General features: G+C 35.1%; 53 protein-coding genes (2 of these 53 only partly in view). 11 read left to right on the plus strand and 42 right to left on the minus strand.

Annotated elements, in window-relative coordinates; translation table 11 throughout:
• Positions 1 to 239, minus strand: the 5' end (the start) of a protein-coding gene (locus CLV73_RS06115) for a protein-L-isoaspartate(D-aspartate) O-methyltransferase (RefSeq protein WP_100375964.1). It extends 412 nt beyond the left edge of the window; the window shows 239 of its 651 coding nt (coding positions 1–239); the start codon lies at positions 237 to 239; its stop codon lies beyond the left edge, outside the window.
• A 125-nt stretch (positions 240 to 364) separates the two neighbouring features.
• Between CLV73_RS06115 and CLV73_RS06120 the strand changes: the two genes are divergently transcribed.
• The 8 genes from CLV73_RS06120 (at position 365) to CLV73_RS06155 (ending at position 7794) form a co-directional block, all read left to right on the plus strand.
• Positions 365 to 1327: a Gfo/Idh/MocA family protein gene (locus CLV73_RS06120; RefSeq protein ID WP_100375965.1), complete on the plus strand. Its 963-nt coding sequence runs from the start codon at positions 365 to 367 to the stop codon at positions 1325 to 1327.
• 258 nt (positions 1328 to 1585) lie between these two features.
• Positions 1586 to 3307, plus strand: coding sequence for a cellulase family glycosylhydrolase (locus tag CLV73_RS06125; protein WP_100375966.1), 1722 nt, complete (start codon positions 1586 to 1588; stop codon positions 3305 to 3307).
• Between the two features lie 63 nt (positions 3308 to 3370).
• Positions 3371 to 3829 (plus strand): DUF5362 family protein, encoded by a 459-nt coding sequence (locus tag CLV73_RS06130; protein ID WP_100375967.1) that lies wholly within the window; start codon positions 3371 to 3373, stop codon positions 3827 to 3829.
• Positions 3830 to 3895: 66 nt separating this feature from the next.
• Positions 3896 to 4774 carry a CGA/CIA family class A beta-lactamase gene (bla-A, locus tag CLV73_RS06135; RefSeq protein ID WP_100375968.1) on the plus strand — a complete coding sequence of 293 codons (879 nt, stop codon included), beginning with the start codon at positions 3896 to 3898 and terminating at the stop codon, positions 4772 to 4774.
• A gap of 30 nt (positions 4775 to 4804) precedes the next feature.
• Positions 4805 to 5227 carry a hypothetical protein gene (locus CLV73_RS06140; RefSeq protein WP_100375969.1) on the plus strand — a complete coding sequence of 141 codons (423 nt, stop codon included), beginning with the start codon at positions 4805 to 4807 and terminating at the stop codon, positions 5225 to 5227.
• Positions 5227 to 6117 (plus strand): 3-hydroxybutyryl-CoA dehydrogenase, encoded by an 891-nt coding sequence (locus CLV73_RS06145; protein ID WP_185116772.1) that lies wholly within the window; start codon positions 5227 to 5229, stop codon positions 6115 to 6117. Before CLV73_RS06140 ends, CLV73_RS06145 begins: the two co-directional genes overlap by 1 nt.
• A gap of 79 nt (positions 6118 to 6196) precedes the next feature.
• Positions 6197 to 7516 carry a hypothetical protein gene (locus tag CLV73_RS06150; protein WP_157798733.1) on the plus strand — a complete coding sequence of 440 codons (1320 nt, stop codon included), beginning with the start codon at positions 6197 to 6199 and terminating at the stop codon, positions 7514 to 7516.
• Positions 7517 to 7554: 38 nt separating this feature from the next.
• On the plus strand, positions 7555 to 7794 hold the full coding sequence (locus CLV73_RS06155) for a hypothetical protein (protein ID WP_002977986.1): 240 nt from the start codon (positions 7555 to 7557) through the stop codon (positions 7792 to 7794).
• A 70-nt stretch (positions 7795 to 7864) separates the two neighbouring features.
• Here CLV73_RS06155 and CLV73_RS06160 read toward each other — a convergent pair whose 3' ends face one another.
• From CLV73_RS06160 to CLV73_RS06205, 10 genes are all read right to left on the minus strand, one after another.
• On the minus strand, positions 7865 to 8269 hold the full coding sequence (locus tag CLV73_RS06160) for an META domain-containing protein (protein ID WP_100375972.1): 405 nt from the start codon (positions 8267 to 8269) through the stop codon (positions 7865 to 7867).
• A 293-nt stretch (positions 8270 to 8562) separates the two neighbouring features.
• Positions 8563 to 10965, minus strand: a complete 2403-nt coding sequence (pheT, locus tag CLV73_RS06165; RefSeq protein ID WP_100375973.1) for a phenylalanine--tRNA ligase subunit beta — start codon at positions 10963 to 10965, stop codon at positions 8563 to 8565.
• 156 nt (positions 10966 to 11121) lie between these two features.
• The gene (locus tag CLV73_RS06170; protein WP_100375974.1) at positions 11122 to 11847 is read right to left on the minus strand and encodes a LytR/AlgR family response regulator transcription factor; all 726 of its coding nucleotides are present in this window, start codon (positions 11845 to 11847) and stop codon (positions 11122 to 11124) included.
• A gap of 1 nt (position 11848) precedes the next feature.
• Complete coding sequence (locus CLV73_RS06175; RefSeq protein WP_100375975.1) at positions 11849 to 12877, minus strand: sensor histidine kinase; 1029 nt, start codon at positions 12875 to 12877, stop codon at positions 11849 to 11851.
• Positions 12878 to 13084: 207 nt separating this feature from the next.
• Positions 13085 to 14302 (minus strand): ABC transporter permease, encoded by a 1218-nt coding sequence (locus CLV73_RS06180; RefSeq protein WP_100377004.1) that lies wholly within the window; start codon positions 14300 to 14302, stop codon positions 13085 to 13087.
• Between the two features lie 168 nt (positions 14303 to 14470).
• Positions 14471 to 15208 (minus strand): ABC transporter ATP-binding protein, encoded by a 738-nt coding sequence (locus CLV73_RS06185; protein ID WP_100375976.1) that lies wholly within the window; start codon positions 15206 to 15208, stop codon positions 14471 to 14473.
• 89 nt (positions 15209 to 15297) lie between these two features.
• The gene (locus CLV73_RS06190; protein WP_100375977.1) at positions 15298 to 16554 is read right to left on the minus strand and encodes an efflux RND transporter periplasmic adaptor subunit; all 1257 of its coding nucleotides are present in this window, start codon (positions 16552 to 16554) and stop codon (positions 15298 to 15300) included.
• A 27-nt stretch (positions 16555 to 16581) separates the two neighbouring features.
• Entirely contained in the window at positions 16582 to 17886 is a 1305-nt protein-coding gene (locus CLV73_RS06195) for a TolC family protein (RefSeq protein WP_100375978.1), read from the minus strand.
• A 192-nt stretch (positions 17887 to 18078) separates the two neighbouring features.
• A complete protein-coding gene (gene dnaN / locus CLV73_RS06200) occupies positions 18079 to 19209 on the minus strand; it encodes a DNA polymerase III subunit beta (protein ID WP_100375979.1) in 1131 nt (376 codons plus the stop codon).
• 83 nt (positions 19210 to 19292) lie between these two features.
• Positions 19293 to 19904, minus strand: coding sequence for a hypothetical protein (locus tag CLV73_RS06205; RefSeq protein WP_157798734.1), 612 nt, complete (start codon positions 19902 to 19904; stop codon positions 19293 to 19295).
• 74 nt (positions 19905 to 19978) lie between these two features.
• Here CLV73_RS06205 and CLV73_RS06210 point away from each other — a divergent pair, with 74 nt between their 5' ends.
• Positions 19979 to 20350 carry a diacylglycerol kinase family protein gene (locus tag CLV73_RS06210; RefSeq protein ID WP_100375981.1) on the plus strand — a complete coding sequence of 124 codons (372 nt, stop codon included), beginning with the start codon at positions 19979 to 19981 and terminating at the stop codon, positions 20348 to 20350.
• Here CLV73_RS06210 and CLV73_RS06215 read toward each other — a convergent pair.
• The 16 genes from CLV73_RS06215 to CLV73_RS06290 all read right to left on the minus strand — a co-directional run bounded on the left by CLV73_RS06215 (position 20331) and on the right by CLV73_RS06290 (position 41923).
• Positions 20331 to 20663, minus strand: a complete 333-nt coding sequence (locus CLV73_RS06215; protein ID WP_100375982.1) for a gamma-glutamylcyclotransferase family protein — start codon at positions 20661 to 20663, stop codon at positions 20331 to 20333. The genes CLV73_RS06210 and CLV73_RS06215 overlap by 20 nt on opposite strands.
• Positions 20663 to 21280, minus strand: a complete 618-nt coding sequence (locus CLV73_RS06220; RefSeq protein ID WP_169925739.1) for an SGNH/GDSL hydrolase family protein — start codon at positions 21278 to 21280, stop codon at positions 20663 to 20665. The genes CLV73_RS06215 and CLV73_RS06220 overlap by 1 nt, the downstream gene beginning before the upstream one ends.
• Before the next feature lie 36 nt (positions 21281 to 21316).
• On the minus strand, positions 21317 to 21700 hold the full coding sequence (locus CLV73_RS06225) for a ribonuclease inhibitor (protein WP_100375984.1): 384 nt from the start codon (positions 21698 to 21700) through the stop codon (positions 21317 to 21319).
• A gap of 87 nt (positions 21701 to 21787) precedes the next feature.
• Positions 21788 to 22585 (minus strand): DUF4097 family beta strand repeat-containing protein, encoded by a 798-nt coding sequence (locus CLV73_RS06230; protein WP_100375985.1) that lies wholly within the window; start codon positions 22583 to 22585, stop codon positions 21788 to 21790.
• Between the two features lie 36 nt (positions 22586 to 22621).
• Positions 22622 to 23464, minus strand: coding sequence for a HEAT repeat domain-containing protein (locus CLV73_RS06235; RefSeq protein ID WP_100375986.1), 843 nt, complete (start codon positions 23462 to 23464; stop codon positions 22622 to 22624).
• Positions 23448 to 24020: an RNA polymerase sigma factor gene (locus CLV73_RS06240; RefSeq protein ID WP_100375987.1), complete on the minus strand. Its 573-nt coding sequence runs from the start codon at positions 24018 to 24020 to the stop codon at positions 23448 to 23450. Before CLV73_RS06240 ends, CLV73_RS06235 begins: the two co-directional genes overlap by 17 nt.
• A 310-nt stretch (positions 24021 to 24330) precedes the next feature.
• Positions 24331 to 28026 (minus strand): phosphoribosylformylglycinamidine synthase, encoded by a 3696-nt coding sequence (locus CLV73_RS06245; RefSeq protein ID WP_100375988.1) that lies wholly within the window; start codon positions 28024 to 28026, stop codon positions 24331 to 24333.
• A 29-nt stretch (positions 28027 to 28055) separates the two neighbouring features.
• On the minus strand, positions 28056 to 29006 hold the full coding sequence (locus tag CLV73_RS06250) for a WG repeat-containing protein (protein WP_100375989.1): 951 nt from the start codon (positions 29004 to 29006) through the stop codon (positions 28056 to 28058).
• Between the two features lie 57 nt (positions 29007 to 29063).
• Positions 29064 to 30491 carry an adenylosuccinate lyase gene (gene purB / locus CLV73_RS06255; protein ID WP_100375990.1) on the minus strand — a complete coding sequence of 476 codons (1428 nt, stop codon included), beginning with the start codon at positions 30489 to 30491 and terminating at the stop codon, positions 29064 to 29066.
• Positions 30492 to 30602: 111 nt separating this feature from the next.
• Complete coding sequence (locus tag CLV73_RS06260; RefSeq protein ID WP_100375991.1) at positions 30603 to 32330, minus strand: CocE/NonD family hydrolase; 1728 nt, start codon at positions 32328 to 32330, stop codon at positions 30603 to 30605.
• Positions 32331 to 32453: 123 nt separating this feature from the next.
• Positions 32454 to 32864: a hypothetical protein gene (locus CLV73_RS06265; RefSeq protein ID WP_100375992.1), complete on the minus strand. Its 411-nt coding sequence runs from the start codon at positions 32862 to 32864 to the stop codon at positions 32454 to 32456.
• 111 nt (positions 32865 to 32975) lie between these two features.
• Positions 32976 to 35303: a beta-glucosidase BglX gene (bglX, locus tag CLV73_RS06270; RefSeq protein ID WP_100375993.1), complete on the minus strand. Its 2328-nt coding sequence runs from the start codon at positions 35301 to 35303 to the stop codon at positions 32976 to 32978.
• A 62-nt stretch (positions 35304 to 35365) separates the two neighbouring features.
• On the minus strand, positions 35366 to 36073 hold the full coding sequence (locus tag CLV73_RS06275; RefSeq protein WP_100375994.1) for a carboxylesterase family protein: 708 nt from the start codon (positions 36071 to 36073) through the stop codon (positions 35366 to 35368).
• A gap of 134 nt (positions 36074 to 36207) precedes the next feature.
• Positions 36208 to 37596, minus strand: coding sequence for a glucoamylase family protein (locus CLV73_RS06280; RefSeq protein WP_100375995.1), 1389 nt, complete (start codon positions 37594 to 37596; stop codon positions 36208 to 36210).
• Between the two features lie 70 nt (positions 37597 to 37666).
• A complete protein-coding gene (locus CLV73_RS06285) occupies positions 37667 to 39088 on the minus strand; it encodes a RagB/SusD family nutrient uptake outer membrane protein (RefSeq protein WP_100375996.1) in 1422 nt (473 codons plus the stop codon).
• Positions 39089 to 39097: 9 nt separating this feature from the next.
• Positions 39098 to 41923, minus strand: coding sequence for a SusC/RagA family TonB-linked outer membrane protein (locus CLV73_RS06290; RefSeq protein ID WP_100375997.1), 2826 nt, complete (start codon positions 41921 to 41923; stop codon positions 39098 to 39100).
• Between the two features lie 412 nt (positions 41924 to 42335).
• On the opposite strand from CLV73_RS06290, the gene CLV73_RS06295 reads away from it, so the two are divergent.
• Entirely contained in the window at positions 42336 to 43013 is a 678-nt protein-coding gene (locus tag CLV73_RS06295) for a DUF4197 family protein (RefSeq protein WP_100375998.1), read from the plus strand.
• A gap of 38 nt (positions 43014 to 43051) precedes the next feature.
• Complete coding sequence (locus CLV73_RS06300; RefSeq protein ID WP_100375999.1) at positions 43052 to 43357, plus strand: DUF493 family protein; 306 nt, start codon at positions 43052 to 43054, stop codon at positions 43355 to 43357.
• A gap of 51 nt (positions 43358 to 43408) precedes the next feature.
• Here CLV73_RS06300 and CLV73_RS06305 read toward each other — a convergent pair whose 3' ends face one another.
• The 15 genes from CLV73_RS06305 to CLV73_RS06375 form a co-directional block, all read right to left on the minus strand.
• Positions 43409 to 43759, minus strand: a complete 351-nt coding sequence (locus CLV73_RS06305; protein ID WP_100376000.1) for an ArsC/Spx/MgsR family protein — start codon at positions 43757 to 43759, stop codon at positions 43409 to 43411.
• A 29-nt stretch (positions 43760 to 43788) separates the two neighbouring features.
• A complete protein-coding gene (locus tag CLV73_RS06310; protein ID WP_100376001.1) occupies positions 43789 to 44403 on the minus strand; it encodes a deoxynucleoside kinase in 615 nt (204 codons plus the stop codon).
• Between the two features lie 25 nt (positions 44404 to 44428).
• Positions 44429 to 45346: a hypothetical protein gene (locus CLV73_RS06315; RefSeq protein ID WP_100376002.1), complete on the minus strand. Its 918-nt coding sequence runs from the start codon at positions 45344 to 45346 to the stop codon at positions 44429 to 44431.
• A 259-nt stretch (positions 45347 to 45605) separates the two neighbouring features.
• Entirely contained in the window at positions 45606 to 46631 is a 1026-nt protein-coding gene (locus tag CLV73_RS06320; RefSeq protein ID WP_100376003.1) for a glutaminyl-peptide cyclotransferase, read from the minus strand.
• A 35-nt stretch (positions 46632 to 46666) separates the two neighbouring features.
• Entirely contained in the window at positions 46667 to 47050 is a 384-nt protein-coding gene (locus tag CLV73_RS06325) for a VOC family protein (RefSeq protein ID WP_100376004.1), read from the minus strand.
• A 4-nt stretch (positions 47051 to 47054) separates the two neighbouring features.
• Positions 47055 to 47480 (minus strand): SRPBCC family protein, encoded by a 426-nt coding sequence (locus CLV73_RS06330; protein WP_100376005.1) that lies wholly within the window; start codon positions 47478 to 47480, stop codon positions 47055 to 47057.
• 22 nt (positions 47481 to 47502) lie between these two features.
• Positions 47503 to 49116, minus strand: coding sequence for a Na+/H+ antiporter (locus CLV73_RS06335; RefSeq protein WP_100376006.1), 1614 nt, complete (start codon positions 49114 to 49116; stop codon positions 47503 to 47505).
• Between the two features lie 55 nt (positions 49117 to 49171).
• The gene (locus CLV73_RS06340; protein ID WP_100377005.1) at positions 49172 to 49846 is read right to left on the minus strand and encodes a DUF2490 domain-containing protein; all 675 of its coding nucleotides are present in this window, start codon (positions 49844 to 49846) and stop codon (positions 49172 to 49174) included.
• Between the two features lie 229 nt (positions 49847 to 50075).
• Positions 50076 to 50516, minus strand: a complete 441-nt coding sequence (locus CLV73_RS06345; RefSeq protein WP_100376007.1) for a VOC family protein — start codon at positions 50514 to 50516, stop codon at positions 50076 to 50078.
• Positions 50517 to 50575: 59 nt separating this feature from the next.
• Positions 50576 to 50947 (minus strand): VOC family protein, encoded by a 372-nt coding sequence (locus CLV73_RS06350; RefSeq protein ID WP_100376008.1) that lies wholly within the window; start codon positions 50945 to 50947, stop codon positions 50576 to 50578.
• Complete coding sequence (locus CLV73_RS06355; RefSeq protein WP_100376009.1) at positions 50944 to 51348, minus strand: hypothetical protein; 405 nt, start codon at positions 51346 to 51348, stop codon at positions 50944 to 50946. Before CLV73_RS06355 ends, CLV73_RS06350 begins: the two co-directional genes overlap by 4 nt.
• Before the next feature lie 2 nt (positions 51349 to 51350).
• On the minus strand, positions 51351 to 51821 hold the full coding sequence (locus CLV73_RS06360) for a hypothetical protein (protein ID WP_100376010.1): 471 nt from the start codon (positions 51819 to 51821) through the stop codon (positions 51351 to 51353).
• A gap of 58 nt (positions 51822 to 51879) precedes the next feature.
• Entirely contained in the window at positions 51880 to 52335 is a 456-nt protein-coding gene (locus tag CLV73_RS06365; protein ID WP_100376011.1) for a DUF1569 domain-containing protein, read from the minus strand.
• A gap of 212 nt (positions 52336 to 52547) precedes the next feature.
• The gene (locus CLV73_RS06370) at positions 52548 to 53033 is read right to left on the minus strand and encodes an ecotin family protein (protein ID WP_100376012.1); all 486 of its coding nucleotides are present in this window, start codon (positions 53031 to 53033) and stop codon (positions 52548 to 52550) included.
• Positions 53034 to 53236: 203 nt separating this feature from the next.
• A protein-coding gene (locus tag CLV73_RS06375) for an alpha-2-macroglobulin family protein (RefSeq protein WP_100376013.1) crosses the window boundary here: on the minus strand, positions 53237 to 57671 show its 3' portion. 1481 nt of this gene lie beyond the right edge of the window; only the last 4435 of its 5916 coding nucleotides appear in the window; the start codon falls outside the window, past its right edge; its stop codon occupies positions 53237 to 53239.

The following is a 57671-nucleotide window of genomic DNA, read 5'->3' on the forward strand; positions in this document are numbered from 1 at the left end:
TTTACTTGTAAAAGTTCAGATTGTTCCGCTACAGTAGACGGATGTGAAATCGTCTGATGGGCCAAAATAGGGAAAGCACGATCTTCATAAGCGAAGTCTTCAAAAATGCTTTCAATAAAAAGGTGTCTCGGAACTTCATTCATTGCCGAAAGTACATTTTCATCCGAAATTCCCATCCTATTCCGAAGATAATCAATCAAAATCTTTCTTTTTCCCTTGTGTACAAACGAATCCTGCATGTCACAAAAATAAGAAATTAGATATTAGATTTTCGAGATTCCGCAAAAGATTTATCCACAAAAAATTAAATTCTGCCCTTCGAAATATAACTTCTTTATTATCTTTACAAAAATTTAATACAGCTATGTTAAAAGCAGGTTTGGTAGGTGCCGGACATTTAGGAAAAATACATTTACGTCTTCTGAATCAGTCTGATAAGTATGAATTTGTAGGATTTCATGATAAGGATGTAGAAAACGGAAAAAAATTAGAAGCCGAATTCGGATACAAATATTTTGAAAATTTTGATGAATTGCTTGAAAAAATCGAAATGCTGGATATTGTAACGCCCACTATTTATCATTACGATTATGCATTAAAAGCCATTGAAAAGAAACTTCACTTCTTCATCGAAAAACCGGTAACCCAGACATTGCAGCAGGCTGAAGAAATTCTTTATAAATGTCGTGAAAATGGAATCAAAGCTCAGGTTGGGCACGTTGAAAGATATAATCCGGCTTTTATCGGAGCTAAAGATTACATTCAACATCCGATGTTCATAGAAATCCACAGACTGGCAGAATTCAACCCTCGTGGAACAGATGTTTCTGTAGTACTGGATCTAATGATTCATGATCTGGATATCCTATTAAGTATTGTAAAATCCAAGGTTAAAAACATTCATGCAAGCGGTGTTTGTGTGGTAAGCAAAACTCCGGATATCGCCAATGCAAGAATAGAATTTGAAAACGGATGTGTTGCTAACCTTACGACTTCAAGAATTTCTATGAAAGCGATGAGAAAAAGCCGTTTCTTCCAGAAAGACGCTTATATTTCTGTTGATTTCTTAGAAAAGAAGGCAGAAGTTATCCGAATGAAAGATGCCCCCGAAAACCCTACTCCATTCGATATGATTATTGAAAACGCTGATGGAGAAAAGAATCAGATCTTATTTGAATATCCGAATATCCAGCCTAATAATGCAATCCTAGATGAGCTCAATTCTTTCGCAGATGCTATCATGGAAGATAAAAATGTGGAAGTTTCTCTTGAAGACGGAACAGAAGCGTTGAAAGTGGCTTTGGAGATTATGAAGCTGATTTCATAATTTTTAAATTTTATTAATTTTTATATCATATGCAAACGGGCTAAAGCCCGTTTTTTTTTGAATTAGCTTCAAAATAATTTTACATAAATATTTAAACCATTAAGAAAATTAAGTAATTAAGGGATCTTAAAATTTCTCTATTTTTTTATCAAAGTCCTTTGAGTTTTAGTTTTTATTCAACAATTTTTAAATATATTTGTCATTGTAGAAACTCTAATTCTTAAAACAATCCCTAATATTTAAATAATTAAAACTACTATGAAAAGAGCCATCCTTCTATCCGCTTTTTTATTGTCTCAATTTGGGACATCACAACTTTTAAAGACCAATGGTCAGAAAATTGTAAACGACAAAGGAGAAAATGTTCAATTAAGAGGCCTCGGTTTGGGAGGATGGATGCTGCAGGAAGGCTATATGCTGAAAACTGCAGATTTTGCAGGCCCTCAATACAAGATCAAACAAAAAATAGCTGAGCTGATCGGTGAAGACGGAATGAATGAATTCTATGCTGCTTACCTGAAAAACGGGATCACAAAACAGGATATTGATTTTCTGAAGAAGGCCGGATTTAACTCAATCCGACTTCCTATGCATTATAACCTGTATACTTTGCCTATTGAAAAAGAACCTAAAAAAGGACAAAATACCTGGTTGGAAGAGGGTTTTAAAATGACCGACGATCTTCTAAAATGGTGTGCAGCCAACAAAATGTACCTGATTTTGGATCTTCATACTGCACCCGGAGGACAAGGAAATGACGTTAATATTTCCGACAATGATAAAACTAAACCTTCACTTTGGGACAGCGAAGAAAACCAGAAAAAAACAATTGCTCTCTGGAAAAAACTGGCGGAACGATATAAAGATGAACCGTGGATCGGAGGCTATGATTTAATTAATGAACCGAATATTAATTTCACAGGAAAAAACCCCAACGGAACAGACGAAATGTCTAATGCCCCCCTTTGGAAACTCCAAAAAGAAATTACAGAAGCCATCCGTACGGTTGATAAAAAACACATCATCATTATCGAAGGAAACGGTTGGGGAAATAACTACAATGGCTTAACTCCGCTTTGGGATAACAATATGGCATTCAGTTTTCATAAATACTGGAATTACAATGACGATGCAACGTTAAAATTTGCTTTAGATTTAAGAGAAAAGCATAACATTCCAATCTGGTTGGGAGAAACAGGGGAAAACTCGAACGTATGGTTTACGGAACTTATCCAGCTTTTAGACAAGCATAATATTGGGTATGCATTCTGGCCGATGAAAAAGATCGATAATATTGCAGGAATCACCAATGTGAAAATCACCCCGGAATATCAGAAATTATTAGACTATTGGAAAAACGGAGGTGAAAAACCGTCAAAAGAGTTTGCCCAAAAAACTTTAATGCAGATTGCAGATAATTATAAATTCAATAATGTTGAGATTAAAAATGATGTAATTGATGCCATGTTCAGACAGACTAAAGACAGCTCTACAAAACCTTTTAAAAATCTTCAGGCTCCGGGAAAAATCCTGGCTACAGATTATGATTTGGGAAGAATGGGCGCTGCTTACTTAGATAAAGATTTCATCAATCTTTGGGTAAGTGATGCTTCAAAAAGGTCTGAATGGAACTCGGGAAATCAGTTGCGAAACGACGGAGTTGATATTTACAAAACAAATGACAACCAATATTATGTCGGAAAAACAGAAAATGGAGAATGGCTGCAATATACCATTAATGCAAAAGACAGCAGAACTTATACTTTCGACATCAATTATGCAAGCAATACTACTGCAAAAATCAGGATTGAAGATGCTTCCGGAAAGCAGTTGGCTGCCGTTTCATTAAATTCAACCGGAGGAAATGAAATCTGGAAAATAGTTTCTGTGAAAGGAATCAACCTTAAAAAAGGAGAAAATAAAATCAGAATCTATTTCGAAAATGACGGAGTAAACCTGAAATCTTTTGAAGTAAAATAAATTTAAGATTTATAGGGCAGAGTTAAAATAATTTTAATTATTTTGCCGAAAAATTAAATAATTATGATGGAAACAAATTCTCCTTTCGAACAATTTGAGGAGTTAAGAATCGACAGAATTTCAAGAGAGTTTCTTGCGGAAACCGCAAAATGGGCTACTTTTTTATCTATTCTAGGGTTTATCGGCATCGGGCTTATGGTAATTGTAGCTTTATTTGTATTGGTAATAGGTGCATCAACGAGTACATCGGCAAGTTTTGCGCCTTTGGGTGGTGGTGCCTTTGTAAGTATTTTTTACTTTATTGTTGCAGGATTTTATTTCGTGCCAATTAATTACTTGTATAAGTTTGCTTCTAATATGAAGAATGCGATACGTACAAATAATCAATCAAGCCTAACCTCTTCCTTCGAGTACATTAAATCGCATTACAAGTTTATAGGAATTCTAACCATTGTAATGATCGGAATTTATATTCTTATGATTTTATGGATGATGTTTGCTGCTTTCGGACGCTCGATGTAAATTAATTTATTATATTTGAATACAATCCTTCTTAGAAATTAAGAAGGATTTTTTAATCTCTATTATATGAAAAAGATAAGTCTGCTTTTCCTTCTGATTTCAGCGTTTATGTTCGCTCAGCAATCCGTTTTGGATCAAAAAATCAATTCCATTATCAAAGATAAAAAAGCGACAGTAGGTGTTTCCGTGCTGGGTTTTGAAAATGGTTTTAAATACAATAAAAACGCAGACAAAAAGCTGCCCATGCAAAGTGTGTTCAAATTTCATATTGCAGCAGCAGTTTTAGATTTTGTAGATAAAGGAAAGCTTTCTTTAGATCAAAAAATAGTATTGGATAAATCTAATTTACTGGAAAATACATGGTCACCTCTTCGCGACAAATATCCTAACGGAGGTGTAGAAGTTCCACTGAGCGAAGTTCTTGAGATGACCGTTGCAAAAAGTGACAACAATGGATGTGATATTCTGTTGAGGCTATTGGGAGGCACTCAAACTGTTCAGAAGTTTATGGATTCTAAAGGGGTAAAAGGCTTTCAGATTAAGTACAATGAAGAAGCTATGCATAAAGACTGGAATGTTCAGTATGAAAATTACAGCACCATGAATTCTGCAACAGATGTATTGAAAAAATTTTACGACGGAAAACTATTATCGAAAAAATCGACAGATTATTTGATGAAAGTTATGTTATCTACCTCAACAGGACTCAACAAATTAATCGAACAGCTTCCTAAAAACACTCCTGTAGCGAGAAAAACGGGAGCTTCAGGAAAAAATAAAGAAGGTTTAACAGGGGCCGAAAATGAAATTGCGATCATTACTTTACCAAATGGCAAGCATTATGCAATAGCTGTATTTGTCAGTAATTCAATGGAAACGGATGCTGTCAACTGCAAAATGATTTCGGATATTTCAAAGACTGTCTGGGATTATTTTAATAAGTAAAATTTAAAGCTTAATTTTAAAACCGACAAAATGAAAAAAACATTTTTAATATTAGGAATTTTCACCTGCACATTTTTCTTTGCGCAGAAGAGTAAAACGTATCTTTATCTGGATTATAACAGCGTGTGTTGCGGAACTCCATCCACAATCCCTGTAATGACCTATATTGAAACTTTTCAAAGCAAAAACAAAAGAAAACCCATTGAAGTCTACAGACAATCAGGGCTTGGAAGAGAAGGTGAGTTCAAGCTTTTTATCGGAATTGATGCGCTTTCAAAATCCCAAAGAAAACAATTCATAAAAGGCCTTGAAGAAACGGTAACCTCGCAGAATAATAAAAGAAACCTCAGTAGTGACGGATCTGTATTTTTCACGCCGACTCAATCTTTAAGTAAAGAAAAATTAAACCAATTAAATAATTTAACTATCTATAAAAAAGAAAAATTAAAATGATCAAAAACATTGTAGTTATCGGAGCTGGAACCATGGGGAATGGTATTGCACATACTTTTGCACAAAGCGGGTTTAAAGTGAATTTGGTAGATGTATCTCAGGAAGCTTTAGACAGAGGGTTAAAAACCATTACTACCAATCTTGACAGAATAATTGCAAAGGGAAACCTTACAGAAGAACAAAAAGCTGAAACTTTAGGAAATATCACCACTTTCACAGCGCTTCAGGATGCTGTAGGATCTGCAGATCTTATCGTGGAAGCGGCTACTGAAAACCAGGAATTGAAACTGAAAATTTTCGGACAAATGGATGAATTTGCTACTGAAAACTGTATTCTGGCTACTAATACTTCCTCTATTTCCATTACTAAAATCGCTGCGGCCACAAAAAGAGCAGATAAAGTAATCGGAATGCACTTTATGAATCCGGTTCCTATCATGAAACTGGTTGAAATCATCAAAGGATATTCTACTTCTAAGGAAACGTTTGATGCCATTTATGAAATGAGCAAAACATTAGGAAAAGTTCCTGTGGAAGTGAACGATTACCCAGGATTCGTAGCCAATAGAATTCTGATGCCGATGATCAACGAATCTATCGAAACGCTTTATAATGGTGTTGCGGGAGTTGAAGAAATTGATACGGTAATGAAATTAGGAATGGCTCATCCGATGGGGCCGCTTCAGTTGGCAGACTTTATTGGTCTTGATGTTTGTTTAGCGATCTTAAACGTAATGTACGACGGATTCAAAAATCCTAAGTATGCTCCTAACCCACTATTGGTAAATATGGTAATGGCCGGAAAGCTTGGAGTAAAATCAGGAGAAGGGTTCTATGACTATTCTGAAAGCAAAAAGGCTGAAAAAGTGGCAAAAATGTTCTCAAAATAAACTTTTAAGTTATGAGTTGTAAGTTTTAAGTTATACATTTGGCTTATTAAAAGCTGTAATCTATCTAATAACTGCAACCTTGATAAAATTTAAAGAAAAATATATTCAGATATTATTGGTCATCATTACGGCAATGGTGACTATTTTACGTTTTTTGCTCAATGAAAATGGCAGAGTAAGTCCCGACTCTATCCGGTATCTTAAATTTGCTCATGTACTTCCGGAGATCGATAATACCATTACGCCTTTAGGATATCCTTTGAGCATTAAGATTTTTACGTTTTTAGGCACGGATGAATTTTGGGCTAGTAAAATCGTAGGAATTGCGGCCATGCTTTTTATTGTTTTTTTCTCCTGGAAAAAGAATTTTTATTCCAGAGAAGCTACTGTTCTAGTTGCTCTTTTCAGCTTTGTTTCCATTTTTGCAGCTACTTTAAGTGAAGGCTGTATTCTGCCTTTTGTTTTTCTTTTCCTGTTTATAGCTGATAAAATTATCAAAGAAAATCTTAAAGGATGGAAAGCTGTTGTTTATCTTTCTTTAAGCTTAATTCTTCTTTATAACATCAGATATAGCTCATTGTTTATCATGGGAGCTGTAGGTCTTTACGGACTGTTGTTCATCAAACGTAGTTATGGCCGTTCATTTTTAATTTCCGGAATTATTTCAGGAGTCTATATCATTCTGTATAAGCTTTTATTTATTGATTATTTTAATGAAGATTACGTAAAACAATCTTTGGAAATAGGATTGTACCCTACTTCTAAACTTTTAAAGGAATTATTTGAAGGTCTTGCTACCACTTTCAATCCGTTCATCCATATGTCTGATCCGGGAGGCGGAATAATTAATTATGGAATTTACGGGTTAGGAGTTTTGAATATTCTTATCATGATCTTCTTATTTACAAGATATAAGCTTACAAATTCAGAGTTCTTCTTTGTTTTTACCGGAGTTTTCGGAATTATATGTTCATTTTTCATTCAATATTTTTATCCTGTAGATGCCATTGGCTATAGAATACTTGCTCCGTTCAGTTTTCCGCTATGGCTGGTTTACTTTAGAAAGTTATTTCTGCTTTTTGATGTTAAAGTCTATGCTGTCGGAATTTTAAGTATTATGTCCGGAATTCTTTTCACATGGCTTTCCAAAGGAAATTATCTTGAAAACAGGAAAGAAGTAGTTCATTTTTTACAGTCTGAAAAGCTGGATAAGGTTCCTTTACGATTTTATTTAAAATCTATGGAAGATCTTGATAAAATGCAGGTTGCAGAACTTGTAAGCACGGTAAATTCTAATTTAGCAGTAACCTTTAAAGCTTCTGACACCTTAAAAAAGACAACCTTAACCTACTATAAAGTTTCTCAAAAAATTAAAATCGACAAGAACAAATACCAATAATTTTGTTATCTTTGATTTAAAGTTAAAACATTAGAAAAATGAAATTACCAAAGTTTTTATTAGCAGATAATTCAGAATTTCCGGAAGATCTTTTCGTAGTTCATACAGAATATCCAAGATTTATCTTAAACGTTGAGGAAGAAGAAGTTGAGTGGCTAGACGATCTAGAGGGTGATGATGAAGAAACGATGGCAGATGAGGCTACTAAAGTAGTAGAAGCTGCTTTCAAGTGGTGTGATGAAGAGTTGGCTAAGTACGATGAAGAAGAGGAAGATTAATACATAATCCTATTAAAACATAAAAAGGAACTCGATCGAGTTCCTTTTATTTTTATATATTCTTTGCTTTTTATTCCGCTTTGTTGAATTTAAGCAACAAAAGATTGTCCTGATACAATTCTAATGTACTCCCGGAAACAACATATCTGTTTGCTTTTTGCACCATATCCAGGAAATTCTTTTCTACGCTCATATTGTCACACGCCATTTTGGTAGATCCCACCTGTGAAGCCGCGAATTTTCCTGAAGCTGTTTCCATCGTAACGGCACCAAAATACCTGTTGCATCCTGAATTTCCGCTGATCTTCGCTCCTTCTACATTCAGGGTCGGAATCTGCCCTTTTACATTATCTGCTAAAGTCCATTTTGTATTGGCAATCGAAGGCTGCGCTTTTCCCACTTTTGATGAAGAAGCCACTGTTCCGCATGATACCAAAACTGCTGCTGTGCATATGCTTAAAAAAAGGTTTTTCATTTTTCTCTTTTGATTTAATCCAAATTTACGGAAATTATATTATTTAAAAAGTGATCGGAAAATTTTATTGTTTTTTTAACGATTGTTTTCTGTTTCGAATTTTCAGGATAATTCACAATTATTTTCCCAGAAAAAGATGCTTCGCTTCGCTCAGCATGACACAACTACAATTATTTTTAAAGGAAAAGTTAGTATTAAGAAATAGATGTTATTCTAAGCTTGTCGAAGCATCTAAAAACAGAAACGGACTTTAAAAAGTCCGTTTCATAATATATTCTATAATTATTTAAAAATTATCCTCTCAATTCAGCATTGAATTCTTTCTGAAAAGATTTAATCAAAGATTCCATTACTGCTGCAATCTCTTTTTCTTCTAATGTTTTTTCTTCATTTAAAAGCTCAAAGCTCATTGCGTAAGATTTCTTACCTTCCGGAAGGTTTTTCCCTTCGTATACATCAAATAAATTAATGTTTTTAATGTAAGGAGACTTATTCTTTTTAGCAGTTTCATACAGATCTTCGTAGTTCACGCTCTTATCAATCAATAATGCTAAGTCTCTTCTGATCTTGTTAAATTTAGGAATATCCTTGAATTTCAATTCATTTTTAGAACGCAATTCCTGAGCAAATTCCAATTCAACTTCTGCATAGAAACATTCCTGATCGATGTCAAAATCTTTCAGTTGCTGAGCAGAAACTTTTCCGATTCTTACTAAAACTTTTCCATCCACTTCATATGCTAAAGCATCAGAGAATCTATCGTCTGATAAAGCAACTTCTTTATAATCAATTGCTAATCTTTCTAAAAGAACTTTTACATAAGCTTTTAAATTATAAAAACTCGTTGCAGATTTTGGCTGTAACCAGTTTTCAGCAACTTCTCTTCCTGAAACTAAAATAGCCAACTGCTTTCTCTCAGTATATTTATCTTTTTTATGATAGATTTTTCCGAACTCAAAAAACTTGATGTTCTGATTTTTTCTGTTGATATTGTAGATTGCATTCTGAAGAAGACCTTCCAATAAAGATTTTCTCATGAACGCCAAATCACCACTCAAAGGATTCAATAGCTTCACTGCATCCGTTTCATCTTTTACAGAAGTTAATGAATTGTTCATTACCTCATTGAAACCTAAGCTTTGTAAAGTTCTTGCCCAGTTGTTCTCCAATTCATCCTGATCGTTTGCGCTCAGCTTTACAGGAGTAAATGAAATCTTTTGCGGAGCATCAATTTTGTTGTATCCATAGATTCTCAAAATCTCTTCAATCACGTCGATTTCTCTCGTTACATCTGCTCTGTAAGCAGGAACTGAAATCTCAAGACCGTTCTGAATTTCATTTAAAACCTGGATTTCCAAAGATTTTAAAATTTCCTTTACTTTTTCTCTGTGAATTTTTGTTCCTAAAATCTGCTCAATTTTAGAGAATCTGATGATCACATAGCTGTCTTCTATTTTCTTTGGATATTCCTCCAACAATTCTCCTACAAGCTTCCCTTCTGCTAATTCCGAAATTAATTTAATCGCGTGAGTAATGGCAGTTCTCGTAAGATTCGGATCTACTCCTCTTTCAAATCTGAAAGAAGCATCCGTATTCAGTCCGTGGAATTTAGCTCCTTTTCTTACTGCAACAGGATTGAAGTAAGCACTTTCCAGGAAAATTGTTTTTGTTTCTGTAGACACTCCTGAATGAGCACCGCCAAAAACTCCGGCAATACACATTGGGTTGTCTTTTCCGTCTTTAATGATGATTTCAGAACCATTCAAAGTTCTTTCAACACCATCTAAAGTTGTGAATTTTGTTCCTTCTTTTACCGTTCCCACTTTTACTTTTTTGTCTGCAATTTTATCTGCATCAAAAGCGTGAAGTGGTTGACCATACCCGTGAAGGATATAATTGGTAATGTCTACAACGTTATTAATCGGGCTCAATCCGATGGCTTTTAATCTGTCTTTTAACCAAGCCGGAGAGTCTGCAACTTTTACATCTTCAATTACTGCTCCGATATATCTTGGGCACAATTCCGCATCTTCAACTTCCAGTTGGAAATCGTGAGTGCCTTCGTTATTCAACACTACTGAAGAAACTTTTTCAAAAGTAGATTTCAACTGATTGGTAGAAAGGAAAGCATATAAATCTCTTGCAACGCCGTAATGAGACATGGCATCGGTTCTGTTTGGAGTTAAACCAATTTCAAAAACCTCATCGTTGGTCAGTTCGAAATAATCAGCGAAATTTTTTCCTACTTCATATTTTTCCGGATCTAATACCATGATTCCTCCATGATCTTCGCTCAGTCCCAATTCATCTTCTGCACAAATCATTCCCTGAGAAACCTCTCCTCTGATTTTTGCTTCTTTTATTTCAAAAAAGTTTCCGGTTTTATCATAGATTTTGGTTCCGACAACTGCTACAGGAACTGTTTGCCCGGCTTCTACATTCGGAGCCCCACAAACAATGTTCAACACTTTTCCGTTTCCTACTTCTACGGTAGTTTTCTTCAGTTTGTCTGCATTAGGATGTTTTTCGCAAGTTAAAACCTTACCAACTACAATCCCTTCCAAGTTGCCTTTTACACTTTCAAATTTTTCAATTCCTTCAACTTCAAGGCCTATATCGGTAAGGAACTCTCCTATTCTTTCAGGTTTGATCTCCGTTTTAATATAGTCTTTCAGCCAGTTATTTGATATCTTCATTGCTCTATTTTGAAAATTTTTAAATGAATTTTTGCGAGTACAAATGTCGTGTTTTTTTGAGAGATAGAGAAATTTAGAAGTAACTTTAAGATAAATACTTCACTTTTTATTTCTCACGAAACGACCTATTTTACCAATTGAAAGTTGAGATATTTTTTATAGACTTTTCCCTTCAATATAATCCATTAATGTTTTCTTATAATTGGGAGCAATGACAATCTGCTGATTTCCGATAACAATATGGTTTCTTTCAATGGCTTCTATTTTATTTAAAGCAATGATATATGATCTGTGAACCCTCATAAAGTCTTCGGAAGGTAATTCTTCTTCAAGTTTTTTCAGGCTCATCAATGTTAAAATAGGTTTAGGATTATCTTTAAGATATATTTTTACGTAATCTTTCAATCCTTCAATGTAAAGAACTTCTGAGAATTCAATTTTAACCTGTCGGTATTCTGATTTTACAAAAATGAAACTTTGTTTCTTCTCTGTTTTTTGCGGTGTAGACTCTGGAACTGCTTCAAAATAAGTTCTTGCTTTTTGAGCGGCATTCAGAAACTCATTATAATCAAATGGTTTTAAAAGATAGTCTAAGGCACTCACTTTATAGCCGTCAATTGCATATTGATCGAAGGCAGTTGTAAAGATCACTTTGCTTGTTGCAGGAAGCAGTTTCGAGAATTCCAACCCTGAAAGATCAGGCATCTGAATATCCAGAAAGAAAAGATCAATCTCTTTTTCTTCTTCACACACCTGCATTGCTTCTATTGCACTGTTGCATTTTGCTTTGAGCTCCAAAAAAGGGGTTTTCAAAACATAACTCTCTATAAGATTTAAAGCCATAGGTTCATCATCAGCAATTAAACAGGTAAGTTTTCTCATTTTATTTTGTTTTCAGTTTCATTTCTGCAATATACATTCCGTTATTGAGATGGGAATGGAATTCATGTTTTCCGGGGTACAGCAAACTCAATCTTTTTTTGAGATTTTCAACCCCAATCCCCGATCCGCTTTTATCTCTTTCAGTTTTTGGAAAATTAGAGTTGGAAGCGGTAAAATGAATTTCATCCTCCACAATTTCCATTTTAAAACTAATATCTGAATGTTGTGTCGCCGAAACCCCATGTTTAAAAGCATTTTCCACTACTGAAATGAAAAGCAAAGGAGCTATTTCAAGATTCGGAATCATCTTCGGAAAGCTTGTAAAAACCTTGGTATTATCATTCAGTCTGAGTGTCATCAACTCTATATACTTGTTCAAAAAGTCGATTTCATCAACCAATCTTATTTTTTCTACATCTGTTTTGTTCAGAAGATGCCGCATCAGCTTGCTTAAACTGTGAATACTGTGCTTTGCTTTTTCCGGTGCAAAATCAATCAGTGAATAGATATTGTTTAAAGCATTAAAGAAGAAATGCGGCTGTAACTGATATTTTAAATGCTGTAATTCTGATTTCAATTTAATATTATCTGCTTCCCGTTTAATTTCTTCTGCCTGTTTCATTTTCTGCCCGGAATTGATGGCGATTGCAAAAGCTACAGGAATCATATAGATCATAAAATCCATAAAATAGATAAAGCCTTCCGGCGGACGTCTTCCTCCTCCCCCTTTTGGTCTTGGCGTTTCTATTAATGAAAAAATCTGCTGCTTTAAAATGATTAATGCAATGATGAGTATAATGTTCGTGAATATGAAATAAAGTTTTTTATCGGTATACAACCAATTAATCAATACGAAATAATTGATATAAAAAATGATTGCTAAAAACATCAACTGCAGCCAAAAATGTTTGAAAAGTTCCAGCCAGTTTCCATCTGAGCCCAATGAAAAAGCAGCAGGAAGGAAGAACAGAACCAGCCAGATCAATAGATGAATGCTGACTTCCAGTTTTTTATTTTTTAAGGTAATCATTGTTTATTGTTGCTTGAGTTTATATGTATGTTGCGAAACTGCATTAATTCTTTAAAAACAAATGTTTTTTAATAAGATGATTTTTTCTCGATTAAAACTTAAATTTATTCAATCCGTTGAAAATTGAAGATTTATGAAATCTTTGGATTAGTGAATTTAAAATTTTTCCCAGCATTTTCCCTACAATTTTAAAATTAAATTTTTGCTTTATTCATATCTCAGCGCATTGATAGGATCCGCCTGAGCTGCTTTTCTTGCAGGATACCATCCGAAAAAGACTCCTGTAATGTTACAGACTGCAAAAGAAATAACAATGGAAACCATCGTAATACTTACCGGCCAGCCTGCAAACTGTTTTACACAAAACGTAGCGACCAACCCGATTATTACTCCTAAAACTCCTCCTGTGATACTAATCAGCACCGATTCTATGAGAAACTGCATCAAAATATCATTTCCTTTTGCTCCTATCGCCATTCTCAATCCAATTTCTTTGGTTCTTTCTTTTACAGAAACATACATAATATTCATAATCCCGATTCCGCCTACAATTAAGGAAATACTTGCAATAGCCACTAAAAGCACGGTCAACATTTCACTGGTAGAGCTAAATGTCGAGATAAGTTCCTGCTGGGAAGAAACATTGAAATCATTGTCTTCCTCAGGTTTTATCTTGTGTTGATTTTCCATTACGGCTTTGATTTCATTCACTGCCGCTTCAGAATTTTCTTCGTTTAAAGAGGATGCTACAATAGACTGCAAATAGGTTTGCGCCAAAATTCTTTTCTGAACCGCCGTATAAGGTGCAATAATGATATCATCCTGATCCTGCCCAAAAGTATTCTCTCCTTTTTCTTTTAAAACCCCGATTACTTTAAACGGAATATTTTTAAAACGGATCATTTTTCCGATAGGATTTTCATTAGGGAAAAGATTTTCCTGAACTGTTTTCCCGATTACAGCAACTTTCCCATAAGCTTCCACATCATCTTCTGTAAACATGGAGCCCTCTTCCACTCCCCAATCACGAATTTTCAGATATTCCGGAGATACACCGTAAATTGAAGTCGGCCAGTTATTGGAACCTGCAATACTTTGTCCGCTTCCATTTACCAGTGGCGAAATGTTTTTAATCAATTTCACCTGTTTTTTTAAAGCATTGTAATCTGCCAAAGTAAGGGTTTGCATTGCTGATGGATCTGAACGTACTCCCCCCATCATGCCTGCTCCGGGACGTACTGTAATCAGATTGGCTCCCATACTGGAAATATTTTTTTTGATGCTCTCTTTCGATCCTTCTCCTATTGCCAACATCGCAATAACAGATGCTACTCCGATGATAATTCCGAGCATGGTAAGCATTGCTCTGGTTTTATTAAGCAAAATTGCTTTCCAGGCTATTTTAAGTAAGTTTAAAAAGTTCATTTTTTTCTTTTTTTTAATTAAAAACATTTGCAGACCTTCTTCTTCATTTCTCCGTCATTTTTTCTTTTCAACCTGTCTTCATTGCAGGCCTGCAAACATTACTGCATGTAATCCGCCTTCATTAAAACACACCAAACTAAATATATATTAGAACAAAAAATTCTCTGGCTATTCTGCTGGTGGGAGTTTTGCCAACTCTTCCGAAGCATACAATCTTTGAGTTACCTGTCGGTCTTCAGTAATCTTTCCATCTTTTAGCACCACCGTTCTTTTACTGAATTTTGCAATGTCATCTTCATGGGTTACAAATCCTATAGTAATTCCCTGATCATTTAATTCCTGGAAAAGATTCATGACCTCATAAGAAGTTCTGGTATCTAAATTTCCAGTTGCTTCATCTGCCAATAAAATGACGGGTTGATTTACTAACGCTCTTGCAATAGCGACCCTCTGCTGCTGTCCTCCGGAAAGTTGGCTGGGAACATGATGAATTCTACTTTCCAACCGTACCTGTTTCAATGCCTTTACAGCACGCTCTCTTCTTTCTTCTGCTGAAACTTTAGAGTTATACAATAGTGGCAGCTCTACATTTTCCAGCGCACTTGTTCTTGCCAATAAGTTGTAGGATTGAAATATAAATCCGATTTTTTTATTTCTTATATCTGCCAGTTGATTTTTATTAAGTTCTTTTACCAAAACACCATCCAATTCATACGTTCCTGAGGTTGGCTGATCTAAGCATCCTAAAATATTCAGAAAGGTAGATTTACCAGAACCACTGGTTCCCATGATGGTTACAAATTCACCTTCATTTATGGTAAGATTAATTCCTTTCAACGCGTGAACAATTTCATCGCCCATTCTGAACTCACGTTTCAAATTTTCTATATGGATAATGGGTTTCATTCTACTTTTATTTTAGATTATAAGGTCAAATCCAAAAGGCTTAAGTTTCTTTATTCTTGACCAAAATTTTAATTTAATTCTCCTGATTTTTAGTTTCCCAGAGGTGGACCTTGACTTGAACCTGATTTTTTATTGTTACTGTTTGGTCTTTTCGGCATAAAAGGGCTGCTTTCTGATCCGGATTTCGCTACAGCTTCCTGCTGTTCATCCAAAGCTGTTACAATTTGTTCATCACCCGTCAATCCATTATTAACCTGAACATTGATTCCGTCATTAATTCCTACAGTAATCTGTTTTTGAGAAAGACTTTTATCTTTATTGATGATCCAGATATATTTTTCTTTATTTTTCCCTGTTTTCGTTTCAGGAACTTTACCTGTCAATTGATTTTGTAAATAGTAGTTTTGTAAGACTTCTTTGTCTGGGCTGAAACTAATCGCTGCTGCCGGAACTGTATTGATATTCTTCAATTCCTGTGTGAAAATAGTCACCGTTGCGGTAAGCCCTGGTTTTAATTTTTGTTCAGAATTATCTGCATCAATAATTACCGTATACGTCACCACATTAGATTCTGTAGTTGCAGCCAATCTCACCTGACGTACTTTTCCATTAAATTCTTCCTGAGGATAGGCATCCACCGTAAAACTCACTCGCTGCCCCACTTTTACTTCGCCTATATCCGCTTCATCTACATTGGCTTCAACCTGCATTTTGGTAATATCTTTTGCAATAGAGAAAAGCGTAGGGGTCGTCATGCTTGCTGCAACCGTTTGTCCTTCTTCCACTTCACGGCTTAGGATAATCCCGTCTATCGGTGCATAAATATTCGCATAACTTAAATTCGCTCTTGCCTGTGCCAATGTTGTTTTTCTTTGGCTTACGGTCTGCTGAGAGTTTTTCACCTGATAAGCGGCCTGTTCATAGTCTGCTTTGCTGATCACTCCCGATCTGAACATATTATTTTGACGGTTATAATTCTGCTGATAATAATTAAGCTCATTCAAGGCGGCTTCATACTGAGCCAGTGCATTATTAACAGATTCCTGAAGATTGGTTTTGTCCAGCTCTGCCAATAGCTGTCCTTTTTTTACCTGAGAATTGTAATCTACATAAATATGATTGATGATCCCTGAAACCTGCGTTCCAACTTCCACCTGATCTACCGGCTCTACTGTTCCCGTTGCCGTAACAGAAGTAGTGATATTTTGCTTACTCAATTTCACAATCTGTATAGAAATCTTAGCATCTTTTTTCTGAGTGAAATATTGGTAGATAAAGAAGACTGCTATAACTGCAACAAGCGTAATAATTGAGTTTTTAAAGTATTTTTTATATTTCGGATTCATAGCCTATATTTTGTTCCGTTATTATTTTTAGTTTGTAGTCAATGTTTTACCCTGGTAAAAATTCAGAAGCTGAGTGTATAGAACTGCCATATATTTTGACTGAAGATAAGTCTGTTCATTCGTCAGATAGGTATTTCTGCTTACTGCAAGCTCTGTTGTCGTAAGACCCCCAAATTCAAATTTCTTATTGGCCAAATCGTAAGCAAGCTTTGCATTATCTCTTGCCACTTTTGAAGATTTCTGTTGAGCCTGATTCGCCACCGCATTTTGCCAGGCTGTTTCAATATTAGAATACAATGTTTTCCCTGCGCTGATTTTATCCAGGTTATTCTGCTCTATATTGATTTTTGCTAATTGTACGTTCGTATCATTCTGCTTTTTAGAGAAGATTGGAATGTTCAGAGACAGCCCTACAGATTTATTGAAGTTGTTTTTAACCTGATTAAAATAGCTGTAATCCTGTGTACTGGTAAATCCGGTATTCAAGCCTGCTGTTGCGGAAAGTGTTGGCAAATAGCCTGTTTTTGTGATTTCTAAACTTTTGGTAAGGATTTCATTTTGAAAATCATAGATCTTAAGATCCGGAAGATTTTCCGTTGCCAGTGTGTATACCTGTTGTTTATCCGGAATTTCATCCATTAAATCATTTAAGTTTACCTTTTCAATCTGAAAGTTAACACCCGGATCTAATTCCAAAAGCTGTTTGAGTTTTAAAACCTGCTGATCATAAAGGTTCTGGCTACTCACTACAGTATATTGGTTCTGTGCATCCTGGGTTTCGACATCCGCCAATTCAAGTTTTGAAATGGCTCCGTTTTTATATTTTGTCTGCGTAAATTTTAATTCCTGTGCTGAAGAGTTTGCCGTTGTTTTAGCAATTTCTATTCCTTCATAGTAATATAAAGCCTGTAAATAAGCATTCAGAACATTCAGAACAATATTATTCTCAGCCTGTTTCTGATACAGTTCTGACTGATCTGCAATCATTTTATTTTGCTCAATCTGAAGGTTTAATTTATTCCCCTGATACAAAACTGCGTTGGCAGAAATCCCAAAGCTGTTGGAAAGAATATTCTGATTTACAAAACTACTGGTAATAGGGTCTATACTCGATCCATTGGTAAGTCCTACTGAAGAGGAACCATAAATAGTCGGCAATTTATTGTTTTTCTGTTGTTGATAATTAAGCTGAGCCGTAGTTTTATCTAATACTGTTTTCTTAACAGTGATATTATTTTCTACAGCATAATCAAGACAATCCTGAAGCGTCCATATTTTTTGAGCAGGCGCAAAAATGCTGACAAAGAGTGCCATAATAAGATACTGTTTCATTTTCTGTCTGTTTTACGAAACAAAATTGCTCAATCATGAAACCAATATCAAATGTAATAGACAAACGATGAAATTGTCTAGAAGAACAGTCGTTTTTTACGACTAGAAAGTAGTGTACAATATTTTGAAAAAGTACTAAAAAAAAGAGACTGAAAAAATCAATCTCTTTTTTTATATATTTCTTTAATAGTATTACAATCCGATTACCGGCATTGATAACATTAAAATGTTTTCGTTGTCTTCAAGACCATCAAGTGGCTCTATGATTCCCGGTCTGTTGGGTTGAGACATTTTCATAGTGATATCGTCTGACCCTAAAATTGTCAACATTTCCGTTAAGAATTTAGAACTAAATCCGATGTTGATATCTTCCCCGTTATAATCACAAGGGATCTGCATATCCGCTTTGTTTGCATATTCCGTATCTTCTGCATGAAGATGAAGAATGTTTGCAGACAGCTTAAATCTTACCTGATTGGTAGATTTATTCGACATGATAGAAGCTCTTTTGATGGCTCCTAATAAAAGGTTTCTGTTGATGGTTAATACATTCGGATTTTCTTTTGGAATTACCGCTGTATAGTTCGGATATTTTCCATCGATCAGCCTACAGATCCAGATATGCTTACCAAAAGTAAATTTAGCCATATTCTCGTTGAAATCGATGGTAACATCATCATTAGAGCTTGCCAATATATTTTTGAAAATGTTCAGCGGTTTCTTAGGCATGATGAATTCCATTGGTTCGGCATTCATCAGGTCTGTTCTTTTATAAACAACCAATCTGTGAGAGTCGGTAGAAACAAAATTCGTTTCGTTCTCTCCAAACTGGAACAATACTCCCGTCATTACCGGACGAAGAGAATCATTACTTGTCGCGAAAAGTGTATTGGTAAGCGCTTCAGACAAAACCCCTGCCGGCATTGTCACACTTTGAGAAGCATCAAATTCAGGCAATTCAGGATAATCATCCGCATTGTCCAATGCCACCGCGAAATTATCTTTTTCGTCTAAAATCTCAAGCTGACTTCCTGTTCCTTCTGCATTATCTTTTACAGCCAACGTAAGAGGTTGCTCTCCGTAAGTCTTAATAAAATCTTGAAAAATCTTAGCAGGAACAGCGAATTTTCCTGTATCATCAGACTTCACTTCAAGAGAAGTCACAAGAGTTGTTTCGCCATCAGATGCTGTAATGGTAACGTTTGTTCCGTCTAATTCAAAAAGATAATTTTCTAAAATAGGTCTCGATTGAGAGCTTGATATTACACCACTTACAGTTTGTAACGCCTTCTGCAGTTCACCACTTGAAATAATAAATTTCATAGATTTAAAAATAAGTTTCTACAAATATAATAAATAGAAAACAGATAGAAAAGAATAATTATGTGAGTTATTAACAACCATCATTAATCTGTTTTCAAACTTGAAATTATATTTAAGTTTTTGTAATCGTTAATTTTCGCATCAAAAATCTCCGTTGTATAGTAGCTGATATTCACTTTTTTATTCACTAAGCTGCCATATTCTTTGGGTAAATCAAGATTAGATTCAATTGTTGAAACCCAATATAATTTGGTTAAGTTTTTATTATCTCCTATAACATGGAATACTACAAAATTATCTTTTTCAATTTTTGAAACAGTACCTGTAATCAGCAGTTGAGAAGATTCTGCTTCGCTATCGTTTTCATCATCACCCATTACTTTTGAAAAGACATCAGGACACTCACTCACCATCATCATTCCCACTTGTACCCCAAAGTTCTCCATTTTTTTCTCATCTTTAATATCAGCAACCAGATCAATTCCAAAATCTCTTTTAAGCTCATTTTTATAAGATGCTGCGTGCTTAAATGCACATAATCCAAACTGCGTACTCATCTCTTTTTTTGTCTTGTTTGTTGCGTCAATATTCTTTACACATTCACAAACTTCGCGAGAAAACTTTTGTTTATATTCCTGAGAAAAAGCCGAACAAGAGATTAACGTAAATATTCCGATCAATAAATTTTTCATCATTATCATTATTTTTTCAAAGATAATTGATTCAACAAACAATCTCAAAATACTTATACTATATTTGTAAAAAAACAATGCGAAAACCATCCATTCATATAAGTTTTTTTAATGCTTTCCGAGGTGTTTTTTTAATGGTTAAAAGTGAAAGAAATTTTCAGATTGAGCTCCTGGCTTTTTTCATCAACCTCTTTTCAATTTTTTATTTAAAGCTTTCTACAATTGATACCATTTTTATTCTGCTTGTTTCTTCCGGGGTCTTAATTGCAGAAATTTTCAACACTGCCATCGAAAAAATCTGTGATATCGTACAGCCCGAATTTGATCAAAGAATAGGTTTTATCAAGGATATTTCTGCAGGAGCTGTTGTTTTAATGACACTCTTGTCGGTTGTTGTTGGAATTCTGGTATATTGGAAGTATATTAATATTATTTTCCAACATATATAAACCCTGATTTCCCTGATTTAAAAACAGTTTCTATCCTTTTATAATCATCCACTTCATATTTATCGGCTTGTAGAATTTCTTCATCTGTAACCTCAAATAAAACGCCCTCTACCTCATCTTCCGTATTCCCGGAAAATACTAAAATAGGATGATATTTCTGATTGCTTTTTCGTAAAACTTCAGGATCTGTGATTTCGAGCATTTCAATTTTGTAACCTGTAAGAATATCTTTTTCTCCATTTAAAAATCTTCCGAAAGTTTCGATCTGAACCTGCTCTTTCTGCAAGGTTCCATAAGAAAATAATTGAGGCATTATAAATAGTTTTCAATAATTGGGATTACAATTTCAGCCATCATTCCATAGCCTTTCTCATTGGGATGAACACCGTCTTCAGAAAGTAAAACTTCTTTATCATCTAAAAAAGCCGAATGGAAATCAATATAATGTAATGAATTTTCAGCAGCAATATTCTTTAGGATTTGATTGTAAATCAGAACCTCATCATTCGACCTCAATTTTCCTGAAGCAACCTCTATTCCATCTATATTTTTCGAAATCGGAAGAATGCTCACTAAATAAATATCTTGCGTATATTGTTTTGCCAGTTGAATAGCTGTTAAAATATTAGTCTTAAACTGTTCCGTGTTTACTATATAATTCCCTTCTTTTATGGCCAAATCATTTGCTCCATAACCAATGAAAATGATATTTCCATCTGCAGCATTTCTTGCCACCATTTCGTGAGGCATTCTTTTTAAAAGACCTTCGGTTGTTTCGCCACCGATTCCAAGGTTAAAGAGAATCAACTCGTTGCTGCCTTCATTATATTTTTGCAAAGCATATCTTTTCAAGATATCCACCCAGCCTCCAAAAACGCCATCATATTCTCCGTAAGTGATGCTGTCACCGAAGAACAGTCCGTACATCATTTTCTTCATTTTTATCTAATTTTTTCACAATTAAAACTAATCCAAAATTAGTCTAATATTTTTGTGCGACTCCATCATTTCAATTAAAATTTCAAATAATGTCTGTCCTTTTCCTTCAACCAAATCATCCAGTTTTTGCTGAATTAATTTTACATTGAAAGGCTTTCCCAGCCTGATTTTATCTTCGTAAAATTCTTTAGTTACCTCAAAACCAAGATCTTCTTTTGATTTTTGAGAATTTTCCCAGGTAATATCTGTTTCAATTCCATAAAGAATATCGTTAAAGCCATCCAAAGTTCCGACTTTCCAATTCTCATCTTTCATAAAAAGTTCAGCAATTTCTTCGTAGAAACCTTCCAGATTTGAAAAATGACTGCCATTAATGACAGTCATTTTATCGTTTTGCTTTTTATTGATCATCTTACTTTTTTGGGATAAATGATGTTATTGTAACTAAAGTACGAAAAGCATCCCAATCATTTTAATTACAGATCAATGACAACCATCTTATTTTGCTCTTAAATAAATTTTACTGTAGTCGGAACGGACTTCAACATCGTTTCCGCCACCATTTATTTTTCCTGCCAAATCACTTCCAAGATTGGGTAAGTCTTCTTTTTTCTCAACATCAATTTTAAAATCCGGAGATACATAGATTTCACCATATTTGGTTGTTGTTTTAAGATTAGCTTTTATTGATTTAGGCAGCGTCACATCGGTAAGTCCATACACAGAAATAATCGATAACGGACCTTTTACATTCTGATTGAAGACAGCTTCAATTTTCCCATAAATAGATTTTATTGTTGCGGGTCCAGTAATATTTTCCAGTTGAATATTGTTGTAAGTTGTTGCCACTTCAATTTCATTCTGCATGTTTTTAAAAACAACATCTCCACCATATTGTGATTGATGCTTAAATGAAACAATGATATTTTCAGGAACCAAAATTTTTAAATCAGGAAATGACATTTTTTTTAACGAATTAACTTCCAGAATACCATCTTTTTCACTGACATTAATCCCTAATCCTGTATTATCCGTAAGACCTAAAGCGTTAATGATCTGAAGTCCTTCTGCACGCTTGTCTTCTTCATCATCTTCTATCTGAACGGAAAATACGATTTCATTTCCTTTATAACCTTCCACCGTTACTTTTCCAAGGTTGAGAAGAAGTTTGCCTTTGCTTTTCTTAATCTTATAGGTTTTAGAATTTTCTTGAGTAAAATTAGTTTGCTGCAAGTTTTCCTGTGCCTGAAAAGAAAATGCCATCAAAGCAAACATGATTAAAAATACTTTTTTCATGAAGTTAAATTATAATGTATTGGATTATATAAAGTTCTAATATTTCATTAATACAGCATAGGCTTCATCTTTCACGAAATCATCTGTTGTAGGATTTGAAGCGAGTTCTTTTAGTTTAGCATTCACTTCTGTACTGAGTTCCGATGAGCTTTGATCTGCCAAAATTGCAATCAATTCTTTCTGAACCATCGCATCATCCTGCTGAAGAAAAATCTGTTTAATTTTTCTACTGATTTCAGGATTTTGAATATGCTCCGACAACGTTTCTACCGCTGCTAATCTTACATTGGTATTTTCGTCCGAAAGTGCTTTTTCAGACAAAATTTTGACAAGCTGTTGATCTGAAGCCGGAAAATTCTTTAACAAAGCTATTCCCTGTAATCTGGAGCTTGCAGAATATTGATTATTAAGTAGCTCTAGTGCTCTTATCCTAAAATTATTTTCATTTTCGGCATGATTGTTTTGAATTAAAGTTTTCGTTTTTCGTACTTTTTTTGATGAATACGAAGTGTTGCTTACAAAAACTTTATTTTCATTTTCCTGTTTATCGGTCTCTATTTTTGTAATTTTTAATGTTTTTTCAGATTTTAAAATATCAACTGAATTTTCCTCTTGCTTTTTGCCCTTTTCCTGGGTTGCAATAATTTTTTTTTCATCTCTTTCTTTATTCCATAAAATATAAGATCCAACGCTGAAAATAATTACTACAGAAGCAGCAAAAAACATTTTTCTCCAGGAAAATAATTGTATTACTTTACCCTTGGAAGCAGGATTTTCATTGAGCCTAAACATGATTTTCTCAAACATTTCATCTGGAACATCGAACGTATCAAATTCCTCACGATGATCTTGAATATACTTCTTAAGCGGATCTTTCATTTTGGCATTTTTGGGTCAGTTTTTCAAAAATTTTCTTTTTAGCACGATGATAATAACTTCTTACCGTACCTGCAGGAATGTTCAGATCTCTAGCAATTTCTTCCTTCGTCATATCTTCAAACAAAAAAAGATTGACAATGGTTCTTGTTGGCAACGGAAGTTCTGCAATAACATTTTGAAGTTCTTCAATACGAAATTCCAAAGCCAGTTTCTCTTCCAACTCATCATCTTTCGTATCATAGATTTTATCATCTTCAATCTCCGTAAAATAGATTTTCTTTCTTCGAAGAAATGTGAGTGAATGATTAATGGCAATTTTCTTTATCCAACCTCCAAAACTATCCGTATTTTTTAAGGACTTTATTTCAGAAAAAGCCTTTACAAAAACCTCCTGAAGAATATCTTCAGCATCTTCCCTGTCGTTGACAAGACGAAAGGCAGAATTGAAAACGGCTTTCGAATAACGTTGATAAAGCACAGAATACCCGGAATTGTTCCCGGACTCACAAAGCTCCAACAATTCCTTATCACTGATATTTACCGCCGCTGTTTTCAATAATTATTAAGTCTTGTAATTTGTTTCTACTTAGAAGACGCAATTTGAGTTTAAATGTTGCAATTTATTTTTAATTTTTTTAAAATAATTTTATTTTGAGTGAACTTACCTATAAGTTTCTAACTACTAATAACACTTCTAAAATATAGTATTTATATCATTTTAGCCTGACAAGATTTAAAAACTTATAATGGTAATATTTTAAATTTTGAAAATAATACAGAATTCATATTTAATGCAAAAATGACTGCCTTAATGACAATCATTTGTATTATTTGAATCGTTAAACTATTTATTAAAATCCAAAATCTTACTTAAAATATTCCACTCCGTTTTTGAAAATATTATGGTAATTCGCAGTTGGAATGTTTTTCATCAATCCTTCTGCAAAACGTTCCGGATGCCCCATTCTACCGAAAATTTTTCCGTCCGGACTGGTAACACCTTCAATTCCGAACAATGAATTATTTGGATTGAAAGGCATTCCGTGAGCAATATTTCCTTCTAAATCTAAATACTGCGTTGCAATCTGTCCGTTTTCATACAGCTTCTGAATTTCAGCTTCCGAAGCCATAAAACGACCTTCCCCGTGAGAAATCGGAATCGTGAACACCTGGTCTTTCATTCCTTTCAACCAAGGCGATTCGTCATTCACAACTCTTACATTCACCATCTGAGAAATATGTCTTCTGATCGCGTTGTGAGCCAACGTCGGAGAATTTTCATCCAGATCTTTTATTCTTCCGTAAGGCAAAAGCCCTGATTTAACTAATGCCTGGAAACCGTTACAGATCCCGATAATCATTCCGTCTCTATCAAGCAATTCGTGAACGGCATTTCTCATTTTTTCGTTTTTCAAAACGTTCACAATAAATTTTGCAGAACCATCCGGCTCATCTCCTGCAGAGAAACCTCCTGAGAACGCTAAAATCTGAGAAGTTTTGATTTCTTCTACCCAAGCATCAATACTTTCATCCAATAACTGGTGATTGATGTTGATCAAAGGCAGACTGCTGATTGTAGCTCCTTCTTTTGCAAAAGCGTTCAACGTATCATACTCACAGTTTGTTCCCGGGAAAACCGGTGCGAATACTTTCGGCTGAGCGATTCCGTGTTTTTTAATGATAATATTTCTTGGGTTGATCGAGTTTAGTTTTTCATCGATCTCAACCGTGATTTTTTCTTTTTCAATCGTTGGGAAAAGATTCTCAAAAGTGTTTGTATTGGCTGCTAACAATTTTTCAATTGCGAATTCAACATCATTAATTTTAATAACATTTGAATCTTTAACTTCTCCAATCAAATGAAGATTTACAGAACTCAATTCTTCCTTAGATTCGATGATTAAGCTTCCGATATTTTTCGCTAATAAAACATTTTCAGCAACTGTAATTTCTGCACCTAATCTGTTTCCGAAGCTCATTTTTGCCAAAGCCACTGCAACTCCCCCTTCTTTCACCGTTTTCACAGAAACGATTTTTCCGGCTTTAATATTTTCGAAAATAAATTCAAAAACAGCTTTTAAAGCATCATAATTCGGAAGTCCGTTTTCCTGAGCGATATGATTGAAGAAATACACTTTATTTCCTGCATTCTTAAATTCAGGGGAGATAATATTTTTCTTTTCTCCGTTCGCACAAGCGAAAGAAATCAACGTTGGCGGAACATTCAGATCCTGATACGTTCCACTCATTGAATCCTTACCACCGATTGCTGCCAATCCGAAATTAATCTGAGCATCGTAAGCTCCCAATAAAGAAGCTAAAGGTTTTCCCCATTTTTCAGGATTCTGACCTAATTTCTCAAAATATTCCTGGAAGCTGAATCTGATATTTTTATAATCGCCACCCATCGCAACGATCTTCGCAACACTTTCTACAACTGCGTAAGAAGATCCCAACAAAGAATTCTGCTTAGAAATCTCCGCATCGAATCCCCAACTCGCCAAAGAAACCGTTTCGATATCTTTTGCTCCGATGATCGGTAATGTCTGAACACTTCCTTCCATCAAAGTCTGCTGGTATTTTCCACCTAAAGGCATCGCAACCGTAGTCGCACCAATCGATGCATCAAACATTTCCAGCAATCCTTTTTGAGAAGCAACATTTTTATCTCCTAAGATTTTCAAAAAGTTCTCTTCGTTGAATAACGGAGTTTCTTCTTTTACTTCATTAAGGTGAGTAATTTTAACTTCCTGACTTTTTGAACAACCATTCGTATCTAAGAATTCTCTTGAAAGATCTACAATTTTATCGCCTTTCCAGAACATCTGCATTCTTCCAGAATCTGTCACTTTTGCCACCTCAACAGCTACAATATTTTCAGCTTCACAGAACTTGATGAATTTTTCTTTATCTTTTGGTTCAACCACAACTGCCATTCTTTCCTGAGATTCGGAAATAGCCAGTTCCGTTCCGTTCAAACCTTCATATTTTAAAGGTAAAACATCCAGATTAACTTCCAAAGAATCAGCAATTTCACCAATCGCTACAGAAACACCACCAGCTCCGAAGTCATTTGATTTCTTAATCAGTCTCGTTACTTCAGGATTTCTGAATAATCTCTGAATTTTACGCTCTTCAACGGCATTTCCTTTCTGAACTTCAGAACTCATCGTGTGAATCGAAGTTTCGTCTTGTTCTTTCGAACTTCCGCTTGCTCCTCCAACTCCGTCACGACCAGTTGCACCACCTAAAATAATGATAGAATCACCAGCTTCAGGTTTTTCACGTCTTACCCAATCCACAGGAACTGCTCCGGCAACGAAACCAACTTCCATTCTTTTTGCCTTATAACCTTCATCATAAATTTCAGAAACCATTGTAGTTGCTAAACCGATCTGGTTACCATAAGAAGAATATCCGTTTGCAGCCTGTTTTGTAATTGTTTTTTGGGGTAATTTACCCGGTAATGTTTTATCAACAGATTCCAACACATCAGCAGCACCCGTTAATCTCATTGCCTGGAAAACGAAAGAACGCCCAGACAAAGGATCTCTGATTGCTCCTCCCAAACACGTTGAAGCTCCACCAAAAGGTTCAATTTCTGTCGGGTGATTGTGGGTTTCATTTTTGAATAATAAATACCACGGTTCCTTTTTACCGTCGTATTCAGCTTCGATTTGGATCGTACAAGCGTTGATTTCATCAGAAACCACCAAGTTCTCCAAATTGCCTGTTTTATGGAAATATCTTCCGCAAACTGTCGCCAAATCCATTAAAGAGATGGGTTTTAATTCGCGTCCTAAGAATTTTCTTTTTTCGATGTAATCATTGAAAATAGTTTCCAATGTATGTTTGAACTGTCCTTCAAATTCAATATTTGACAATTCTGTTTCAAACGTTGTGTGACGACAGTGGTCGCTCCAGTACGTGTCTAAAACTTTAAGTTCAGTTTCCGTAGGATTTCTGTTCTCCGACTTAAAATATTCCTGAATGAATTTCAAGTCATCCAAACCTAATGCAAAACCGTGGTTGTTAAAGAATTCTTCAAGCTGAGCATCATCAAAATTGATGAAGTTTTCGTGAACAATTACTTTTGAAGGTGCTTCTTCCGCAGGAATATCTAAAATCGTTAAATCTTTTTCCTGAGATTCTACTTTATTGATTAGAAGATCTTTGATTTTTGCTAAATCAGATTCGGAAACTCCTTCAAATTCGATTAATTTTCCGCTTCTTACTTTAGACTTTTCATTTCCAGTCAGTAAAGCGATACACTGTTGAGCCGAATCCGCACGCTGATCGTATTGTCCAGGCAAAAATTCTAAGGCGAAGTGGATTCCCTGTGCAGGATTTTCCTCGATTAAAATATCAGTAACCGGATCCACGAAAGTACTGTTAACCACCTTTTCGAATTCACCGTCATTTAATCCAAAAATATCGTAAACGTTGTATACTTTTACGCTTTGGATCGACGGAACTACCGCTTTTACTTCATCAAAAATTTTTGGACTTTCCACATCGAAAATTCCTCTTTTTTCTACGAAAATTCTTTTGTTTTGAGACATTAGATGTCAGATATTAAATATTATTAGACTTATTTACTTAATTTATTCGGATGATCCGGATGTTCTTTCTGAAACTGTTCGGCTTGTTTCTTTTCATTCTCAAGCCATTTTTCAAAAAGAATCTTTTCATTATCATCATCCAGCGCAAAAATATTTTTGCCGTTTTCTGCAACCAGGAATTTGAAATCATACATCAATCCAGCGTCCAGTTTTCTGTAATCATAACTATTTACCTGGTAAAAAGGAAAATTCTCTTTTGGTCTTTCTACGATTTCAAAGAATAATTTCTTTTCGTTTTCAGATAACTTTGTATAATGATTTACATAATACAATTCTGAAAGCTTTTTATTTTGTTTTTCAAAAAACTGAAGAATATTCTTCTCTTTTTCGTTATATTTGAATGGATTCGGATAATATTTTCCGTCAACTTCAATCGTATTTTCAGATTTCGAAACAGGCTTTATTATTTCTCCTTTAAAATTCATCACACCCCAGGTTCCACCAACCATTGCCTTATGCTCGTCTTCAGTTTTTTCCCAGTCACAGCCATCACAAAATGCGGCATAGCCGTAATTAAATGGTGACACAAAATCGTGTTCAGGTTTAATAATAACCGTCCCGTTTCTGTCTACGAAACCAACTTTCCCGTTTTTAACAAACCTTCTTACGCCTTCGGAGAAATAATCTGCCTCATTATCATAAAAGAAAGGTCTGTAGAGGAAATTTCCAACATATCCCCATTCATTTTTTCCGGGTTTCTCATCGTTTTTATCACCATCAAAATAAATGGTTTCCCCTTTTACCAGCTCTCCGTCTTTCAAATAAGAAAAAACTCTGAACTGTGCAGGAACGATGATTTTTCCGTCCTGATTTTTAACTCCCACCAATGAATCTTTTGATTTAAAATACTTCAACACTTCTTTCTCCTGAGAAAAAGAAAGTACTGGCATTAATAAAATAGCTAAAAGTATTTTTTTCATTAATTGATTTGGTCCGGTTAAAATAAAATATGCAGCCGAAAAAGCTGCATACTTACATTATACTTTAAGGTCAGCCTCCAGTCCTATCAAATCTTTGTTTGCATTAATAATCGGTTGAACTTCATTTGCAATGAATTCTTCCGTTTGAATAGGTGCAAAGCCGATGAAATTTTTAGGATCGAGAACCTCTTTTAATTTTGATTTATCTAATTTTAATGAATCGTCATTCAGGATTCTTTCGATAAGGTCGTTTTCCTTACCTTCCACTTTCACCTGCTTAGACGCTTCCATGGAATGAACCCTGATCACTTCATGGATTTCCTGACGGTCGCCACCCGCTTTCACTTCTTCCATGATGATATATTCTGTCGCCATGAAAGGAAGTTCATCCATAATATGTTTATTAATTCTGTTAGGATACACCACAATTCCGTTCATGATGTTGTTCCAAATCAATAGAATTGCATCAACCGCTAAAAACGCCTGAGGAATCGTTAATCTCTTGTTTGCAGAATCATCCAACGTTCTTTCAAACCATTGTGTTGAAGCTACCATCGCGGAACTTGTCGTTAAAGACATTACATATTTTGCCAACGCTCCGATTCTTTCGCTTCTCATTGGATTACGTTTGTAAGCCATTGCCGATGAACCGATCTGGTTTTTCTCGAATGGTTCTTCAATTTCTTTCAGATTTTGAAGTAAACGTAAATCGTTTGTGAATTTATGTGCAGATTGCGCGATATTTCCTAATAAAGCTACCACTTTAGCATCGATTTTTCTGTCGTAAGTCTGTCCGGAAACTCCGAAAACTTTTTCGAAACCGAATCTTTTTGACAATTCTTTATCTAAATGTTTAACTTTAGAATAATCACCGTTGAAAAGCTCAAGGAAACTTGCCGCAGTTCCGGTAGTTCCTTTTACCCCTCTGAATCTTAATGTTTCCAGGAAGAAATCAAGCTCTTCGATGTCAAGAACTAAACTCTGTAACCAAAGTGTGGCTCTTTTTCCGACAGTTGTTAACTGAGCCGGCTGGAAGTGAGTGAAACCTAAAGTCGGTAAATCTTTATACTGAATAGCAAAATCTGCTAAATTTTTCATTACGTTAACCAACTTTTTCTTTAAAATTAAAAGCCCGTCACGAATCTGAATTAAATCTGTATTATCTCCTACAAACGCTGAAGTAGCTCCCAAATGGATAATTCCCTTTGCTGAAGGCGCCACATCACCATAGGTGTGAACGTGAGCCATTACATCATGACGGAATTTTTTCTCATACTCTGCTGCTTTATCATAATCGATGTTTTCTGCATTAGCTTTCAATTCAGCGATCTGCTCTTCTGTAATTTCAAGTCCAAGGTCTTTTTCAATTTCAGCAAGAGCTATCCAAAGCTTTCTCCAAGTACGGAATTTGTTATTGTGTGAAAAGTTAAATAACATTTCTTCACTGGAGTAGCGCTCTTCCAATGGATTTTTGTAGGAATTCATTCTTTCTTTTACTTTTAGATATGCAAAAATACGGTTTTTCAGCGAGAGTTGAAAATGAGATTGATGTTTAAATTTATTAAAAAAACAGGAACAATTGTTTTCAAAAATGTATCAGTCAATTAAAACCGGAATTTTTATATAACTATCATTGTACCATTTAATAATTAAAGGTTCGGATGCATCTTTTATCGTTTCGGAGCTTACTTCTTTTCCTGTTCCGTAATTGATCTGTGAAAATGGATTTTTATTAACATTAATTGCCACCACAATCCGGCTTCCTTTTTTAATTCGTTTACTCACTAAATGGGTGTTTGTGAATTGTATTGAAGTTTTTTTATCCGGCTCAAGCAGATTTCTTTGCGTAATATCTTTCGCATAGCTGGCTCTTCCAATGTAATAGGATAAGTGGAAATATTTTCCTTCGGGAGTTAATTCATACAATGTCACCCCAAGATCCACATCTTTTTTATTAATTGAAATATTAAGTTCTCCTAAAAAAGAACCATTGATGATCATTGATTTTTTAACTGGATCACTCATGAATACAAATCCGTTGCTTTTGTTTATTTCATCCTTTTCTATGGGATCCGGATAATAATCGTTGTTGCTGGTTGTACGGTCGGCAAAGTCCACCGTTTGAATCAGATACGTATTCTTAAGAGACATTTTGGGATCTAAGAAATAATATCCCTTGCGCTTTGTATTCGAAAGATAAAATTTCAGGAAATCATTATGCATATTTTCTAACGAAGAAGCACTTCTCCATTCATTATCCCCCATTACTTCATAATTTATTTTGTTTTTGAGGATGTCGGGCTTCTTCCCGTTTTTTAAAACATAATCAAACCAATCGTAAGTAATTTTTTTAATATCAAAAAGTGAAACACTGTCTACCTTATATCCATTAATAATTTTTTCTCCTCCGCGCTGCGTTCCAAAATGTCCGTATGGACCAATAATCAAATAAAACGGAGTCTTGGAATTATATTTTTGTAATTCCCTGAGATAATAAAGTCCAGAATTCTGCGAATCATTGTAATAGCCGTCAATGGCCAGAACAGGAATAGTAATCTGTTTAAAATCATTTTTATAGGGAGCCATTTTTTGCCAGTATTCATCAAAATCAGGATGTGCAATCCAACGTTGAAACCATTTGTTGGGACTTCCATCAATACTATCCATTTTATTATAGGCAACTCCTGTTTCCCACCATCTAAACATCATTTCTCTAAATCGTTTCCGGTCGTTTCCCGTTTCAGTATCGAGATATTTATTGTTTGCGACATAAAAAGCCCATTCATAATTTGGATTTATAAAAATATTATTCTCCATTGGCAATCCCATCCCTGGTCTGTTGGCAACATATGGTACAATAGTTTTAAGGGCAGGATGCAGTACTTTACAAGCTGCCCACTGAGTAAACCCGTTATAACTTCCCCCATACATGCCGACACTTCCATTACACCATTTTTGCTTACTGATCCAGTCAATCACATCATAAGCATCATTTCTATCAAACTCATACGGAAAAATATTATTTGGACTGTATCTCTTTCCTCTTGTGTAGGCTATCACGCCTACATATCCTCTGTCGGCCGCATCTTTCAGGCTCTGAAGATCACGATCCTTATCCCGGACATAAATTGTGAATTGAAAAATAACAGGAAGCGGAAGTTCAATATTCTTTTTTCTCACAACAATCGCAGAAACCGTTGCACCATCTCTCATTTTGATCATTACACTATCCTGAATATTGTAATCATTTTCTTTCGGATCAGATTGTTGGGTATACACTAAAACAGGAATACTTAAAAAAATTATCAGCAAATATTTTATCATGTTTTTCAAGATTAAATCATATATATAAATAACAAATCAAAAAAACATCTTATTACATCTACTATTTACTTAAAAAAGCCATTCATACGAATGGCTTCAATTTATTTCTGTTATTTCTGATTACTACTGGTAGATTACTACATTATCTTTTTTAATCTGGTATCCTGTTTTCTTGTACGGAACCAAAACATAGCTGTCTTTAATGTGTTTTCCGCTTTTCCAGATTTTAGATTTTCCCTGTCTGTCGAGAATAATACTGTTTGCGCTTCCATCCGGAATAAAAATTTCAGCCTTGCTCATATTTTTACTGAAAATAACCGCCGTTGATGTGGTGTAGCCTTTGTCTGAATTCACTTCTTTCAGCTTTATTTTCTGTTCAAAAACTCTTACACAGTCATTTCTGAGCTGTGAATAGGTATAACCCGCAGAACCTTTGCAGCCGTGAATATCCTTATCTCCTCCCACAACAGGAGTTTTTTGTGCAAACACTAAAGAAGCAATGAACATTGCCCCCAATAAAATTGTTTTTTTCATATCTAATTTTTTTTGTTTTCTTATTGGTAAAAATTATGCCAAAATATGGTATCAGTTACGTTCTTTCTAAGTTACAAAAAAAGCCACTCAAATTGAGCGGCTTATAAAAAATTATTTTGTCCAGTTGATTTTAGAATGTTTCACATCGGAAGAATTCGTACCAATCATAATATCAAATTCTCCTGGTTCCCAGTCGTACTTCAAATCTCCGTTGTAGAACTTCAAGCTTTCCGGAGTAATGTTGAAGGTAACCTTTTTAGATTCTCCTTTTTTCAACATTACTTTCTGAAATCCTTTCAATTCTTTTACAGGTCTCGTGATGCTTCCTACCATATCTCTGATGTATAATTGAACAACCTCTGCTCCATCGTAGTTTCCGGAATTAGTCACTGTAACGGAAGCCTGAATCGTTTGATTTCCTTTTGGATTGGCGTTGGAAACTGTAACATCAGAATAATCGAATTTTGTATAACTCAATCCATAACCGAACGGATACAAAGGCGTATTACATTCATCCATATAGTTTGAACGGAACCTCTGATATTCACATTTATCAACCAATGCCTGATCTAACGGACGACCTGTATTTTTAGCATTATAATAAATCGGAACCTGTCCTAAACTTCTTGGGAATGTCATCGGTAATTTTCCTGAAGGATTTACTTTTCCGAAAAGAACGTCTGCAATTGCATTTCCTGCTTCCGAACCGGCAAACCAGGCATTCAGGATCGCATCAGGAGTGTCTTTTACATTCGTTAAAGCCAAAGGACGACCGGTGAAAAGCACCATTGCGATTGGTTTCCCCGTCTTTTTCAATTCGTTTAACAAATCTACCTGAGACTGGGGAATCGTAATCTCCGTTCTTGAAGAAGACTCTCCACTCATTTCTGCTGATTCTCCGATGGCCAAAACGATAACATCTGATTTTTTTGCAATATCAACCGCTTCTTTCAGTAACTCCTCCTTTGAACGGTTATCTCTGTCGGTTTTCTTACCATGCGCTGCATAAATATCTTCTAATTTTGCATCATAATCAATATTCGCGCCCTTAGCAGAAAGGAATTTTACTTCTTTACCATAATTTGCCTGCAAACCTTGCATTAAATTAACAGAAATTGCGTGTTTTGTAGCCACACTCCAGGTTCCTGCCATATTCAGTGAATTGTTTACCAATGGTCCTATTACCGCAACTGTACCTGATTTTTTCAAAGGCAATACCTGGTTTTCATTTTTCATCAATACCATTGACTGAGCTGCCGTACTTCTTGCGATATTACGGTTTTCCAAATTGTAAACCTCTTTTTCTGCCAGTTTTGCACTTCCATATTTATAAGGATCATCAAACAGTCCCAAATCATATTTAGCTTCAAGGATTCTTCGTGCTGCCATATCGATTTCAGCCTGTGTAACCTTTCCTTCCGATAAAGATTTTTTCAAAGTTGTTAAAAATCCTTCACCTACCATATCCATATCTACACCTGCTTTTAGGGCCAAAGCTGAAACCTGCTGAAGGTCTCCCATTCCGTGGTCAACCATCTCGTTGATTCCTGTATAATCAGTAACGACAAAACCTTTAAATTTCCATTGATTTCTTAAAACATCAGTCTGCAGCCACTTATTTCCCGTTGCCGGAACTCCATCAACCTCGTTAAAGGAAGCCATTACAGAAGCTACCCCTGCATCAACTGCCGCTTTATAAGGAGGAAAATATTCGTTGAACATTCTCACATGGCTCATATCTACCGTATTGTAATCTCTTCCCGCTTCACCTGCTCCGTACAATGCAAAATGCTTCACACAAGCCAAGATCGTATTTCCGATAGAGAGATCTTTTCCCTGGTAACCATACACCATATTTTTAGCAATTTCACTACCCAAATACGGATCTTCACCGGAACCTTCAGAAACTCTCCCCCATCTTGGTTCACGAGAGATATCCACCATCGGAGAGAACGTCCAGTTAATCCCATCAGCAGAAGCTTCTCTTGCCGCTACTCTCGCTGACTGCTGAACCAAGTTCATATCCCAGGAAGCGGCTAACCCCAATGGAATAGGGAAAGTCGTTTCATAACCGTGAATAACATCCATTCCAAAAATCAAAGGAATTTTCAGGCGGCTGTTTTCTACAGCTACTTTCTGAACTGCTCTGATTTTCTCAGCTCCTTTTATATTGAATAGTCCGCCCACTAAGCCCTGCTCCACTTTTTTCCCGATATCTGAACTTTTAGCCAGCCCTGTGGTAAAATCCCCTGAGCTCGGCAAGTTAAGCTGACCTATTTTTTCATCCAGCGTCATTTTAGACAGGAGATTATCTACAAAGGCTTTCTTTTTAGCCTGATACTGGGCTGTCTGATACGACTGAACGGGCTTCGTTACCATTTCCTGTGCCGAAAACACAGGTGCCAATGCTAAGGTGGCGATTACAATTAACTTTTTCATAAATCTATCTTCTTTAATTATCTTTCTATATTTATTAATTCTTATGAATAATTAACTCTATATCAATTATTTTTCTTTTTTGACAGCATCCACTCATACAATTTTGGATTGGAATATGTCGAATCCCACGAATTATGATTATCATTCGGGAAAATTGTCAATTCCGCAGATGGATTAACCGGATGAAGTTTTTGGTAAAAATTGAATGCGTTTTCAGGCAAAACCACATCATCCATTCCGCCATGAAAAATTTTCATATTTAAATTCTTGTACTGATCAATATTCGCATACATCACCCGATCTGTAGGTGCACAAACTGAAACAACCGCAGCAAACATCTCAGGATGCTCCATCGCCAGTTTCAATGTTCCCCAACCTCCCATGGAAAGTCCTGTAAGGTAAATTCTGGAAGCATCTATCTTATACTTTTTCTGAATTTCTTTAATCAAATGATAAACCGTGACCGTATCCCACCAGGTATTTTCCGGACATTGAGGAGCCAAAATAGCCACAGGTTCCTTTATCAGATGTTTGTATGTAAATGGACTGTGTGCTTTTACGAGTTCTAAATTACTTCCTCTTTCACCGGAACCATGAAGAAATACAATCAAAGGAACGTTTCCTTTTGATTTCTGAGGATAATCAAGAATGTAAGAGATCTTTTCCTTTCTCGTAACTTCTTTATTTAATTCCGCCTTAACCTCCTGAGCATTGAGACTCAGTGACAGCGGCAGAAGTAAAAGCGGTAAATGGGTTAGTTTTAGTTTCATTTTAATATTTCAGGTTTGTTGGTTTTAATTAGCCCCGATTGCAACGGCATCCTTTTTTGTTGCGGGCGGAGTGAAACGGAGCCCGTAACAAAAAAGATATAGCGGAAAGCGGGATTAAGCTTCTAAAAAACTATTTATTTAATATGATACTTTTCAGATTTGAAGCTTAACTTCTTTAGTCCTTGCTGTATTTCAGGAGCATTCATGAATAGTTTCCATAAAAATCCTGTCCTGTAATTCTCAATCATCGGAGCGATTGTTCCCTGATCGATTGCCAAATACCTTGGTGTTGTCCAGTTGTTATAATTGATTGAAGTTGCATCATAAGGTCCTGCAGAGCCAATAAATTCAGGCTTTTGAGTATACATAAATCTCAGGAAATCCATAGATTCTTTTGGCGAATACGGGAAACTACTCAGTGCCGCAGTCGGAGTGATGACACCACGGTCATTTTGCGGAAAATGCGCATCATAACCCACTCCTCCATTTTCATTTCTCGAATAGCTTGCCGTTAATCCCCAATAATTGGGTCCATAGCCTTTCCAGCCTTTCGGATTTTCGACACAATATTTATAATCAATAAGGACCTGATTTTTATTTAAATCAAAATAGTTTTTAATTAATTTATCGGACAAATTCGTAGGATCTAAGCCAATGTAGGAATAGTGCGCCCAAAATAAAGGACCCCCATACTCTTCCGCTCCGTTATGTTTAACATACATCGGAAGTCCGTATTTTTCTTTATCTGAAAGATAAGTTCCGTTTCTTGTCCATCCTTTATAATACGTTTCCGCGTCTATAGAATAAGTAGGCGAGGATGCAGCCAGAATATAGGTAACCAAACACTCATTGTACCCCTGAAGCGGAAAATTCATTTCCCATTGATATTCCGGAGACCAGTGCCAGTAAAGGACTTTTTCACCGCCTTTTGTATACCAGTTCCACTGAATTCCCTTCCAAAGCTCATCACATTTTTTAGCCAGCGCTTTTTCTTCAGCATTTCCGTTTTTGAAATACTCACGAACCATTAAAATTCCTGAAGTAAGAAATGCTGTTTCCACCAAATCTCCGCCATTATCTTTTTTTCCAAAAGGAACTGTCTTTCCGGTTTCTCCATTGATCCAGTGTGACCAAGCTCCTTTGTAACGGTCTGCTTTTGCCAGAAAATCCATCATGGTTGTCAATCGTTTCACCGCATCTTTCCTAGGAATAAAGCCCCGCTCAACTCCCACCAATATTGTTGCTAAACCAAATCCTGATCCACCCGTTGTAACAACGTGTTTATCATTATCCGGATAGATATTGTCTTCGTGATAGCGTTCTCTTCCCAACATTGAATTGGGCTCCGCATAATCCCAGAAATATTTTAAAGCATCTTTCTGAACCCTGTTCATGAGCTGTTCGTCGGTAATATTGCTTTTTACAGCTTCAATTTTTGAAGCTTCTTGTTTGGCACTTTGAGAATTCTTGCAGGAAACGGCAAATAGTGATGCTGCAATGATGGGTAATAGTATCCTTTTCATTGTATCATTTTTTACGAAATATAAAAGAAGAGGAGAACTTTCATTCTCCTCTAAAGTTTATCAATAATTATTAGTAACCAGGGTTTTGAACAAAAAGTCCATTACTTTGATTCATAGCATCCAAAGGAATTGGGAAAAGTTCATTTTTTCCTGTCTTAAACCCTTTAGGCCCTAAATAAGTAGCAGCTTGTCCTGTTCTTACCAAATCTGGAAATCTATCCATTTCCATTGCTAACTCGACCCTTCTTTCTTGCCAGATTGCAGTTCTTAAGGCACCTTGAGTTGAAGCTGTAGTATTTGGTAACTGAGCTCTAGTTCTCACTTTATTAATATTTGTAATAGCAACTGCTGTATTTCCTAATTCATTGGCTGCTTCTGCATTGATTAAAAGAATATCTGCAAACCTTAAAATTCTGATATTTTGAATAGAACCGTAGCCACAAGCATTATTATTAAGAGCTTTAGGAACATATACTTTTTGATTCCACATATTTCCAGCTTGTGGATCTCCTTTATGAATTAAATCTCCTTCCAAAGTTGTTTCTCCTTCTCTCAGAATGGTCAATTCTTTTCTTATATCTCCTGGCTCAAATGCATTTTCCAGCTCTGTTGTAGGAGTAAAGAACCCCCATCCAAACTGATTTCTTACTCCTTGTACTTCAGCATACTGACTACCTCCGAATTGTGCAGAACAATCACAATTCACTTCAAATACAGACTCTGTACCAAATTCTCCAGCCGGTCTGAACAAATGATTGAAATCAGGATCTAAAGAATACCCCAAAGAAATTACCTGGTTTGATGTATCATATGCTTTTTGATAATCTTTCATATATAAATATACCTTAGAAAGTAAACCTAAAGCACCACCTTTCGTAACTCTTCCACGGTCTGCAGCCGCATAAGCTTGAGGTAAAACAGCCGCAGCTTCTGTTAAATCTTTAACTATAAAAGCATAGACTTCTGCAGCAGAATTTCGCGGCTTAGTATAAATTCCATCAGCAGGAAGACCATCAAAAATAGGAACTCCCCCGTAAATTCTTACTAAGTTAAAATAGAAATAGGCTCTCAACATTTTAGCTTCAGCAATTAATCTATTTTTAAGTGTAGAATCCATTTCTATATTTGGAACATTTGTAATCACCTGATTTGCTCTATTTACAGCCTGCCACTGCCCAATCCAATACCCTCTTACTCCGTCATCACTTACTGTAAATGTAAAATTATCATAAGCATTAATAAATGAAGCATCTCCTGGGTTGGATCCTTTTTCTACATCATCTCCTGTCACACCAAATACGTATTGTGCAGGAAAGCCTGAATTTTCCCAGCTTCTCAGAAAGCTATAGATAGCATTTGTAGCTACCATTGCATCATTTTCTGTTTTGAAAAAATTGGAAGCTTCTGTCGCACCTTCTACTTTTATATCTAAATAATCATTGCAACTTGCTAAAGCTGAAAAAATTGCAATTGACAAAAATATTTTTTTCATGTTCTTTAATTAAAATGTTAAATTCATACCGAAGGTATAGATCGCAGAAATTGGCGCGATATTGTTATCAATCCCCATTTGTACTCTATCCGTATTTAATATTTCTGGAGAGAATCCATTATATTTAAAACTTGTCCAAGGGTTTTGTGCACTAACATACAATCTTAGTTTTGTAAGTAACATAGATTTAGCTAAATCTTTTGGCAAAGTATAACCAATAGTAACGTTTCGTAGTCTAATATAACTACCATTTTCTACATAGAAACTACTTGGTAGAATAATCGACTGATTATTGGTAGTCATTGAGTAACTATTAGAAGATCCTGGACCAGTCCATCTATTGTTATAAAAATCTAGATCCCAGTTTTCATTTCCAAATCTCTGCTCACGATTGTAATTGTAAATTTTATTACCAAATACCCCTTGGAAATCTACTGATATATCAAAGCTGTATACATTCATATTAACTCCAAAACCGTAAGTTCCTTTAGGAATCGGACTTCCTAAGAAAGTTTTATCTCGTGAATCAATAACACCATTACCATCCTGATCTGCAAATTTAAACCAACCTGCTTTCGCTCCAGATTGTCCTGATGCAGCTGCTTCAGCATCTGTTTGGAAAACACCAGCAACCTGATAACCATAATAAGCCCCAACAGATTGCCCTTCCTGTAATCTTACTATTGAATTACCAAATAAACTAGCTCCAGTTTCCAAATATGATCCCCCATAAACCGAAGTGATTTTATTATCAAGAGTTGTTAAGTTACCATAAACCCCCAGTCTAACATTTTCAGAAAGTTTCGCATCGTAATTAGCCATTACCTCAAAACCTTTATTTTTAAAAGAATAGGCATTTGTAACATAATTATTCCAGTTTGAAGCTCCAGAAACGGTTCCTTGTACTACTCCATAAACCACATCTTTAGTATCTTTATCAAAATAAGTCGCTTCAATTTTTAACTTATTATTTAGCAAGCCCATTTCTAACCCTACGTCTCTACCTGTCGTAGTTTCCCAACCAATACTAGGATCAATAAATTCCGTAATGGTTGATGCCGGATATCCTGTACTTCCATAATACGCCCCTGAGGTAATCACATTTACTAATGCATCGTAAGATCTATTAACATTTGGATTTCCCAGCTTACCATAACTTGCTCTCAACTTTAAAAGATTGAAAACATTTTGAGAACTCATGAAATCTTCTTTCGATATAACCCAACCTGCACTTACTGCCGGGAAAGTTCTGAATCGGTCATCTTTAGAATATTTGGATGTACCGTCTCTACGAACTGATCCATTGATAAGATATTTGCCTTTATAATCATAATTAATTCTTGCAAATAAAGATTCTGTTCTATCCTGGTTAGGAACGTTATTGTATTTATCAACTACCCTATTATCAATTACCAAAATGTCCGTACCATTGCTAATACTCAATGACTCATTTGTTCCGTTATAGAAAACATTTAAAGCTTCTGAATAAGTTGGCTGATAAGAATTTCTAACTCTTGAAAAACCACCTAAAATTTCCAAGTTATGATTACCAAATGATTTCTTCCAAGTTAAAGTATTATCCCAAATATAATTACGATCTCTACTATCTCTTGTGATGAGCTTAGTCGGTTTTTGATCTCCTACAGGAACATACGTTAAAACAGGAGTATATTCGTATTTGCTTGTATTATAATTATCTGTAGTATAGCTTACCTTAAAAGTAAAATCTTTTAAAAACTTATACTCTGCCCAAACATTGTTAAGAAGTCTTTCCTGTCTCGTTTGACTTCTAAATAAATCAAGTACCGCTCTAGGGTTAGCAATAGAATATCCGTTAAAAAACTGATAATTTCCGGTAGCAGAGTTCATAGGGTCAAAAATTGGCGGCGAATTGTAAGCATTAAGCAGAGGACTATTCACTGCATCGGTCCGCATTTTTGAGAATGTAAAATTATCTCCAATAGTTAAATTATCCGTAATCTTATAACTAAGATTTAGCTTTGTATTTAATCTATTAAACCCATTTCCAGAGTTTATATTGTGCCCGGCATCAAAAATACCCTCATCCTGCAAGTAACCAATACTACCATAGTAATTTAATTTCCCCAAACTTCCTGAAGCAGAAAAGTCATTAGCATTAATTATACTTGATTTTCTAAAAACTTCATCAAACCAGTTTGTATCAGCAGAAAACTGATTAGGAGATAATGAACCGTTACTATTTCCGTTGTCGTTCATCAGCTTCTCGTTATAAAGCTCGATATACTGTTTGGTGTTTGCCATTCTCGGAACATTAGTAAGTTTCTTGAAGCCTAAATAAGAATTAAAATTATAAACAGGCTTTCCTCTTCCTGTTTTAGTTTTAATAATAACTGCACCATTCGCTGCCTGAGCTCCGAAAATTGCTAAACTTGAAGGATCTTTCAAGATACTCATCGATTCAATATCCTGTGGATTCAGAAAGGAAATATCATTAGTAATTGTTCCGTCAACGATAAAAACAGTATTACCAGTTAAAGATCCTACCCCTCTAATATCAACTCTGGGAGACGTTCCTGGAGAACCCGCATTTACAATGTTGACTCCGGCAACTTTACCTTGAACGGAGCTCATCGGGTTTGAATTCGGTTTATCGGCAAGATCTTTTGCTGAAACCACACCGATACTTCCGGTAACATTTTCTTTTTTCTGAGATCCATAACCAATGAGTACCACTTCCTCAATTTTCTGTTCCTTAGTTACAGAATCTTTTTTAGGAGTAACCTGCGCATTGACATTCATACCAAAGTATAGAACGGCAATGAGACATGAATACTTTAAATCACGTTGTTTCATATAGTTTAATTTTATTCGTACAATCAAGTCAGGATAAAAACTTTTCAGTTTTTATAGTCTTTTATCTGAAATTCTTTATTCTCAAAAAAAGACATTAATCAAAAATAAAAAAATATCTTAAACAATGTTAAAGTTACTTAAAAAATAATATTAAATCACATTAGTTGAATAAAAAATTAAAAAAATATTAAATTATTGAAAAAATAATTAAAAAAAATAAATATAATTAAATTATTCATATCGTTAAAAATCTTATAAAATTATAAAAAACACCTAAAAACAGCTATCAATGCTTCGTTTTAAAGCTTTAAGGATTTTTTTGTGCTAGAAAGGGAATAAATACTGTTATTTTTCGTTAAATCTTTACCTTTGGTGCAGTATTTGAAACCATTAAGAATAATTATTAAGATTCATGAAAAAGTACATTATTGCCGCAAGTTTAATAATAGGGACGGGAGCGATCATATCATCGGTCACTCATTCCTGTACTTCTTTGGCAACGAGCGATATAGGATTATCAATTATCAAAAATATTTTGTTAAAAGGTATTGATAAAGGAGCGTTGGTCTACGGAAACAGAGATGCCTTTCTTCAAAACAACTTTGTAGACAAAGCTTTACCTAAAGAATTGAGAGATATCAATTCAACACTGGAGAAGATAGCGCCTTCTCTGGTAAAAAAAGAAAGGGAATATATTGCCGATGCTGCCGTATATACTGTAAACATATCAAAACCCATTCTTCAAAATGCAGTTCACAGCTTAAATGCTCAGGATGTTACAAGAATCATTCAGGGCGAGAAAGGTACGGCAACTCTTATTTTAAAGGAAAAAACCTCTCAACAGCTTATTGCAGCTATTTCCCCTAAAGTAGAAGAAGAACTTAACAAATACGGAATTGTAAAAACCATTAATACAGCTTTATCCGGAAGCAATCTTCTGGGAAGCCTGTTAGGTGGAAATCAATCCAATGTAAATGCCGGCGGACTGAGTACATTGGCTTCAGAGCAACTGGTAAACGGACTCTTCAACATTATCGAAGATTATGAAATCCAAAACTCTAAGTCGCTTTTAGGACCACTTGGCAAATAGAAAAAAATTGCTATATTTATATAACTTTATCATTGCAGATGGATATATTACAAGGAAATCAACATGCAAGCCCGGAAGATTTTTATAATTCTTTAAAGGCTAAACTGGAAGATCATCACGATTTTCCGGAAGATTATTTATTCAAATTTATCATTCCTACAGATCAGGCGAAACTTACGGAAATATACAGGGTTTTTGACGGTATCAAATTTACATTAGGAAACCGTGAAAGCAAAAATGGAAAATACACGGCCTGCAACATCAATGCATTTGTGCTAGACGCAGAACAGGTAGTTTCTATCTATAAAGAAGTCGCAAGAATAGAAGGAGTAATTTTATTGTAAAATAGAAAGTCAGCATAACGCTGACTTTGTTTTTTTAATATGATAAGCAGATTATTTATTCTCTACAAAACTTTTTACATTCTCTAAAGGTCTTCCCAATATCGCTTCAGAACCTTTTATTAAAATAGGACGCTGAATCAGAGACGGATTTTTTGATAAAACTTCAATCCAGGCCTCATCTGACAAGTGTTTACCCACAAAATTATCCGTATACAATTTATCTGTTGCCCGTATAATATAAGAAACATCTTTACCTAATTTCTTCAAAACTGTTTTTATTTCCAAAACGCTTAACGGATCCTTGATAATATCAATGATTTCAAACGGTATATTATTCTGCGCCAAATACTCCAACGCTGCATTTGATTTTGAACAATTTCCGTTATATAGAATCTTAATCATCTTTCTGGTTTTATTATGATATTGTTGTTTTAGAATAAGCCATTCAGTTCAGCCTCTATTTTTTCCAAAATAAAGCCAAAATCCTCAGGTTTTTCAACAAAATCCAAATCATCAACTTCTATGATAAGAAGCTTTCCTTCTGTATAATTGGAGATCCATTTTTCATATTTCTGATTTAGTTTGGATAAATATTCTATACTGATAGACGCTTCATATTCTCTTCCTCTTTTATAGATCTTTTTTACCAGATTCGGAACATCAGATTTCAGATAAATCAACAAATCCGGAGCAGAAACAAAAGATTTCATCAGATTGAATACAGAAGCATAGTTATTGAAATCCCTGTCTGAAAGAAGGTTCATATCATTCAGGTTTTCCGCAAAAATATGAGCATCCTCATAGATCGTACGATCCTGAATAATATTTTTACCGCTTTCTCTGATTTCTTTTACCTGGCGAAATCTGCTTCCCAGAAAATAAATCTGCAAAGCAAAACTCCATTTGCTCATATCGGCATAAAAATCTTCCAAATAAGGGTTATGATCCACATCCTCAAACTGAGCATCCCAACCGTAATGTTTAGACAACATTGTAGTTAAAGTCGTTTTTCCCGCTCCAATATTTCCTGTAACTGCAATATGCATCCTTGTATAGTATTTTAACTGATGATTATAAATTATCTATCCCCAATGACTGAACTTCCGAAACCTCTTCCATAAGCTTTATTAAATCCGGCTGCTCTTTTTTCTCTTCATATTCCTTCGGATCTTTATTGTCCTTTGGAGTAGCTACCGGTTCTGCCGGAGGTTTGGTTTCCTTGTTATTTTCAAGGGTGTAAAGATAGAGTTTGTTGGCTTTGATTTCAAAATAAGCAAGCGTGTTTTTATCCACAATTTGTGCATCAGGATCATCAAAAATCTTAACTAATTCTTTATCCGGAATATATCTTAAAATTGTATTTTTAGTGATTATTAAGATCATATCATTTTCTCTCCTGAAACGTTTCCCGTTTTCCACCTCAGCTTCAAAGAGCTTTTCAAATTTCAGAGTAAAGACCCTGAATTGCTTTTTGGTTAAAACATAAACCTTATTATCATATACCAAAAGATCGATAAGGTCATCAAAATTAGCATCAAAAGGATAAGAATTGATGGTGGTTTCGTTTCTGAAGTTATACTGAATAAGGCGCTTCATACTTTCATCCATCAGCCAGATCTGCTGTAAGTCTTCAGCGTACGCATATTTTATAAAGCTGAATTTCTGCTTAAAATCTACCCGCTGTATTTCGTTTAAATTCTGATCTACAAATTTCAGTTCCTGAGCATTTTCAGAAAAGAGAGCCACACTTAACGGGTTCTGAACATTTTGAGGCTTAAAAGGCACAGTAAGCATCATTTTCCCGATCTGCTTCCCGGTAGAATCGTATTTTGTAAAACTGAAATCTTTGTTTTTATAAATATACAGGTTGCCGTAATCATCCGCCAACATATCTCCTGCCTCCTTGAGCTTTAAACTATCCAAAGGAAGAACCTTCTGTGCAGACAATGAACAGAAAAAGAAAAATAATATGATATATAAAAACCTCACCCAGCTTTTTTAAAAACGGTCAATATACTTAAAAAACTAATTTTAAAAGATTGGTCAAAGGTACTGGAATCATTTATAAGATTCACTATATTCAATAGAATCATTTTATTTACAGTTTTTGACGGTACTTCATAGATTACGGAATAAATCAATAGATCCTGCTCATTGAATTTTTAATCTTTTTTCAAAAATAGTATTTTTCTGATATAAAAAAGCGCTCCAGAGGAACGCTATATTTTTATGTAGAGAAGATCACTGCTTATTCGTTAATGGCTACCTCATAAATTTTTGACCAGTTTTTGCCGGTTACCAGCATATTGTCTCCTTTGAAAGTAATACCGTTCAGTACATCATCACTTCCTTTTGTGTTTTGCTTAGCAATTTCGGTAAAATCAAATTTCCCTACAACCTCCCCGTTTTCCGGGTTGATCTTCAGGATGATCGGCTTTTGCCAAACATTTGCGTAAATAAATCCATTGTGATATTCCAGCTCGTTCAACTGATCGTAAGCCTGAGAACTTCCTGCAACAGCAATATATTTTATCAATTTGGACGGATCGTTCGGATTTAAGAAATACAATAGCTTACTTCCATCTGAAGCGATCAGATTTTTGCCGTCATAGGTTAATCCCCAACCTTCTCCCAATACATTCGGATAGGCAAATTCTTTTAATAATTTTAAAGAACTTTTATCATAAATATATCCTTTTTTGCTTTGCCAGGTCAGCTGATATACTTTATCTCCTACAATGGTGCTTCCCTCAGAAAAATCTTCCTGTGCCTGTTTTGTCGAGGCAAGAGGTGTTGTTGTTCCCAAAGTGTACTTCAGAATCTGTGAAGAACCGTTCTGCCCGTCACTTTCATAGATTGTATTTCCTTCAATCTGGAAACCCTGTACAAAGTTTTTGGGATCATGAGGATATTCCGCTACAATTTGATAAGCAATATTTTTTTCAGGACTTTTTGCAAAGACGTTAATGGTAGCATCCTGATTAAGGGTTTCTCCTCCTTTTGTTTTTATATTAAAAGTAACCGCATTATCGCCCAATGTAAAAAATTTGGGATCTACTGTTAAATCTGTAGTTTCTTTATCTCCGAAACTAACGGTAATACTTTCTGCATTATCCGTCACTTCTTTTGGAAGGTTCAGTTTATCACCAAAATGATATCCTTTTGCTTCCATAGAATTGTTATAGTCACTTAAAGTGCTTAAGATTTTTTCGTCTTTATTACATGAAGCCAATAACAAAATTGCAGCAAAACCTGCTATGATATTCTTTTTCATTGAATTTCTAAATATTTCCCCAAAAATAGCAAAATTTATTCCTCTTTGCTAATTTCATCAATATGTTGACCAAATTGTAATATATACCCGTTATTGTCATATACTGCAAATTCTCTCATTCTCCAATCAAAAGTTTCAATTTCGTAACAGACTTTTGCTTTTGTTTTCAAATCCTCCCAAAGTTCATCTACATGATCTACAGTAAAATAAAATGAGCCTGTAAAACCAATCCCTTTAAAATTTTCATGCTGATTCGGCTTTGTAAGCATAATCTCCACTCCATCTTTCTCCAGCGAAGCCCATTGCCAATCATCATTTCTTTCCTGTAACGTAAATCCCAGGATATGAATATAAAATCCAATGGTATCATCAAGATTTTCTGTCCATAATATCGGACGAAGTGATTTATATTTTGACATATTTTTAGTTTTCCAGATAAGGTTTTAAACTTTGTTTTAAAATTCCGTTCCAGCCGTCTGCAAAAGCTTCTCTGGAAAAATTAGCTCCTAATTCTTTCAACTGATCAATATCATTATGAATAAGCGTGACATTTGTTTCCTCACCCTGCTGTCTGAGTTCCCAGGTTACTGTGGTAATTCCGTCTGATAAGTCAGGATAAGACCAGCTGTGCTTCAATTTTTTATGGGGAATGATTTCCAATATTTTGCCTTGATGGTGAAACTTCCTTTCTTCTCCTGGTTCATAGAAATTAAAGATCTTACCTATTTCCAATTCAAAATCGGGGATATCAAAATACCAGGATTTCATTTCATCTTTGTCGGTCAAAGCCTTCCATACTTTTTCAGCCGGAGCTTTCACTTTGTACTGAACTATAATCGGGATACTCATTGTATTCTTAGTTTACTATTAATTATCCATGAGAAAAGCCTGTAATTTTTGCCTCATCAAAGTCAAGCTGCATTTCAATGGTTCTCATGACATGATCATCAAATATTTTTTCGCGTTTTAATCGGTGAAGTTCATTTCTCTGCGCCTGAATAATCTGCCTCATCACATCTTTATTTTCGTTCATTGCATTTACGTAATCACCCGTTGTAGCCATACATTGTACTTTATCTGCCATCATCATCATTTCATTTTCCAGTTTATGTTTCTGATGTTGCACCAAACTGTTTTTTTCAGCCAACTCTAAAAAGTCATTATCAAGTTTATGTAAAGCCGTTTCTTTTAATTTTCTCATTAAAATCACTTCCTGCTTTTCTTCCGGCAATTCGCTTCCTGCATCGCTTATTTTCAAAAATTTCAAAATCGGACTAAGCAAAAGCCCCTGTCCTACCAAAGTAATTAAGATAATCACAAAAGTGACAAACAGAATAATATTCCGGTGCGGAAAAGCTTCTCCATTGGGTAAAAATGCCGGGATTGACAATGCTGCCGCCAAGGAAACTACACCTCTCATTGCTGCAAAACTGATAATAAACGGCTCTCTCCAGTCCGGTTTCGGAGCTTTCAGTCTTACTTCTTTTGAGCAAAGTCTCGGAAAATACATCAGCGCATAACTGTACAAAATTCTGGTAAAGATGATGGCACCTCCAATTACAATACTGTAGAAAATTCCTTCAGAAATGGTGTAATCTTTCATTCCGGCAACTACAACCGGCAATTCCAATCCGATGAGGATAAAAATAATGGTATTCATTAAGAAGATGAGTACACTCCAAACGTTTCCTGACTGAATTCTGGAAGTATGACTCAAATAACAATGAGAATTGTAAGACATCAGCAACCCTCCTGCAACTACAGATAATACTCCGGAAAAGTGGAAATGTTCCGCTCCCACATACATGATGTAAGGAACAATTAAGGTGATTATAGTATCAATATTTGAATTTGAGGGAATAATTCTCAGTAAAGCTCCAAAAAGCAACCCTGATCCCACACCAACAGCAATACCTCCAATCGCCATTGTGAAAAAATCTTTTACTGCCTCTCCAAAAATAAACTGCCCTGAAATAACCGCCGCTAAAGCAAATTTGAATACAATTAAGCTGGATGCATCATTAATCAAGCTTTCTCCTTCCAGAATACTGGTGATTTTTTTAGGGATTTTCATGTGCTTCAAAACTGAAGTTGCGGCAACAGCATCCGGCGGAGAATTCACTCCTCCCAACAAAAAGCCCATTGCTACGGTAAGTCCCGGAATAATTGATGATGACAGATAAGCCACTACAATCGAAGTGAGAAATACCAATCCGAAAGCCATAGAAAATATCTGCTTTCTCCATTTATGAAAATCCTGCCATGAAGTAAACCAGGCAGCTTCAAACAAGATTGGCGGAAGAAAAATCAGGAAAACCAAATCGGGTTCTATTTCAATATGTGGCATTCCCGGGATAAGGCTTATTAAAAGCCCTGCAATAACCAGAAATATGGGATAGGCTACTTTCAGCTTCTGCCCTATCATTACCAATATCATCACAGACAACAATACCGTGATTGATATTATGACATAATTGTGAATCATTTATTTATATTTTATGAAATTAATGTTTATCTAATTCCTTTTCTAAGGAAAATCTTTAATCTTTCGCAAAAGGAATATTGTTATAAAAACCAATCTGAATCTGTCCTCTGTTTCGGGTTTCCTGAATCTGATTCATATATCCCGCTTCTATTCTCATATTTTTATTGATAACATATCCTAAAGCACCATACACACGGTTTCTGTCAAAAGTAGGACTGTTAAAATGCAGGAAAATCTCATTATACACAGATCCGTAAAAGGTTTTTGGCAGCATTTCTTTATTATTGATCGGAATATTCAATCCTAACAGATATCGAAACCTCATCCTGAAATCATCCTGCAAAAAACGCTCTTCTAATCGGTAACGGTGCTGAATATTAAAACGGCCGAACTTCTGCTTCGTAATATACTGCTGGAAAATACGGTGTTCTACATTTTCAGTTTTGTCTCCGTTTACATAAGGCTGGCTTAGTATAAAACCATATCCTAATAAAATATTGTTATTATTTTCCGTTAAATCATATCCAATTCCTGTACGGATTAAAAGCTGCTCCAGATCTCCAACGGCATCAAAATTTCTGTATTGAATTTCATTATGCCAGTTCAGCTTTTTACTTATTTTGTTATTTCCAAAATACATATACCATGCTCCTAAATCATTTTTCTGGGCATATGAAAATGTTGTTCCTAATAAGCCAATACCTACCGTCAGTATTTTTAAAATCTTCATTCCTTTATTTTTCAATTATTAAAATCTATCAAACTAACAAAATTCAATATTAATTATCAATAATAAGAAAAATATATTTTTTATGAAAATTTTCTTATCTGTTTAAAATCAGTCAGAAACTTTACACTCAAATTTAGAGATTTTTGAAATGCAATCTAATATAAAAGAAAACCGACAGTAACAATTACCGTCGGTTAATATTCTAATTTGTAAAGCTATATTATGGGTATTACTGCATTTTCGCAGGATCGTCGTAGTTTACCATCCAGTTGATTCCGAATTTATCTGTAAACATTCCGAAATATGCTCCCCAAAATGTATCTGCCATTGGCATGGTTACTGTTCCTCCTGCTGATAATCCAGCAAATAATTTATCTGCTTCTTCTTTAGATTCTGCGTTGATGGAAATCGAGAAGTTGTTTCCCGCTTTATAGTGAGAAGCCCATTCTCCGCCTGTATCGCTTCCCATTAAAATGGTTTCTTTAGAGATCGGAAGAGAAACATGCATAATTTTATTTTTTTCCTCTTCAGGCATTTCCTTACCTTCTTCTGAAGGCATTTCTCCGAAAGTTCCTATATATGGATATTCCCCGCCGAAAACAGATTTATAGAAATCGAATGCTTCCCTGCAGTTTCCATTAAATGTTAAATAAACGTTTACTGATGCCATAGTGTTTAAGTTAGTTAAGATTTGTATTTAAATTAATTATCAAGTTTTTCAATTTTTACTCATCTGTGCTGATCAATTAAAATCATATTTCCATCGGGATCTTTAAGGAAAATATGCTCCGGACCTTCCGTGGTTTCATCTGCTTCTTTGCTCAGTTCAACACCCTGACTTTTTAAATGCTTCTGAATATCACGAACATCATCAAATACTTCCAGATTCTGTGCATTCTGATCCCACCCCGGGTTAAAAGTCAGCATATTGCCGTCAAACATTGCCTGAAAAAGACCGATCAGATGATCTCCGTTTTTCATGATCAGGTAATTATGTTCCATGCTTCCGCCCATAGAACTGAAGCCTAATTTTTCATAAAAATCTTTTGATTTTTGCAGATCTTTTACACTTAAGCTTACTGAAAATGCTCCTAATTTCATTCCTTATTTTTATTTAAAGCTAATTGATATCCTACGAGAACAAGGCTCCAAACTACGATTCCTAGTACCCAGAACCAAACCGGAGTTGGTAAAACCAACATATTGTAAATGGTAAAAAAGAGAAAGATACCTCCACAAACGATAGCCGCTACCGGTTTGTTATTGTTAGCCACTTTTGTTGCAACGAATCCTGAAAGTAAGGCTCCTAAAGCATACCCCAGAATGACAATAAATTTGCCCATAAAAGGCAGGTTTTCAACATAGGCTTTGAACCCTTCAATATCATCGGGTTTCAAATCCGCAGGAAAAGGATAGAGTGAATGTCCCAGTCTTTCCATTAGCCAAATACCTATAGAACCAACTATAATTCCGGCTATTACAGCTAAAAATTGTTTTAACATGATTATTGATTTTTTAATCGGGTTTTAAAATCTAAACTTCCGTCGTAACTTTTCCAGTCACCAATCAATTCAATGTATTGCCCTTCAATTTTTTCGGTCGTTTTATTCCATTTGAAGGTATAAACAAATTTACCCGTGAAAAGTCCGGAATGCTTTCCTTTATTTTCTTCTGCCAGTTCGTAAGTTCCGAAAACCGTTCCGCTTTTTTTATTGTCTTTATACTTGGTAATGGTGAATTTACCTTCAAATTTGGCATATAATTTATCTACCAGAGAATACCCGGAAACAAAATATTCCTGATCATTTTTCCTGTTTTGTTCAGAAATATTGATCTTCAGTTTAAGAACCTCTTTGTCTTTTCCGATAGTTCCAATATAAGGTTTACTGTTATTCAACCAAACGGATGAAATATCCGGCATTTGAGCCAAGAAAAGGTTGGAAACAAGGATGAGGAATAACAAAGCTTTTTTCATGTGTTTTTAAATATTAGATTAAATATAATTTAAATGCATCCTCAAAATTCCAGCACCATTATACACCGAATTGTGCCAAATGGTGGTTCAGGTGTTTTGCAAACATATTGTTCCATTCCTGAGAAGACAGCTTACCAAAAGAATGGGATTCTTTTCCGTCAAAAGCAGATGCTCCAAGTTGTTGGGTTTTCTGAATAAAACCAATCAGCCTTTTCTTTTCTTCTTCAAAATTCTTTCTTCCTTTAATTAAAAACTGTGGAGCCGTAGGAGAATCTCTGGGATAAGCTTTTTCACCTACCACTTTAGGCTTTACAAATCTTTTTAAAATAAATTTTGCAATAGCGCCCGGTTTTTTATGTTTTTCCGGTTCATAAACCATTTCATAAGATACACAACAGTGCGCCAACATCTGATCAACTGTCATTCTTCCCCAAAGACCATGAGTGTCTTCCACAAGATTATTAATCCGATCAATATAATTCTGAGCATCTTTGATATCAAATACGTTTTCCATAGTCCATATAATTGTTGAAAAACAAATATATCAGTTTTTTTTCATGCTTTTTAATTATTTTTAGAAATACCATCAAACGATTGAAAAACAATATTTGGCACTCATTTTAGCATTACTGAAAATATGAATTATATAGAATTAATCGGATAATCATCACATATAAAAAGTCCCCATAAAATTATGAGGACTTTTTTATAAAATAAAATTGTAATCTATCTCTGCACTGCTTTCTTCATTACATCAGGTCTAAGAACTCTGTAACGAACTTCCATATCTTTCGGAATATAGAAAACCAGTGGCAATTTACTGTTATATCTTACGGTTTCCGGTTGAAGATAAACAAACTGCTTGGTCAGCTTCTGATCCGGACAAGCCATCAGTGTTCCGCCCGTTTCGCCTTTTGATTCTACTTCGTAATAGTTATATCCCCAACCTTGAAGATCCTGATTATTTACTTTTCCGATAAGGAAATGCTTGTTACAGTCTAACATTTTTTCTGCCCCGACAAAAAACTCAACTTTTAAATCACCTTCATTTTTTGCAACAGGAAGCTGAATATAAACTTGTTTAAATCCTTCTTTTGCTTTCGTGAACATTTCAATCTGTAATTTCTCAAACTTTTCAGCTTTCTTCTGAGCGAAAATATTCGTTCCTAAAACCAGCATTAATCCTAAAATAATTGTTTTTGAAAATTTCATAAATTTTGTATTTATTTTTTATACATTCTTTAAATTCAAAAACCGTTCCAAAAATTAAACAATTGTTTAATTTTAAATATATCAATGAAGAAACCTATAAAATAAAACACTCAAAAAAGGTTGAAATATGAAGATAATCTCCGGTTGGATCTAAAAAAAACTGCAGTAAGGTTACTACAGTTTTTTGTTTATTTAAAAGGAAATTATTCCGAGATTATCACATTGTTTCCTTTCGTGTGACTATTCATCTGCGGCGCATAATAATTCTGCATTGTTGTAATTCCGTTGGAGAATCTTCCGGAAGCATTCGCTACATAATCATATTCGAATACATATTTACCTTTTGGCATATATTGAATATAAAAATTGGTGGACGCATCTTTAGTAGATTGGTAATAGCCTAAACTATTTTTCCACTGGTATCCGGACAATACGTCTACAGGCTCGAATCCGGCAGCTCTCATGTCTTTGATATGAATAAATTCCATCGGACGGTCGGTATTCAAAATCATTCTTACCGTCACTTTATCTCCTACTTTTAATGGTGTTTCCGATGAGATCTTTTGCAATTCCTCACCATTCACTGTTTTGATCTTCTTGTACAGTTCTTTGGTGATCGAAATGTAATTTTCAGAAGATTTTATTTTATCCAGATCTTCATAATACTGCCAGAACAATCCTCCCTGAACAATTCCCGGACCTGGTTTTGTTACTGTAACAGTCGCTAAGTTTTTATCTACAACATCAGTTTTCACTGAAGATTTTACATATCCAGTCGCCTGAGTTTCGGGTTTCAGTTCCTTTCCGCCCCAAACAACGGTGGCCTTATCACTTTCCGGGCTTGTCCAGGATTTTCCTGAATTTAAAATGGTAAAGATTACTTCTGATGTTCCTCTTGAACTTCCCCAGGAATTCACTTCTTTTTGGGTAATCAGCCAGGTTTTCATGTCTTCAATAAATTTCTGATCGTTTGGTTTTAAGATATTGAAAGCTTCCAAAGCTCCTGCATGATTCACCACTTTTGAGCTGAACCATCCCCAATCATCAAGGTTCTGTTTCCAGTATGCTCCCTGTGTTTTTGAATCTACTGAAGTCTCTTTTAAATAAGTCATGAGCTTATCAGAAACATCTTTTAAACCATAATTATTCATCAATAAAGCGGCTCTGTGCAGACCGAAGAATGTAAATTCTGTAATTTTTGCGGTTTTGGCTTTCTGTTTTACTAATGATTTTAATGTTGCACCTTTACCTTTTAAAGAATATTGTTTTTCCCAGTAATTTCTGGTATCCAGATAATCTAGTGCCCAATTGCTCCAAACATTTCCTTTCTTTACATCCCAATATTTGCCGATCTCGTTATCTAAGTATTTCACCAGATTCTCAACCAGTTCTTTCTGTTCTGAGGATTGATAGTCCTTCACATTATCTTTTAACCAGGAATTTATTTTCCCTAAGTTTTTCAAAATATACAACGATGTTGAATAAGAGCTCGGATATCCCTGATACCATGAGAAGCCTCCATCAGGGTTCTGCAGTTTTTTGAAATCATCCCAATCTCCCTGAATGGTATTCCGCATCGTATTGATATCAAATAAAAGTGCAAGTTTTGCCATCTGCTCATTTTCATTTTTACTTTCCAATACCCAAGGTGTTTCCTCCAGTAGCAACTGCTTTAGTTCCTGATTTTTTTCAAGATTTGAATTTAACAATCCTTTATTCTGATATTCTTCAAAGATGGTTTTCATTTTCGGATTAGCTTTGAAAATTTCCGAAGCTAAAACATCAGCAAACCATTTATTAAAGATAACATCAGCAGAATTATTCTGGTCATTTTTAAGACTTGGAAGCGCAAACATAATTTCCCAAATCGGATTGGTTGTCAGTTCCAGTGTATTGGAAACATTGGAAATCGTTGTTGAAGTCGTATTCTTAAGGTTTTCAAGTTCGAAAGTCTTTGTTTCTCCTTCTTTCACAAAAATAGGAAGCGCGTCTGTTACCAGCATTCTGTTCGGTAAAACCGCAATGGCCTTTTGCTCTCCGTCTGAATATTGCCCGGCTTTTGCAACCACTTTCAGAATAATTGAAGAAACGTCTTTCGGAACTTTTATTTTCCATGTTAAAGCGGAATTTCCATTTTCGCCTAACGAAAAAGCCTGTTCTCTGTTATATCCTGAAGCCGCTGTCAAGGTACTTAGTCCGAATTTCTCTGAAATATCCTCATTGGTAAATGCATCAAGAATTTGCAATTGGGCAGAACCATTCAGTTTTTTGTTGGTTAAATTTGAAAGTTTTGACTGAAGATTAAGCTCATCGCCTTCTCTTAAAAATCTCGGATAGTTTGGCGTTACTGAGAATTCTTTCTGTGTTACCACTTCTTTTTCCAATGTTGCAGCTCTTGCATCTTTTGTATGAGCCAGGAACATCAGCTTCCATTTTGTCAATGCTTCCGGAGAAGTGAATTCAAAGCTTACATTTCCTTCTGAATCTGTTTTTAAATCCGGGTAGAAGAAAGCTGTTTCGTTAAGATTCTGACGAACTGGAACTTTATTTAATAATTCACTATCTGTGTCTCCATAAACAGTATCCATGAATTCCTTTTTTTCTTTATCTGTCAATTGTCTGCCTGAATTAACTATATCAATAGCCGCATCATCCATTCTTACAGATTCCAACCTCATTCTTGGTGAGTTAGAAGTTTTTGCAGCTTTCATTGGAGCCGGAACAGCATTGCTCTGTATTGATACACCCGCTGCTCTACCCTGTAAAGAATATAATACGTCCCTATCAAACCAATCAAAAGCAGGAACTTCCACCTGTTCACCATTAAAATATTCTAATCTCTTTTGATAATACTTCTGACGAAGGTACTGTCTGATGTCATAAGATGTTACAATAGAAGCCGGGGTATAGAAATGATCCCAGTTAAATCTATTCGCTGCAAATTTATCCAACGACATATCATACATATTCGCTAACAGTTCTGCACTGATCTTCTCCTTCCCATTTCCTAACACTTTTACCGACCACTTTTCTTTGGAATTAGGCTGGATTTTATCTCTGAAAGTGACCGTCTCTATTGTTAGCTCTTTTTCTTTAGCATCTTTTATTTCAAGATTTACAGATTGTGTCTGAATATCATTAAACGCAACAATCTGGAACTGCGCATTTAATGTCTGCACATTTTTATCTTTTGGAATTTCTACTCCATATTCCAGCATTCCGTTTTTAAGCTGGTGAACCTCTGAAATCGTTTTTCCTGAACCATCCTGCACAAAAACATTTACCAAAGCATCGGGAATCGAAGAATACACATAAAAAAGAGCTTTTTCTCCTCTTACAAATTCTTTTGTAGGTTCTACAACAGTAAGAAATGTCTTCTGATTGGCCTGTAAAGAATTTTTGTTCCAGACACTGAAATTCTGTACGGTTTTTATGGTGTCTTTACCTTCAATATTGAATAATTCAAGCTGATAATCCCCTCCTTCTAATTTTCCAAGATCTAAATTTTCAGATGACTCAGTTTTAGTGGAAAGTACTTGAGATTTCCAATTTTCCACCTTATCATTTTTATCATACAGATCATGTGGGAACTTACTGATAAATTCTTCTTTTGAATATTTTGGAAAATCCTGAACTTCGGAAATAAAGTTATTCCTAAAAATCCTGTCAGGTGACTGAAGCTTGGAAAGCTTTGCCTGGTAAGATTTTTTAAGAAGTTGCTCGTTATAATTTTTGGTTTCAACCTTTAGTTTTACATTTTCACCGGAGAAAACATTTTTGATTCCTTCTGCCTGAATATAATGGGAAACCGAAGACACTTTCAGCTGCGTATCCGCAGTTTGTGTTTCGCCATTAATATCCGTTACAGAAGCATTAATTTCATAATTATCAATTTGAATTCCATCCAGTTTTTCATCTTTTTTAAGATCAAGTTTGATGATAAATTCTCCTTTTTCATTAGTTTTTGCCTCACCTAAAATCGAATTTTCATTATCATTGTCCTGCGGATACCAACTGAAATATTTCCAACGAATGTTTCGTTTTCTAATTTCATAATTGACTGTTGTATTACTTAAAGCAACTCCGGAAAACATCATTGCTTTACCTTTCAGCTCGATAGTCTGCCCATATTTGTACTCCTCTTTTACCGGATCAAAAGTCACTTCGAACTTAGGTCTTTTGTATTCTTCAACCCTGAAGTTGAAATAACCATTGTTTTCTGAAGTTCTCAAATAAAATGTTCCGTTCAGTTTACCTTTTGGAAGAACAAAACTTCCGTGATAGGAACCAAACTCATTGGTAGTAAATGTTTGAGAAGAAACTTCCTGTCCATTGGCGTCTGTAAGTGTAATTTTTTGCTGCAAGCCTGCTATGACAGATTCAATCTCTTTATCACGCTGAATATTGATCACTTTAAAATACACCGTTTGGCCCGGTCTGTAAATAGCTCGGTCTGTAAAAATCTGGGCTTTACTCTCCTTAGTGTTTTTATTTTGATCGGTTGAATTAACTTGTCTGTTTCCATAGATCTCCATCATCTGGAAACCATTTGTTTTAGGCTGTCTGATCAACAAGGTTCTGTAATATTCTTTATTGGCCGTTGCCGGAAATTTAAAAACTCCTTTATCATCAGTTTTT

Source organism: Chryseobacterium geocarposphaerae (assembly GCF_002797535.1).
In the GTDB taxonomy this organism is placed as follows: Bacteria; Bacteroidota; Bacteroidia; order Flavobacteriales; family Weeksellaceae; genus Chryseobacterium; species Chryseobacterium geocarposphaerae.

What these genes read in the sequence shown, in the direction of transcription:
- CLV73_RS06140 (WP_100375969.1), top strand. Translation starts at nt 4,805, where the DNA reads ATGAAAAAAACATTTTTAATATTAGGAATTTTCACCTGCACATTTTTC.
- CLV73_RS06185 (WP_100375976.1), bottom strand. Translation starts at nt 15,208, where the DNA reads ATGAAACCCATTATCCATATAGAAAATTTGAAACGTGAGTTCAGAATG.
- CLV73_RS06285 (WP_100375996.1), bottom strand. Translation starts at nt 39,088, where the DNA reads ATGAAAAAAATATTTTTGTCAATTGCAATTTTTTCAGCTTTAGCAAGT.
- CLV73_RS06205 (WP_157798734.1), bottom strand. Translation starts at nt 19,904, where the DNA reads ATGATGAAAAATTTATTGATCGGAATATTTACGTTAATCTCTTGTTCG.
- CLV73_RS06330 (WP_100376005.1), bottom strand. Translation starts at nt 47,480, where the DNA reads ATGAGTATCCCGATTATAGTTCAGTACAAAGTGAAAGCTCCGGCTGAA.
- CLV73_RS06305 (WP_100376000.1), bottom strand. Translation starts at nt 43,759, where the DNA reads ATGATTAAGATTCTATATAACGGAAATTGTTCAAAATCAAATGCAGCG.
- CLV73_RS06360 (WP_100376010.1), bottom strand. Translation starts at nt 51,821, where the DNA reads ATGAAAAAAGCTTTGTTATTCCTCATCCTTGTTTCCAACCTTTTCTTG.
- CLV73_RS06130 (WP_100375967.1), top strand. Translation starts at nt 3,371, where the DNA reads ATGATGGAAACAAATTCTCCTTTCGAACAATTTGAGGAGTTAAGAATC.
- CLV73_RS06120 (WP_100375965.1), top strand. Translation starts at nt 365, where the DNA reads ATGTTAAAAGCAGGTTTGGTAGGTGCCGGACATTTAGGAAAAATACAT.
- CLV73_RS06290 (WP_100375997.1), bottom strand. Translation starts at nt 41,923, where the DNA reads ATGAAACAACGTGATTTAAAGTATTCATGTCTCATTGCCGTTCTATAC.
- CLV73_RS06320 (WP_100376003.1), bottom strand. Translation starts at nt 46,631, where the DNA reads ATGAAAAAGAATATCATAGCAGGTTTTGCTGCAATTTTGTTATTGGCT.
- dnaN (WP_100375979.1), bottom strand. Translation starts at nt 19,209, where the DNA reads ATGAAATTTATTATTTCAAGTGGTGAACTGCAGAAGGCGTTACAAACT.
- bla-A (WP_100375968.1), top strand. Translation starts at nt 3,896, where the DNA reads ATGAAAAAGATAAGTCTGCTTTTCCTTCTGATTTCAGCGTTTATGTTC.
- CLV73_RS06355 (WP_100376009.1), bottom strand. Translation starts at nt 51,348, where the DNA reads ATGTTAAAACAATTTTTAGCTGTAATAGCCGGAATTATAGTTGGTTCT.
- CLV73_RS06125 (WP_100375966.1), top strand. Translation starts at nt 1,586, where the DNA reads ATGAAAAGAGCCATCCTTCTATCCGCTTTTTTATTGTCTCAATTTGGG.
- CLV73_RS06155 (WP_002977986.1), top strand. Translation starts at nt 7,555, where the DNA reads ATGAAATTACCAAAGTTTTTATTAGCAGATAATTCAGAATTTCCGGAA.
- CLV73_RS06370 (WP_100376012.1), bottom strand. Translation starts at nt 53,033, where the DNA reads ATGAAATTTTCAAAAACAATTATTTTAGGATTAATGCTGGTTTTAGGA.
- CLV73_RS06225 (WP_100375984.1), bottom strand. Translation starts at nt 21,700, where the DNA reads ATGATCAATAAAAAGCAAAACGATAAAATGACTGTCATTAATGGCAGT.
- CLV73_RS06300 (WP_100375999.1), top strand. Translation starts at nt 43,052, where the DNA reads ATGGATATATTACAAGGAAATCAACATGCAAGCCCGGAAGATTTTTAT.
- CLV73_RS06195 (WP_100375978.1), bottom strand. Translation starts at nt 17,886, where the DNA reads ATGAAACAGTATCTTATTATGGCACTCTTTGTCAGCATTTTTGCGCCT.
- bglX (WP_100375993.1), bottom strand. Translation starts at nt 35,303, where the DNA reads ATGAAAAAGTTAATTGTAATCGCCACCTTAGCATTGGCACCTGTGTTT.
- pheT (WP_100375973.1), bottom strand. Translation starts at nt 10,965, where the DNA reads ATGAAGATATCAAATAACTGGCTGAAAGACTATATTAAAACGGAGATC.
- CLV73_RS06350 (WP_100376008.1), bottom strand. Translation starts at nt 50,947, where the DNA reads ATGAAATTAGGAGCATTTTCAGTAAGCTTAAGTGTAAAAGATCTGCAA.
- CLV73_RS06325 (WP_100376004.1), bottom strand. Translation starts at nt 47,050, where the DNA reads ATGTCAAAATATAAATCACTTCGTCCGATATTATGGACAGAAAATCTT.
- CLV73_RS06245 (WP_100375988.1), bottom strand. Translation starts at nt 28,026, where the DNA reads ATGTCTCAAAACAAAAGAATTTTCGTAGAAAAAAGAGGAATTTTCGAT.
- CLV73_RS06365 (WP_100376011.1), bottom strand. Translation starts at nt 52,335, where the DNA reads ATGGAAAACGTATTTGATATCAAAGATGCTCAGAATTATATTGATCGG.
- CLV73_RS06280 (WP_100375995.1), bottom strand. Translation starts at nt 37,596, where the DNA reads ATGAAAAGGATACTATTACCCATCATTGCAGCATCACTATTTGCCGTT.
- CLV73_RS06340 (WP_100377005.1), bottom strand. Translation starts at nt 49,846, where the DNA reads ATGAAGATTTTAAAAATACTGACGGTAGGTATTGGCTTATTAGGAACA.
- purB (WP_100375990.1), bottom strand. Translation starts at nt 30,491, where the DNA reads ATGAATTCCTACAAAAATCCATTGGAAGAGCGCTACTCCAGTGAAGAA.
- CLV73_RS06160 (WP_100375972.1), bottom strand. Translation starts at nt 8,269, where the DNA reads ATGAAAAACCTTTTTTTAAGCATATGCACAGCAGCAGTTTTGGTATCA.
- CLV73_RS06235 (WP_100375986.1), bottom strand. Translation starts at nt 23,464, where the DNA reads ATGAAAGATCCGCTTAAGAAGTATATTCAAGATCATCGTGAGGAATTT.
- CLV73_RS06250 (WP_100375989.1), bottom strand. Translation starts at nt 29,006, where the DNA reads ATGAAAAAAATACTTTTAGCTATTTTATTAATGCCAGTACTTTCTTTT.
- CLV73_RS06230 (WP_100375985.1), bottom strand. Translation starts at nt 22,585, where the DNA reads ATGAAAAAAGTATTTTTAATCATGTTTGCTTTGATGGCATTTTCTTTT.
- CLV73_RS06180 (WP_100377004.1), bottom strand. Translation starts at nt 14,302, where the DNA reads ATGAACTTTTTAAACTTACTTAAAATAGCCTGGAAAGCAATTTTGCTT.
- CLV73_RS06310 (WP_100376001.1), bottom strand. Translation starts at nt 44,403, where the DNA reads ATGCATATTGCAGTTACAGGAAATATTGGAGCGGGAAAAACGACTTTA.
- CLV73_RS06275 (WP_100375994.1), bottom strand. Translation starts at nt 36,073, where the DNA reads ATGAAACTAAAACTAACCCATTTACCGCTTTTACTTCTGCCGCTGTCA.
- CLV73_RS06210 (WP_100375981.1), top strand. Translation starts at nt 19,979, where the DNA reads ATGCGAAAACCATCCATTCATATAAGTTTTTTTAATGCTTTCCGAGGT.
- CLV73_RS06170 (WP_100375974.1), bottom strand. Translation starts at nt 11,847, where the DNA reads ATGAGAAAACTTACCTGTTTAATTGCTGATGATGAACCTATGGCTTTA.
- CLV73_RS06215 (WP_100375982.1), bottom strand. Translation starts at nt 20,663, where the DNA reads ATGCCTCAATTATTTTCTTATGGAACCTTGCAGAAAGAGCAGGTTCAG.
- CLV73_RS06220 (WP_169925739.1), bottom strand. Translation starts at nt 21,280, where the DNA reads ATGATGTACGGACTGTTCTTCGGTGACAGCATCACTTACGGAGAATAT.
- CLV73_RS06190 (WP_100375977.1), bottom strand. Translation starts at nt 16,554, where the DNA reads ATGAATCCGAAATATAAAAAATACTTTAAAAACTCAATTATTACGCTT.
- CLV73_RS06335 (WP_100376006.1), bottom strand. Translation starts at nt 49,116, where the DNA reads ATGATTCACAATTATGTCATAATATCAATCACGGTATTGTTGTCTGTG.
- CLV73_RS06175 (WP_100375975.1), bottom strand. Translation starts at nt 12,877, where the DNA reads ATGATTACCTTAAAAAATAAAAAACTGGAAGTCAGCATTCATCTATTG.
- CLV73_RS06345 (WP_100376007.1), bottom strand. Translation starts at nt 50,516, where the DNA reads ATGGCATCAGTAAACGTTTATTTAACATTTAATGGAAACTGCAGGGAA.
- CLV73_RS06265 (WP_100375992.1), bottom strand. Translation starts at nt 32,864, where the DNA reads ATGAAAAAAACAATTTTATTGGGGGCAATGTTCATTGCTTCTTTAGTG.
- CLV73_RS06260 (WP_100375991.1), bottom strand. Translation starts at nt 32,330, where the DNA reads ATGATAAAATATTTGCTGATAATTTTTTTAAGTATTCCTGTTTTAGTG.
- CLV73_RS06295 (WP_100375998.1), top strand. Translation starts at nt 42,336, where the DNA reads ATGAAAAAGTACATTATTGCCGCAAGTTTAATAATAGGGACGGGAGCG.